The sequence below is a fragment of the Pseudomonas sp. BF-RE-25 genome (assembly GCF_019956105.1).
GTDB classification, from domain to species: domain Bacteria; phylum Pseudomonadota; class Gammaproteobacteria; order Pseudomonadales; family Pseudomonadaceae; genus Aquipseudomonas; species Aquipseudomonas migulae.
Genome location: NZ_JAHBDB010000021.1, coordinates 1 through 57,671 on the forward strand (window position 1 = coordinate 1; position 57,671 = coordinate 57,671).

At 59.6% G+C, this 57,671-nt stretch carries 55 protein-coding genes (1 of these 55 running past the window's edge); 14 read left to right on the forward strand and 41 right to left on the reverse strand.

Going from position 1 to position 57,671, the window contains the following annotated elements; translation table 11 throughout:
- Nucleotides 1–121: 121 nt before the first annotated feature.
- Nucleotides 122–1,438, forward strand: a complete 1,317-nt coding sequence (locus KGB24_RS11145; protein WP_223415432.1) for an MFS transporter — start codon at nt 122–124, stop codon at nt 1,436–1,438.
- A gap of 114 nt (nt 1,439–1,552) precedes the next feature.
- On the opposite strand, the gene purT is transcribed toward KGB24_RS11145, so the two are convergent.
- The 5 genes from purT to KGB24_RS11170 form a co-directional block, all read right to left on the reverse strand.
- Nucleotides 1,553–2,734, reverse strand: coding sequence for a formate-dependent phosphoribosylglycinamide formyltransferase (gene purT, locus KGB24_RS11150; RefSeq protein WP_223415433.1), 1,182 nt, complete (start codon nt 2,732–2,734; stop codon nt 1,553–1,555).
- Between the two features lie 100 nt (nt 2,735–2,834).
- A complete protein-coding gene (locus KGB24_RS11155) occupies nt 2,835–3,302 on the reverse strand; it encodes a VUT family protein (protein ID WP_223415434.1) in 468 nt (155 codons plus the stop codon).
- A gap of 126 nt (nt 3,303–3,428) precedes the next feature.
- Nucleotides 3,429–3,644, reverse strand: a complete 216-nt coding sequence (locus KGB24_RS11160) for a DUF1289 domain-containing protein (protein ID WP_223415435.1) — start codon at nt 3,642–3,644, stop codon at nt 3,429–3,431.
- Complete coding sequence (locus KGB24_RS11165) at nt 3,641–4,165, reverse strand: gamma carbonic anhydrase family protein (RefSeq protein ID WP_008025583.1); 525 nt, start codon at nt 4,163–4,165, stop codon at nt 3,641–3,643. Before KGB24_RS11165 ends, KGB24_RS11160 begins: the two co-directional genes overlap by 4 nt.
- A 54-nt stretch (nt 4,166–4,219) precedes the next feature.
- Nucleotides 4,220–4,819, reverse strand: a complete 600-nt coding sequence (locus tag KGB24_RS11170; RefSeq protein WP_008025581.1) for a CoA pyrophosphatase — start codon at nt 4,817–4,819, stop codon at nt 4,220–4,222.
- Between the two features lie 147 nt (nt 4,820–4,966).
- On the opposite strand from KGB24_RS11170, the gene KGB24_RS11175 reads away from it, so the two are divergent.
- From KGB24_RS11175 to cmoB, 7 genes are all read left to right on the forward strand, one after another.
- Entirely contained in the window at nt 4,967–5,518 is a 552-nt protein-coding gene (locus tag KGB24_RS11175) for an NUDIX hydrolase (RefSeq protein ID WP_008042386.1), read from the forward strand.
- 51 nt (nt 5,519–5,569) lie between these two features.
- On the forward strand, nt 5,570–6,073 hold the full coding sequence (locus KGB24_RS11180) for a murein L,D-transpeptidase family protein (protein WP_008025576.1): 504 nt from the start codon (nt 5,570–5,572) through the stop codon (nt 6,071–6,073).
- 246 nt (nt 6,074–6,319) lie between these two features.
- A complete protein-coding gene (lon, locus tag KGB24_RS11185; protein WP_223415436.1) occupies nt 6,320–8,737 on the forward strand; it encodes an endopeptidase La in 2,418 nt (805 codons plus the stop codon).
- A gap of 218 nt (nt 8,738–8,955) precedes the next feature.
- The gene (locus tag KGB24_RS11190) at nt 8,956–9,348 is read left to right on the forward strand and encodes a protease inhibitor I42 family protein (protein ID WP_223415437.1); all 393 of its coding nucleotides are present in this window, start codon (nt 8,956–8,958) and stop codon (nt 9,346–9,348) included.
- Between the two features lie 2 nt (nt 9,349–9,350).
- Complete coding sequence (locus KGB24_RS11195; protein WP_223415438.1) at nt 9,351–9,986, forward strand: lysoplasmalogenase; 636 nt, start codon at nt 9,351–9,353, stop codon at nt 9,984–9,986.
- A gap of 152 nt (nt 9,987–10,138) precedes the next feature.
- Nucleotides 10,139–10,918 carry a carboxy-S-adenosyl-L-methionine synthase CmoA gene (gene cmoA, locus KGB24_RS11200; protein WP_177318187.1) on the forward strand — a complete coding sequence of 260 codons (780 nt, stop codon included), beginning with the start codon at nt 10,139–10,141 and terminating at the stop codon, nt 10,916–10,918.
- Nucleotides 10,915–11,871: a tRNA 5-methoxyuridine(34)/uridine 5-oxyacetic acid(34) synthase CmoB gene (gene cmoB, locus KGB24_RS11205; RefSeq protein ID WP_223415439.1), complete on the forward strand. Its 957-nt coding sequence runs from the start codon at nt 10,915–10,917 to the stop codon at nt 11,869–11,871. The genes cmoA and cmoB overlap by 4 nt, the downstream gene beginning before the upstream one ends.
- A gap of 125 nt (nt 11,872–11,996) precedes the next feature.
- Here cmoB and tadA read toward each other — a convergent pair whose 3' ends face one another.
- The 7 genes from tadA to treP form a co-directional block, all read right to left on the reverse strand.
- Nucleotides 11,997–12,494 (reverse strand): tRNA adenosine(34) deaminase TadA, encoded by a 498-nt coding sequence (tadA, locus tag KGB24_RS11210; protein ID WP_008042399.1) that lies wholly within the window; start codon nt 12,492–12,494, stop codon nt 11,997–11,999.
- Nucleotides 12,494–13,870, reverse strand: a complete 1,377-nt coding sequence (locus KGB24_RS11215) for a multicopper oxidase family protein (RefSeq protein ID WP_192228449.1) — start codon at nt 13,868–13,870, stop codon at nt 12,494–12,496. The genes tadA and KGB24_RS11215 overlap by 1 nt, the downstream gene beginning before the upstream one ends.
- Before the next feature lie 125 nt (nt 13,871–13,995).
- Nucleotides 13,996–14,286, reverse strand: a complete 291-nt coding sequence (locus tag KGB24_RS11220; RefSeq protein ID WP_223415440.1) for a PTS transporter subunit EIIB — start codon at nt 14,284–14,286, stop codon at nt 13,996–13,998.
- 2 nt (nt 14,287–14,288) lie between these two features.
- The gene (ptsP, locus tag KGB24_RS11225) at nt 14,289–16,823 is read right to left on the reverse strand and encodes a phosphoenolpyruvate--protein phosphotransferase (protein WP_223415441.1); all 2,535 of its coding nucleotides are present in this window, start codon (nt 16,821–16,823) and stop codon (nt 14,289–14,291) included.
- Between the two features lie 62 nt (nt 16,824–16,885).
- Entirely contained in the window at nt 16,886–18,109 is a 1,224-nt protein-coding gene (locus KGB24_RS11230; protein WP_223415442.1) for a maltoporin, read from the reverse strand.
- Between the two features lie 104 nt (nt 18,110–18,213).
- On the reverse strand, nt 18,214–19,863 hold the full coding sequence (gene treC, locus KGB24_RS11235; RefSeq protein WP_223415443.1) for an alpha,alpha-phosphotrehalase: 1,650 nt from the start codon (nt 19,861–19,863) through the stop codon (nt 18,214–18,216).
- Between the two features lie 35 nt (nt 19,864–19,898).
- Nucleotides 19,899–21,341, reverse strand: a complete 1,443-nt coding sequence (gene treP, locus KGB24_RS11240) for a PTS system trehalose-specific EIIBC component (RefSeq protein ID WP_223415444.1) — start codon at nt 21,339–21,341, stop codon at nt 19,899–19,901.
- Nucleotides 21,342–21,579: 238 nt separating this feature from the next.
- Between treP and treR the strand changes: the two genes are divergently transcribed.
- Both treR and KGB24_RS11250 read left to right on the forward strand, forming a co-directional pair.
- Nucleotides 21,580–22,284: a trehalose operon repressor gene (gene treR / locus KGB24_RS11245; RefSeq protein WP_192420129.1), complete on the forward strand. Its 705-nt coding sequence runs from the start codon at nt 21,580–21,582 to the stop codon at nt 22,282–22,284.
- Between the two features lie 99 nt (nt 22,285–22,383).
- The gene (locus KGB24_RS11250) at nt 22,384–25,437 is read left to right on the forward strand and encodes a membrane-targeted effector domain-containing toxin (RefSeq protein WP_223415445.1); all 3,054 of its coding nucleotides are present in this window, start codon (nt 22,384–22,386) and stop codon (nt 25,435–25,437) included.
- Nucleotides 25,438–25,507: 70 nt separating this feature from the next.
- Here the strand turns inward: KGB24_RS11250 and guaA are convergent, their stop codons facing one another.
- The 4 genes from guaA to KGB24_RS11270 all read right to left on the reverse strand — a co-directional run bounded on the left by guaA (nt 25,508) and on the right by KGB24_RS11270 (nt 30,324).
- On the reverse strand, nt 25,508–27,085 hold the full coding sequence (gene guaA / locus KGB24_RS11255) for a glutamine-hydrolyzing GMP synthase (RefSeq protein WP_008025547.1): 1,578 nt from the start codon (nt 27,083–27,085) through the stop codon (nt 25,508–25,510).
- Between the two features lie 83 nt (nt 27,086–27,168).
- Nucleotides 27,169–28,638: an IMP dehydrogenase gene (gene guaB, locus KGB24_RS11260; RefSeq protein ID WP_008025544.1), complete on the reverse strand. Its 1,470-nt coding sequence runs from the start codon at nt 28,636–28,638 to the stop codon at nt 27,169–27,171.
- Between the two features lie 207 nt (nt 28,639–28,845).
- Nucleotides 28,846–29,394, reverse strand: coding sequence for a hypothetical protein (locus tag KGB24_RS11265; protein WP_008042413.1), 549 nt, complete (start codon nt 29,392–29,394; stop codon nt 28,846–28,848).
- Between the two features lie 162 nt (nt 29,395–29,556).
- A complete protein-coding gene (locus KGB24_RS11270; protein WP_223415446.1) occupies nt 29,557–30,324 on the reverse strand; it encodes a sulfite exporter TauE/SafE family protein in 768 nt (255 codons plus the stop codon).
- 165 nt (nt 30,325–30,489) lie between these two features.
- Here KGB24_RS11270 and xseA point away from each other — a divergent pair, with 165 nt between their 5' ends.
- A complete protein-coding gene (gene xseA / locus KGB24_RS11275) occupies nt 30,490–31,869 on the forward strand; it encodes an exodeoxyribonuclease VII large subunit (protein WP_223415452.1) in 1,380 nt (459 codons plus the stop codon).
- 3 nt (nt 31,870–31,872) lie between these two features.
- Complete coding sequence (locus KGB24_RS11280; protein ID WP_223415447.1) at nt 31,873–32,694, forward strand: M23 family metallopeptidase; 822 nt, start codon at nt 31,873–31,875, stop codon at nt 32,692–32,694.
- 116 nt (nt 32,695–32,810) lie between these two features.
- On the opposite strand, the gene KGB24_RS11285 is transcribed toward KGB24_RS11280, so the two are convergent.
- Nucleotides 32,811–33,167 carry a hypothetical protein gene (locus KGB24_RS11285; protein ID WP_008025532.1) on the reverse strand — a complete coding sequence of 119 codons (357 nt, stop codon included), beginning with the start codon at nt 33,165–33,167 and terminating at the stop codon, nt 32,811–32,813.
- 387 nt (nt 33,168–33,554) lie between these two features.
- Here KGB24_RS11285 and leuA point away from each other — a divergent pair, with 387 nt between their 5' ends.
- A complete protein-coding gene (gene leuA, locus KGB24_RS11290; protein WP_008025530.1) occupies nt 33,555–35,234 on the forward strand; it encodes a 2-isopropylmalate synthase in 1,680 nt (559 codons plus the stop codon).
- A 201-nt stretch (nt 35,235–35,435) separates the two neighbouring features.
- Here the strand turns inward: leuA and KGB24_RS11295 are convergent, their stop codons facing one another.
- The 22 genes from KGB24_RS11295 to trmJ all read right to left on the reverse strand — a co-directional run bounded on the left by KGB24_RS11295 (nt 35,436) and on the right by trmJ (nt 54,945).
- Nucleotides 35,436–35,828 (reverse strand): hypothetical protein, encoded by a 393-nt coding sequence (locus tag KGB24_RS11295; protein WP_008025528.1) that lies wholly within the window; start codon nt 35,826–35,828, stop codon nt 35,436–35,438.
- Nucleotides 35,829–35,907: 79 nt separating this feature from the next.
- Nucleotides 35,908–36,699 carry an amidohydrolase gene (locus KGB24_RS11300; protein WP_223415448.1) on the reverse strand — a complete coding sequence of 264 codons (792 nt, stop codon included), beginning with the start codon at nt 36,697–36,699 and terminating at the stop codon, nt 35,908–35,910.
- On the reverse strand, nt 36,687–37,835 hold the full coding sequence (locus tag KGB24_RS11305; RefSeq protein ID WP_223415449.1) for a pyridoxal phosphate-dependent aminotransferase: 1,149 nt from the start codon (nt 37,833–37,835) through the stop codon (nt 36,687–36,689). The genes KGB24_RS11300 and KGB24_RS11305 overlap by 13 nt, the downstream gene beginning before the upstream one ends.
- Nucleotides 37,836–38,060: 225 nt before the next feature.
- Nucleotides 38,061–39,530 (reverse strand): ribosome biogenesis GTPase Der, encoded by a 1,470-nt coding sequence (der, locus tag KGB24_RS11310; protein WP_008025521.1) that lies wholly within the window; start codon nt 39,528–39,530, stop codon nt 38,061–38,063.
- Nucleotides 39,531–39,775: 245 nt separating this feature from the next.
- Nucleotides 39,776–40,927 (reverse strand): outer membrane protein assembly factor BamB, encoded by a 1,152-nt coding sequence (gene bamB, locus KGB24_RS11315; protein ID WP_032828591.1) that lies wholly within the window; start codon nt 40,925–40,927, stop codon nt 39,776–39,778.
- Entirely contained in the window at nt 40,920–41,561 is a 642-nt protein-coding gene (locus KGB24_RS11320; protein ID WP_008025516.1) for a tetratricopeptide repeat protein, read from the reverse strand. The genes bamB and KGB24_RS11320 overlap by 8 nt, the downstream gene beginning before the upstream one ends.
- Before the next feature lie 42 nt (nt 41,562–41,603).
- On the reverse strand, nt 41,604–42,893 hold the full coding sequence (gene hisS / locus KGB24_RS11325; RefSeq protein ID WP_008042422.1) for a histidine--tRNA ligase: 1,290 nt from the start codon (nt 42,891–42,893) through the stop codon (nt 41,604–41,606).
- Nucleotides 42,894–42,916: 23 nt separating this feature from the next.
- Nucleotides 42,917–44,026, reverse strand: a complete 1,110-nt coding sequence (gene ispG, locus KGB24_RS11330; RefSeq protein WP_007903603.1) for a flavodoxin-dependent (E)-4-hydroxy-3-methylbut-2-enyl-diphosphate synthase — start codon at nt 44,024–44,026, stop codon at nt 42,917–42,919.
- Between the two features lie 3 nt (nt 44,027–44,029).
- Entirely contained in the window at nt 44,030–45,106 is a 1,077-nt protein-coding gene (locus tag KGB24_RS11335) for a helix-turn-helix domain-containing protein (RefSeq protein WP_223415450.1), read from the reverse strand.
- Entirely contained in the window at nt 45,106–45,864 is a 759-nt protein-coding gene (gene pilW, locus KGB24_RS11340) for a type IV pilus biogenesis/stability protein PilW (RefSeq protein ID WP_008025510.1), read from the reverse strand. The genes KGB24_RS11335 and pilW overlap by 1 nt, the downstream gene beginning before the upstream one ends.
- A 17-nt stretch (nt 45,865–45,881) precedes the next feature.
- Complete coding sequence (rlmN, locus tag KGB24_RS11345) at nt 45,882–47,024, reverse strand: 23S rRNA (adenine(2503)-C(2))-methyltransferase RlmN (RefSeq protein ID WP_008025507.1); 1,143 nt, start codon at nt 47,022–47,024, stop codon at nt 45,882–45,884.
- Nucleotides 47,025–47,052: 28 nt separating this feature from the next.
- A complete protein-coding gene (gene ndk, locus KGB24_RS11350; RefSeq protein ID WP_007916882.1) occupies nt 47,053–47,478 on the reverse strand; it encodes a nucleoside-diphosphate kinase in 426 nt (141 codons plus the stop codon).
- A gap of 88 nt (nt 47,479–47,566) precedes the next feature.
- On the reverse strand, nt 47,567–47,767 hold the full coding sequence (iscX, locus tag KGB24_RS11355; RefSeq protein WP_008025505.1) for a Fe-S cluster assembly protein IscX: 201 nt from the start codon (nt 47,765–47,767) through the stop codon (nt 47,567–47,569).
- A 14-nt stretch (nt 47,768–47,781) separates the two neighbouring features.
- Nucleotides 47,782–48,123, reverse strand: coding sequence for an ISC system 2Fe-2S type ferredoxin (gene fdx / locus KGB24_RS11360; RefSeq protein ID WP_008025503.1), 342 nt, complete (start codon nt 48,121–48,123; stop codon nt 47,782–47,784).
- On the reverse strand, nt 48,123–49,988 hold the full coding sequence (gene hscA, locus KGB24_RS11365) for a Fe-S protein assembly chaperone HscA (RefSeq protein WP_223415451.1): 1,866 nt from the start codon (nt 49,986–49,988) through the stop codon (nt 48,123–48,125). Before hscA ends, fdx begins: the two co-directional genes overlap by 1 nt.
- A 51-nt stretch (nt 49,989–50,039) precedes the next feature.
- Nucleotides 50,040–50,561, reverse strand: coding sequence for a co-chaperone HscB (hscB, locus tag KGB24_RS11370; protein ID WP_008025499.1), 522 nt, complete (start codon nt 50,559–50,561; stop codon nt 50,040–50,042).
- Nucleotides 50,562–50,569: 8 nt separating this feature from the next.
- A complete protein-coding gene (iscA, locus tag KGB24_RS11375) occupies nt 50,570–50,893 on the reverse strand; it encodes an iron-sulfur cluster assembly protein IscA (RefSeq protein WP_003227904.1) in 324 nt (107 codons plus the stop codon).
- A gap of 34 nt (nt 50,894–50,927) precedes the next feature.
- Nucleotides 50,928–51,314 (reverse strand): Fe-S cluster assembly scaffold IscU, encoded by a 387-nt coding sequence (iscU, locus tag KGB24_RS11380; RefSeq protein WP_003443374.1) that lies wholly within the window; start codon nt 51,312–51,314, stop codon nt 50,928–50,930.
- Between the two features lie 86 nt (nt 51,315–51,400).
- Nucleotides 51,401–52,615 (reverse strand): IscS subfamily cysteine desulfurase, encoded by a 1,215-nt coding sequence (locus KGB24_RS11385; protein ID WP_008025496.1) that lies wholly within the window; start codon nt 52,613–52,615, stop codon nt 51,401–51,403.
- Between the two features lie 50 nt (nt 52,616–52,665).
- Nucleotides 52,666–53,157: a Fe-S cluster assembly transcriptional regulator IscR gene (gene iscR / locus KGB24_RS11390; RefSeq protein WP_008042436.1), complete on the reverse strand. Its 492-nt coding sequence runs from the start codon at nt 53,155–53,157 to the stop codon at nt 52,666–52,668.
- Nucleotides 53,158–53,395: 238 nt separating this feature from the next.
- The gene (gene cysE / locus KGB24_RS11395) at nt 53,396–54,172 is read right to left on the reverse strand and encodes a serine O-acetyltransferase (RefSeq protein ID WP_008025494.1); all 777 of its coding nucleotides are present in this window, start codon (nt 54,170–54,172) and stop codon (nt 53,396–53,398) included.
- Between the two features lie 2 nt (nt 54,173–54,174).
- On the reverse strand, nt 54,175–54,945 hold the full coding sequence (gene trmJ / locus KGB24_RS11400) for a tRNA (cytosine(32)/uridine(32)-2'-O)-methyltransferase TrmJ (protein ID WP_008045111.1): 771 nt from the start codon (nt 54,943–54,945) through the stop codon (nt 54,175–54,177).
- Nucleotides 54,946–55,091: 146 nt separating this feature from the next.
- On the opposite strand from trmJ, the gene suhB reads away from it, so the two are divergent.
- Entirely contained in the window at nt 55,092–55,910 is an 819-nt protein-coding gene (suhB, locus tag KGB24_RS11405) for an inositol-phosphate phosphatase (protein WP_008014726.1), read from the forward strand.
- Between the two features lie 242 nt (nt 55,911–56,152).
- Here suhB and KGB24_RS11410 read toward each other — a convergent pair whose 3' ends face one another.
- On the reverse strand, nt 56,153–56,704 hold the full coding sequence (locus KGB24_RS11410; protein ID WP_008025488.1) for a glycine zipper 2TM domain-containing protein: 552 nt from the start codon (nt 56,702–56,704) through the stop codon (nt 56,153–56,155).
- Between the two features lie 132 nt (nt 56,705–56,836).
- Nucleotides 56,837–57,671: the 3' portion of a protein translocase subunit SecF gene (secF, locus tag KGB24_RS11415; RefSeq protein WP_008025485.1), read on the reverse strand. Its footprint extends 80 nt past the window's final position; the window shows 835 of its 915 coding nt (coding positions 81–915); its start codon lies off the right edge, out of view; it ends in the stop codon at nt 56,837–56,839.

Here is a 57,671-nt window from a genome sequence, read left to right on the forward strand (position 1 = left end):
CGCTTACCCAAGCCCCGCCCCACCCCCGTGCTACCCGCACCCCCGCATCAAACCCACATCCCTGGGTGTTCGACCATAATAATTCGCTCCACTGGGGCACATGACTGTCAGGGATTACCGCATGACTACCAGCACGACCTATTCAGAAACCACGCCTGCGCAACCGACGAACTCCGCCACCCGCGTGGCGACCGCGAGTTTCATCGGCACCGCCATCGAGTTCTACGACTTCTACGTGTACGCCACTGCCGCCGCGCTGGTGATCGGTCCGGTGTTTTTTCCGCAGACCTCCGGCACGGCCCAGATGCTCTCGGCGTTTCTCACGTTCGGCATCGCGTTCCTCGCCAGGCCACTGGGCTCGGCACTGTTCGGCCACTTCGGTGACCGCATCGGGCGCAAATCGACCCTGGTCGCCTCTTTGCTGCTGATGGGCGTGTGCACCACGCTGATCGGCGTGCTGCCGGGTTACGACAGCATCGGGGCCTGGGCGCCGATCCTGCTCTGCGTGCTGCGCTTCGGCCAGGGTTTGGGCCTGGGTGGCGAATGGGGCGGCGCGGCATTGCTGGCGACGGAAAACGCGCCCAAGGGCAAGCGCGCCTGGTTCGGCATGTTCCCGCAGCTTGGTCCGTCGATTGGCTTTCTCGCGGCCAACGGGCTGTTTTTGACGCTGGCAATGACGCTGGACGACGAACAGTTCCGTTCGTGGGGCTGGCGGATCCCGTTCCTGCTCAGCGCCGCGCTGGTGATGGTCGGCCTGTACGTGCGACTCAAGCTGCACGAAACCCCGGTGTTCGCCAATGCCATGGCCCGTCAGGAGCGAGTGAAGATCCCGCTGGTCGAGCTGTTCAGCCAGCATTGGGCGCCGATGCTGCTGGGCGCCGGTTCGATGGTGGTGTGCTACGCGCTGTTCTACATCTCGACGGTGTTTTCACTGAGTTATGGCGTGTCGACGCTGGGCTACACCCGCGAAACCTTCCTCGCACTGCTGTGTTTTGCGGTGCTGTTCATGGCCGCCGCGACGCCGTTATCGGCCTGGGCCAGTGACCGTTACGGGCGCAAACCGGTGCTGATCATCGGCGGCGTGCTGGCGATTCTGTCCGGGTTCTTGATGGAGCCGCTGCTGACCCAGGGTTCGACCTGGGGCGTGGCGCTGTTCCTGTGCATCGAGCTGTTTTTGATGGGCGTGACGTTTGCACCAATGGGTGCGCTGCTGCCGGAGCTGTTTCCGACACACGTGCGTTATACCGGCGCGTCAGCGGCCTACAACCTGGGCGGCATTGTCGGAGCCTCGGCGGCGCCGTTCTTTGCTCAGAAGCTGGTGGCGATGGGTGGTTTGAGTTATGTCGGCGGGTATGTGTCGGGGGCGGCGGTGCTGAGTTTGATTGCGGTGCTGTGCCTGAAAGAGACGCGTCACAACGACTTGAATCGGGTGGCCTGAACCAGAAGCATCGCCAGCAGGCTGGCTCCCACAGGGTTATTGGGTGTACACAAAATCTGTGACCGCCCAATAACCCTGTGGGAGCTAGCCTGCTAGCGATTGCCGCGCCTCGGTTTACAGCTCGACCACAACAGACTGAGAAGCGCGGGTCGCTTTAGCACGGGCAGCTTCGATCGACTCGTCCCGCGCCAGCGCCACACCCATCCGGCGCTGACCATTCACTTCAGGTTTGCCGAACAGACGCAACGCCGTGTCTGGCTCGCTCAATGCCGCGCCGAGATTGGCGAAAGCCGTCTGGGTCGACTGCCCTTCCACCAGAATTACCGCCGAAGCCGAAGGCGCGAACTGACGGATCAATGGAATCGGCAGCCCCAGAATGGCCCGTGCGTGCAATGCGAACTGCGACAGATCCTGAGAAATCAGGGTCACCAGGCCGGTGTCGTGCGGGCGTGGCGAGACTTCGCTGAACCACACCTGATCGCCTTTGATGAACAACTCGACGCCAAACAGACCACGACCGCCCAAGGCTTCGGTGACCGCCTTGGCCACACGCTCGGATTCCGCCAGGGCAACCGGGCTCATGGCTTGTGGCTGCCAGGATTCCTGATAGTCGCCCTTCTCCTGACGGTGACCGACCGGCGCGCAGAACGTGGTGCCGCCAACGTGGCGCACAGTCAGCAAGGTGATTTCGTAATCGAAGTCGATGAAGCCCTCGACGATCACCCGACCTTTACCGGCACGACCGCCTTCTTGCGCGTAATCCCACGCGGTTTTCACGTCATCGACGCTGCGCAACAGGCTCTGGCCCTTGCCCGACGAACTCATCACCGGCTTGACCACGCACGGGAAGCCCAGGTCCTGAACGGCTTTGCTGTAATCCTCGAAGGTGTCGGCAAAGTGGTACGGCGAGGTCGGCAGGTCCAGCTCTTCAGCGGCCAGGCGACGGATGCCTTCACGGTTCATGGTCAGTTGCGCGGCGCGTGCAGTCGGGATCACGGTGAAGCCTTCGGCTTCCAGTTCGACCAGGGTCGCGGTGGCGATGGCTTCGATTTCCGGCACGATGAAATGCGGCTTCTCGGCTTCGATCACGGCACGCAGGGCAGCGCCGTCGAGCATGTTGATCACGTGGCTGCGGTGAGCGACTTGCATGGCCGGCGCGTTGGCGTAACGGTCAACGGCAATCACTTCAACGCCCAGGCGTTGCAGCTCGATCACCACTTCCTTGCCCAACTCACCACAGCCACACATCAATACGCGGGTCGCGGTTGGCGACAATGGAGTTCCGATACGGGTCATCTCAGGTCCTCAAAGGAGCGGATCATCGAGGGTCGCTGTGCCTGGCACGCTTCCCATGGGGAGAAAGCGCGGCATTTTACATGAACCTGAGGGTTTGGCTTCAGCCGGCGATGGCCAGTTTGCGCAAGCGCCACGCCATGATCAGCCACACGGCGGTCACGCCGGCGAACTTAGAGCCCATGGCGGTGAGGATCACGGCCGGGGTGAAGGCGTCGATCATGCCGAAGAAGATGAAGGTATCGAGGGGAATGCTCAGGGCCGAACTTATCCACAGACGGTCGTGCAGCGGGCGTTTGGTGATGCTGAACACCAGCCAGTCGATGCATTCGGAGACCGCGAACGCGGTGGCGCTGGCAAGGGCGATGGACGGATCGGAGGTGACATAGGACAGCACCAGCGCTGCCAGCATTGCCGCGATTGCACCGTGGCCGAAACGGGTTTGCACCATGTCGCGCAGGACAAAGACCAAACCGCCCCAGGCGGACCAGATGACGTCCAGGTGCGGCGCGGTGGAAAAGGCGTAGTTGATCAGCACGACGCTGCTGATGTAGGCGATCAGGAAGAGCATGTGGCGTGGGGATTCCTGTAGGAGCGAGCTTGCTCGCGATGGTCGTTAACGATAACGCGAAAAACCGGATGTGCTGCGGTGCTCTCTGGTTCTTCGCGAGCAGGCTCGCTCCTACAGGGAACGCGATCAATTGTCGGACTTGTTACCAATCATCCAGATCAACCCGCTGGATTTCGCCCGTTCGTGACACAGTCCCAGGACCGTTCGGCGCTCGTCATTACTCATCCGGCTCCAGCCCGTGATTTCCGCCACGGTGCGCTGGCACCCGGTGCAGATGTCATCGTCGTCCAGCGCACAAATGTTCACGCAGGGCGATAGCACCGGGCGTTCGGGCGTGTTCATTCTTCCTGCTCTGCCAGATCGCGGGCATAACGCTGGGAGTTATGCACATAGTGCGCAGCGCTGGCCTCGAGCATTTTTTTCTGCGGCTCGGTCAGCTCGCGCACCACCTTGCCGGGTGAGCCCATGACCAGCGAACCGTCCGGAATCTCCTTGCCTTCGCCGATCAGCGAGTTGGCGCCGATGATGCAGTTCTTGCCGATTTTTGCGCCGTTGAGGATCACTGCATTAATACCGATCAGGCTGTAGTCACCGACGGTGCAGCCGTGGAGCATGGCGTTGTGGCCGATGGTCACGCCGGTGCCGATGGTCAGCGGGTAGCCCATGTCAGTGTGCATCACGGTGCCGTCCTGGACGTTGCTGTTCTTGCCGATCAGGATCAGTTCGTTGTCGCCACGCAACACGGCGTTGAACCAGACGTTGGCGCCCTCTTCCAGTTTGACCTTGCCCACCAGCACGGCGTTGGGGGCAACCCAGCTCTGCGGATGGGTGTCGACGCGGGCGTCGCCCAGGCGGTATTTCATCGTGTTGTCCTCAGGCTCAGGCAGCAGCGGTTTCACGCCATACGAGCGATGGCTTCAGGTGTTGATAAAACTCTTGGGCGGCTGGTGCAGGCTGATTTTGGCGTCATAGAGCAAGTTGATCAACTCGACGATCATGATCGCGGTCAGGCCCCAGATCTTGTATTCGCCATAACGATAACTCGGCACGTACCAGCTGCGGCCCTGGTAATCGATGCGATGGGTATGTTCACGCGGGTCTTTGCGGAAGAATTCCAGGGGAACGCTGAACACCGCAGCGATCTCGGCGTCGTTGGCCAGGTACTCGACAAAATCCGGGATCACGCCGACATAAGGCGTGACCTTGATGCCGTGCAGGGAAATCAGCGGGCTCAACGGCCCGATCACTTCGACCAGCCCCGGCGGCAGGCCGATTTCTTCTTCGGCCTCGCGTAGCGCGGTGAAAATCAGGTCCGGGTCTTCCGGGTCGCGGCGTCCGCCGGGGAAGGCCACTTCGCCGCCATGGGTCGAGAGCCCGCTGGCGCGCAGGGTCAGAACCAGTTCCGGTTCATCACTGCGAGTGATGGGCACCAGAACCGCGGCCTCCGGGAAACGCTTGTCGGTTTCCAGTGTGCGTGGGATGTGGTTGCTTACTCGATGCAGTAGCTCGTCCAGCATGAGTCTTCTCGATTTATTCGCTACTTCGCATCATGCACCAATCACACCGACCGCCCAAGCCCCCGAACTGCGGAGTGTCGCTAAACGACAACTTGCCGACAGACACCGCCGCACGCCAAGATAGGCGCAGCATTCAGGAACCCAAGCATGAAATTTTGCAGTCAGTGCGGCAACCCGGTCACCCAGCGCATTCCCGAAGGCGATTCGCGTCTGCGTTTTGTCTGTGACAGCTGTCAGGCGATTCACTACCAGAACCCCAATATCGTCGCCGGCTGCGTGGCGACCTGGGGCTCGAAAGTGTTGCTGTGCCGGCGCGCCATCGAGCCACGGCTCGGTTACTGGACCCTGCCCGCCGGTTTCATGGAGAACGGTGAAACCATCGAGCAGGCGGCCATTCGCGAAACGGCCGAAGAAGCCTGCGCGCGGGTGCGCAACTTGAGCATCTATACGTTGATCGATGTGCCGCACATCAGTCAGGTGCATGTGTTCTTTCGCGCAGAGCTGGTGGACCTGGATTTTTCCGCCGGCCCCGAGAGCCTGGAAGTGGCACTTTTCGACGAAGCCGACATCCCGTGGTCCGACCTGGCTTTCCGCACGGTGGGCCGTACCTTAGAATGCTTCTTCGCTGACCGGCGGACCGAGGTCTACCCCGTGAGATCCGAGTCGATCCCGCCGCTTGCTCAGCCTGCCATCACCTAAAAAACATCTATAAATAAAATAGCCGCGACACCTCTTAGGGATATCGTTTCAATGCGCTGGTTGCTTGCCCTGTTTTGCTTGTCGTTCGTCGCTATCTCCCAGGCTTCCGTTGCGGAAACGCTGGACGGCAAAGTCATCGACAAAGTCCTGGTTCTCAAGTCCGCCCACCAATTGCAATTGATCAACGACGGCAAGCCGTTGAAGACCTACCGCATCTCCCTGGGCAAACGCCCCAAGGGGCCGAAACTGATGGAAGGCGACAAACGCACGCCTGAAGGTTTCTATTGGCTGGACTGGCGCAAGGTCAGCGATAAATTCAACCTGGCGATGCACATCTCCTACCCGAACATCAGCGACTCTGCGCGCGCCCGGCGCGAAGGTGTCGAGCCCGGCGGCATGATCATGATCCACGGTACGCCGGACACCGAAGAAAACCCTGAAAACCTGTTCCACACCCTGGACTGGACCGACGGCTGCATCGCCATGCGCAACATGGACATGCGCGAGGTATGGGGCCTGGTGCCGGACGGCACGATGATCGAAATCCGCCCGTAATCCCACCGCGGGATTGTCGCCTCCTGACAGTCCGCTATCGCCGGCAAGTCGGGTCGCCGCATCGCAGCTCCTACAAAGTTACGCATACCCTGTAGGAGCTGGCTTGCCAGCGATGAGGCCCGGACAGACGCCAAAAATCTCCACCCCTGTCCAGAACCTGAACACACGTTACGAAAACCCTCCTGCCATTGAAACCACCCCCCACCTGCCCCATCTAAGACCCATACCCCATTGCGCAGGTGCCCCATGAGCGACCAGCAAGAATTCCCCGAAGACCCGAGCGACTACGCCGACCCCGAAAACGCCCCGCACCACTCCACCGGCAAAGGCCTCGCCCTGCCCGGCCAGAACCTGCCGGACAAGGTCTACATCATCCCGATCCACAATCGCCCGTTCTTCCCGGCCCAAGTGCTGCCGGTGATCGTCAATGAAGAACCGTGGGCTGAAACGCTGGATCTGGTGAGCAAATCCGATCATCACTCCCTGGCCCTGTTCTACATGGACACGCCCCAGGAAGACCCGCGCCATTTCGACACCTCGGCCCTGCCGCTCTACGGCACGCTGGTCAAGGTGCACCACGCCAGTCGTGAAAACGGCAAACTGCAATTCGTCGCCCAGGGCCTGACCCGCGTACGCCTCAAGACCTGGCTCAAGCACCATCGCCCGCCGTACCTGGTGGAAGTCGAGTACCCGCATCAGCCGACCGAGCCGACCGACGAGGTCAAGGCCTACGGCATGGCGCTGATCAACGCGATCAAGGAACTGCTGCCGCTCAACCCGCTGTACAGCGAAGAGCTGAAGAACTACCTCAACCGTTTCAGCCCCAACGATCCATCACCGCTGACCGACTTCGCCGCCGCCCTGACTTCGGCGACCGGCAGCGAGCTGCAAGAAGTGCTCGACTGCGTGCCGATGCTCAAGCGCATGGAAAAAGTCCTGCCGATGCTGCGCAAGGAAGTTGAAGTTGCGCGACTGCAAAAAGAAATTTCCGCCGAAGTTAACCGCAAGATCGGCGAGCATCAGCGCGAGTTCTTCCTCAAAGAACAGTTAAAAGTCATCCAGCAAGAGCTGGGTCTGACCAAGGATGACCGCAGCGCCGACATCGAGCAGTTCGAACAACGCCTGGTCGGCAAGGTGTTGTCGACGCAGGCGCAGAAACGCATCGAAGAGGAAATGAACAAGCTGTCGATCCTCGAGACCGGATCGCCGGAGTACGCGGTCACGCGCAACTACCTCGACTGGGCCACCTCGGTGCCGTGGGGTGTGTACGGCGAGGACAAACTCGACCTCAAGCACGCCCGCAAGGTGCTGGACAAGCACCATGCCGGCCTCGATGACATCAAGGACCGCATCCTCGAATTCCTCGCGGTCGGGGCCTATAAAGGCGAGATCAGCGGTTCCATCGTGCTGTTGGTCGGTCCGCCGGGCGTGGGTAAAACCAGCGTCGGCAAATCCATCGCCGAATCCTTGGGCCGGCCGTTCTACCGCTTCAGCCTCGGCGGCATGCGCGACGAAGCAGAGATCAAGGGCCACCGCCGCACCTACATTGGTGCGATGCCGGGCAAACTCGTGCAAGCGTTGAAAGACGTCGAAGTGATGAACCCGGTGATCATGCTCGACGAAATCGACAAGATGGGCCAGAGCTACCAGGGCGACCCGGCCTCGGCGCTGCTGGAAACCCTCGACCCGGAACAGAACGTCGAATTCCTCGATCACTACCTCGATCTGCGGATGGACCTGTCGAAAGTGCTGTTCGTCTGCACCGCCAACACCCTCGATTCAATCCCTGGCCCGTTGCTCGACCGGATGGAAGTGATTCGCCTGTCGGGTTACATCACCGAAGAAAAAATCGCCATCGCCAAGCGCCACCTGTGGCCCAAGCAACTTGAGAAGGCTGGCGTATCCAAAGGCAGTCTGAGCATCAGCGACAGTGCGTTGAAGGCGTTGATCGACGGTTACGCCCGTGAAGCCGGGGTGCGACAGTTGGAAAAACAACTGGGCAAACTGGTGCGCAAAGCCGTGGTGAAGCTGATCGACGAGCCGAAAGCGGTGATCAAAATTGCGCCGAAGGACCTCGAAGCATCGTTGGGCCATCCGGTGTTCCGCAACGAACAAGTGCTGTCCGGTACCGGCGTGATCACTGGCCTGGCCTGGACCAGCATGGGCGGCGCAACTTTGCCGATCGAAGCGACGCGGATTCACACGCTCAACCGTGGCTTCAAACTCACCGGGCAACTGGGCGACGTGATGAAAGAGTCGGCGGAAATTGCCTACAGTTACGTCAGTTCGAATCTGAAGTCGTTTGGCGGCGATCCGAAGTTCTTCGACGAAGCCTTTGTGCACCTGCACGTACCGGAAGGCGCCACCCCGAAAGACGGCCCGAGCGCCGGCGTGACCATGGCCAGTGCCCTGCTCTCGCTTGCACGAAACCAGCCGCCGAAAAAAGGCGTGGCCATGACCGGCGAACTGACGCTGACCGGGCATGTTTTGCCGATTGGCGGAGTGCGCGAGAAGGTGATTGCGGCGCGGCGGCAGAAGATCTTTGAATTGATTCTGCCGGAGCCGAATCGTGGGAGTTTTGATGAATTGCCGGATTACCTGAAGGAAGGGATTACCGTGCACTTTGCCAAGCGTTTTGCGGATGTGGCGAAGGTGTTGTTCTGATAGTCATGTTGTGGCTGCACCAACGCTATCGCCAGCAAGCCGGCTCCTACAAGGGTTTTGTGTCGTTCACATTTTTGTGACCGACACAGGTCCTCTGTAGGAGCCGGCTTGCTGGCGATGTCGTCGGCGCTACCGACATCACTTCCCGCCGCTGTCACACTTTGTCTCATCTTCAGTTATGCTCGCCGTTCGTCGTGAATGCCGGAGCCACTGACCTCATGTCCCCCACCCGCCTGTTTGTCCCCCTCGCCCTCGCCTTGCTGGCCGCGTGCGCCACGCAACCGAAACAGAACGTGACCGTGGAAAAACAAAGCGAATGCCCCGTGCAACTGCATAACGGGCAAAACCTGATCCTGACCCTGCCGAGCAACCCGACCACGGGCTATCGCTGGGCAATCCAGGATTCGGCCGGTGGCGTGTTGCGCGCGTTAGGGCCAGAGGTCTATCGAAATCCGGAAGATGCTGGCGTCGTCGGTGCTGCTGGTGTTTCTACCTGGCGTTTCCAGGCATTCGCACACGGTGACGGACGCTTGCGCCTGACTTCGCAACAACCCTGGGCGCCGGAAGTGCCGGCGGTGGAAACCTTCGACTGCGCGATCTCGGTTAACTGATCATGGGCTGGCTGATTCTGGCGCTGATGGGCGCGGTGACCTTTCTTTACGGCCTGAGCGTGCACGCCGCGCTGCTCTGCCTGCTGGTCAAACCGTTGCCCGTGCTGGCCTTGCTCGGCTGGCTGCACGATGCACCGCCCAGCGAGTATCGACGCTGGATCAGCCTGGGTTTGATCTTTTCCCTGCTGGGCGATGTGTTGCTCGCGTGGCCGGGGGATTTGTTTGTGTTCGGCCTCGGGGCGTTTTTGGTCGCGCACCTTGCCTATCTGAAAGCGTATTTGAGTGATTGCCGGCGGTTGGCGGTGTTGCCGTTGATCCTCGCGCTGAGTGTCGGCGCGATGCTGTTGGGGATTTTGATTGCCAATGGTCTGGGCCCATTGCTGATCCCGGTGATCGTCTACGGTCTGGCCATCAGCGCCATGCTTTGGCGGGCACTGGCTCGCCTGGGCACCGATGTACCGAAACGCTCTGCGCTGCTGGCGGCTGGCGGAGCGCTGGCGTTTGTGTTTTCAGATAGCGTGATTGGCATCAACCGGTTTGTTGCGCCATTCGATGCCGCGCCTTATGTGATCATCCTCAGCTATTGGTTGGGGCAGTGGGGCATCACCGCCTCGGCGTTCGGTCCGAAACCGCGCTGAATTCATCGCGAGCAGGCTCACTCCCACAGGTTCACCGCAATCCCTGTAGGAGCGAGCCTGCTCGCGAAGCAATGTCCCTGAACACGAATATCTAAAAGCCTGCCCACCGCTTTATCAGACAACCCGCGCATCCCCGCGCCAAGTTGGCTAAAATGCCGGCCTTTTCCACATACGCCGCTGGAACCGCCGTGAGCAAAGAACCCGATCGCCTTTTCGCCCAGCCTTTGGCCCAGGTGCCCGACTTCGCCTTTAACGAGGACGTGGTGCGGGTGTTCCCGGACATGATCAAGCGCTCGGTGCCAGGTTATCCGACCATTGTCGAAAACCTCGGCGTGCTCGCCGCGCAATTCGCCCAGCCCAACAGCGTGCTCTACGACCTCGGCTCGTCCCTCGGCGCCGTGACCCAGGCGTTGCGCCGTCACGTGCGCACCGACGGCTGCCGCGTCATCGCTGTGGATAACTCGGCGGCGATGGTCGAACGCTGCCGCGAATACCTCAACGGTCAGGATTCGATGTTTCAGGAGTTACTGCCGGTGGAAGTGATCGAAGGCGACATCCTCGCCCTCGACTTTCAGCCAGCCTCGGTGGTGGCGCTGAACTTCACGTTGCAATTCATCGCTCCCGAGCAGCGCACCGCGTTGCTGAGTCGCATCCGTCAATCGCTGCTGCCTGGCGGTGCGTTGATCCTCTCGGAAAAGCTGCGCTTCAACGACCCCGAAGAACACGCGCTGCTCACCGACCTGCACGTCGCGTTCAAGCGCGCCAACGGCTACAGCGAACTGGAAATCGCCCAGAAGCGCAGCGCCATCGAAAACGTCATGAAGCCCGACAGCCTCGAAGAACACCGTGAGCGCCTGCTGGCCGCCGGGTTCTCGAAAGTCGTGCCGTGGTTCCAGTGTCTTAACTTTGCCTCGTTGATTGCCTTGCCATGATTGATCTGTCCCCCCTCGCCCGCCGTCTGGCCGGTACACCGCTGGCCGAATGGGCCAACACCCTGCAAGCGCAACTCGACAAGAAAATGGAAAAGGGTCACGGCGACCTGGAGCGCTGGCAGAGTGCGCTGGACGCCTTGCCGAAGATCCAGCCGAGCGAAGTCGACCTGCTCAACGGCCTGACCCTGGACACCGATTGCGACGCTGAGACCCGCGCGCAAATGCGTACCGCATTGATGGGGTTGTCGCCGTGGCGCAAAGGCCCGTTCAATCTGTTTGGTGTGCACGTCGACACCGAATGGCGCTCGGACTGGAAATGGTCGCGCGTCGCGCCGCATCTGGACCTGAAGGGCAAACGCATCCTCGATGTTGGCTGCGGCAATGGTTACTACATGTGGCGCATGCTTGGTGCCGGCGCGGACAGCGTGATCGGCGTCGACCCGAACTGGCTGTTCTTCTGTCAGTTCCAGGCGGTTCAGCGCTATTTGTCCGAGCCGAATGCCTGGCACCTGCCGTTTCCTTTTGAAGACCTGCCACCGGAACTCGAAGGCTTCGACACAGTGTTTTCCATGGGCGTGTTCTACCACCGCCGCTCGCCGATCGAGCATCTGTTGGCGCTGAAGGATTGCCTGGTCAAGGGCGGCGAACTGGTGCTGGAGACGCTGGTGATCGAAGGTGATCAACAGCAGGTGCTGGTGCCGGAAGACCGTTATGCGCAGATGCGTAACGTGTGGTTCTTGCCATCGGTGCCAGCGCTGATGCTCTGGTTGCGGCGTGCCGGTTTCACGGACGTGAAGTGCGTGGATGTCAGCGTGACGACCGTCGAGGAACAGCGCGGCACGGAGTGGATGAAGTATCAGTCGTTGAGTGATTTCCTCGATCCCGAGGATCACAGCAAGACGATTGAAGGGCTGCCGGCGCCGATGCGTGCCGTCATCGTCGCCCGCAAATAAATTCCGCAAACACTGAATAAACCTGTGGGAGCGAGCCTGCTCGCGATAGCGGTCTGTCATTCAACATCATCGTTGACTGTCAGGCCCTCATCGCGAGCAGGCTCGCTCCCACAGTGGTTTGGTGTTCAGTCTGCGGGCTTGGCGCGCCGGGCCTTGAAGAATTCGCTCAAAACAGCCCCGCATTCCTCGGCCAACACCCCACCTTCATACAACACCCGGTGATTCAAAAAGCCCTGGGTAAAGAACTGCCCCTGACTCTGCACAATCCCCGCCTTGGGCTCCAGCGCGCCGTACACCACCCGCGCAATGCGCGAATGCACGATCAGCCCGGCGCACATGCTGCACGGCTCAAGCGTCACGTACAGCGTACTGCCCGGCAGGCGATAATTGCTGGCGGCCAATGCCGCCGCGCGGATCGCGACCATCTCGGCATGCGCGCTCGGGTCGTTGCCGCTGATCGGGCAATTGAAGCCACGGCCGATGATTTCACCGTCCTGCACCAACACCGCGCCCACCGGCACTTCACCCAGCGCAGCGCCTTGTGCGGCCAGCGCCAGCGCTTCGCGCATGAAGTCACGATCACGGCTGCGGTCGATGATTGCGGCGGGACGAATCTGACGCATCACGCCACCTCGATCGCGGCCATCAGGCCGGTTTCCATGTGGTCGATCACATGGCAATGGAACATCCACACCCCAGGGTTATCCGCCACCAGCGCCACTTGCGCGCGCTCGTTCTTGCCCAGCAAATAAGTGTCGGTGAAATACGGGATGACCTTGTGCCGGTTCGAGGCAATGACCTTGAAGCTCATGCCATGCAGGTGAATCGGGTGCTGGTACTGAGTCATGTTCTTCAATTCGAAAATGTAGCTCTTGCCCTTCTCAAGCTTGGCAATCGGGCGGTCGGCGCAGGTCTTGTCGGTGATGTCCCAGGCCTTGCCGTTGATCTGCCACAGGCTCGGCGGCCGGCCGTTGTCGACGTTCACCGAGACAGAACCCACCCATTCGAAATTGAAGTTGAGTTTCTCGGCATTGGCCAGGTCCGGCTCGGCCACCGGGTTGGCGGGCAGCGCGGGCGGCCACTCGGTTGGGGCATCGGTGTTCGCCACTGAGCGGAACGTGCCCAAACGTACCGGGCCGTTGCGCAGGGATAATTCTTCACCGGCCGCAGGTGCCTTGATTGCCAGGCAAATGCGCATGCCCGGCCCAAGCCAGTATTCCTTGCCCAACGGACGTGGCTCGACGGGATTGCCGTCCAACGCGTAGATCTGCGCCTCGACACCGGGAATGTTGAGGCGATAGGTCAAGGTGTTATCGAGATTGAGCAGGCGCACGCGAGTGATCTGCCCGGCCGGCAAATCGATGACCGCTTGCGGCACACCATTGATCGTCGCCAGACGCCCCGCCGTGCCGCCCCGGGCCGCTTCCCGGGGAATGCTGAACTCGACGAAATTGCCCACCTCGTCGACATGCCAGCTCTTGAGGCTCAAGGTTTTCTCGTACTTGAAACCGGTCGGCTCGCGCTCTTCGACAATCAGCGGCCCCACCAGGCCTCGGCCCAGTTCTTCGCTGCTGTTCACATGCGGGTGATACCAATAGCTGCCGGCATCGGGTACGCGGAATTTGTAGTCGAAGTATTCACCCGGCAGCACCGGCAACTGCGAGACGTAGGGCACGCCATCCATTTCCAGCGGCAGGCGGATGCCGTGCCAGTGAATGGTGGTCGCCACCGGCAAATGGTTGATGAACCGCACCCGCAGCCATTCGCCCTGACGCACGCGCAACTCGGTACCCGGCGCCGACGGGCCGAACGCCCAGGCTTGGGTCTTGTGCCCGGCCACCAGCTCGACGTCCAGCGGCGCCGCAATCAGCTCATAGTCGTGGCCCGCATCGGCATCGGCCATCTTGCCCAGCCAGTAACGCGACGCGCCCCCCGCACCGACGCCAACGACAACAAGACCGGCCAGGCCACCGAGGATTTGGCGACGGGTAAAGGACATGAACTCAACTACCTCACGTATCAGCGACAGGTCTGGAGACCTGGAAAAGGCGAATACGATACACCTGCGGTTGAGAAACGGTAAGGGCGACCGAGAGACGCACATCATCTGTGGCGAGGGATCGGTTATGGCTGAAGGCCAGTGATCAGGTGCACCACGCCGCCCTCCAGCATCATGACGCCTGGCACACCTGCCAGATTCAAAGCCTGTCGATTCATCCGCCCCACATCGCGCAATTCCACCCGAACCCGGGTCAGCGCCACAGGCTGCTGCGACTTGAGGTTATCCACACCACCCAACGCGGCCACCACATTCGCTGCCAGGCCAGGCCCCGATGGCGCAGCCACCTTCGGTTCATCCACGATCAGATCCGGCGTCAAGGCTTTCCAGAACGCTCGCTGCATTTTCTCGAACATGTTCAGTTCTCCATAACCAGTGAAGTTTCGACCGTCGCGTCGCGATACAGCCTCAAGACCTCGCGTACTTGCCCGGCACTTTCCAGACTAAGGATCTTTTGGGCGATGGCCTGGCAATCCACCAGGTCCACTGTGCGAACCGCCGCTTTGACCGCCGGAATCAACGGCACGCTCACCGACAACTCATCCACGCCCAGCCCCAGCAAAAGCGGCGTGGCCAGGGTTTCGGAGGCCAGGGCGCCGCACACGCCCACCCATTTGCCGTGGCTATGGGCGGCTTTCACGGTGCTGGCGATCAATCGCAGCACCGCAGGATGAAAACTGTCAGCCTGACTGGCCAGCCGCGGATGATCGCGGTCCATGGCCAAGGTGTATTGGGTCAGGTCATTGGTGCCGATGGAGAAAAAATCCACTTCGGGCGCAAACAGATCAGCCATCAGTGCCGCTGCTGGCACCTCGATCATGATCCCCAGCTTCGGCAGTTCCGTGAGGCCCAGGGCCAGCGCCTCCTCTTCGAGCAGTTGACGAGCCACGCGCAACTCCGACAGCTGCGTCACCATCGGCAGCATGATGTGCAAACGCGTCAGTCCCGCACAGCTCAGGATTGCCTTGAATTGATCGCGCAACAGCTGCGGACGCTCCAGGCACAGACGAATCCCGCGCACGCCCAGAAAGGGGTTGGTTTCACTGTCCATCGGGACATAGGCCAAAGGCTTGTCACCGCCAACATCCAGCGTGCGCACCACCAGATTACGCGCAGGCCCGAGAGCTCGGGCGATGGCGCTGTAGGTGGAGGCCTGCTCGTCCTGGCTAGGCGCATGATGGCGATCCAGATATAGAAACTCCGAACGCAGCAAACCAACACCCGCGCCTCCCAGCGCCATAGCCTGTTCGGCTTCAGCCAGCGAAGCGATGTTGGCTGTCACCTCGACATGATGTCCGTCGCGAGTACAGGCAGCCAGTGACGCCTGCGCCAACTCACGGTGCTGACGTTGCTGCGCAAGCGCGCGCCTGGCTTGAAGTTCTTCAATGGCGGCCAGATCCGGGTCGAGCTGCAACTCCCCCTTATCGGCATCGAGCAACACCTGGGTGCCGTTGACCAGCGCCAGCACTTGCACCGGTAACCCACAGATCGCCGGCAAACCGAACGCCCGCGCCAGGATCGCGACATGGCTGGTGGCGCCACCGCCGACCGTGGCAAACCCCAGCACCTTACGGGTATCGAGCCCGGCGGTCTGGGACGGTGTCAGTTGTTCAGCAATCAGAATGGCGCCTTCAGGCAACTCCAGCTCGCGGTCCCGAACGCCGAGTAGCAACTTGAGCACTCTCTGACTGACATCGGCCAGGTCTGCCGCTCGTTCGGCCAGCAGCGCATTGCCCAGGCTTTTGAATAAGGTTGCCGTCGACCCGGTGGCCGCACGCCAGGCGAATCCGGCGCTTTTGCCTTCGTCGATCAGCACATGAGCCACCTCCAACAAACCCGGGTCTTCGAGCAGTTCCTGATGCGCCCTGAAGATCTCTGCCTGAGCATCGCCCGTGGCGTTATCACGCATCTGCTGCAACGCTGAAATTGCCTCGGTCAACGCTGCGGACAGGTGATCGCGCTCAACCCGCGAACTCTCACCCCATTCGCTGACATCAAGGACCTGCTCGGCGATCTGTACCACTTGGCCAAATGCCGAACCCGCCGAAGCACATACCCCACGCAGCACCTTGGGCGATGATGCCTCCAAGGGCTGCGGGGCAACATCCGCCGTCACGGGCACGGTCTCGCCGCATCCGGCGGTCAGCAGCTCGGCCAGTGCCTTGATCGCCGCCTCAGCATCCGGGCCGACCGCACTGACTTGCACAACATCATCGTGAACGGTCTGCAATGCCATGATCGCCACCAGGGATTTCGCATTCGCACTCTCCTGCTGTTTATGCAGGTGAATGCTCGCCGAGAAACCTTTCGCCGCTTGGGCGAACACCGCCGCAGGACGGGCGTGCAAGCCGTTCGGGTTGGGCAACGTCACCGGTTTGGAGAACAGCGCCTCGCCCTCTTTAGCCACAGACTCATCCGTTGTCAGCTCGACAGAATTCAAACCCAGCAATGGCTGACCACTGTCTACCCACCCGGTTTCCGCCGTCAGCCAAGTGAACGGCTCACCGCTGACCACCAGCATCAAGGTCAGCAGGCTGCGTGCATTCAACGCAACAAAATCAGCATCGAACTCAATCAGCGACTGCCCGACGTCAACCTGCTGCCCCTCCTCCACCAACCGCGTGAACCCCTTTCCTGCAAGGTTCACCGTGTCGAGCCCAATGTGCATCAACACCTGCACGCCATTTTCATCGGTGATGCTGACCGCATGCCCACTGGCCTGCACATTGCTGACAACCCCCGCCAGCGGCGCGCACAACGTTGTTGACGTCGGATCGATGCATAGCCCATCGCCGATGATCCGGCTGGAAAAAACTCGATCGGGCACAAGGTCCAAGGGCATCAATACGCCGGACAGGGGTGCGTGAAGCTGCAATTGTTGGGGTGTGGCCATGACTTCACCTGCTGTTCTGTTCTTTGAAGTGCCGATGGAGCGCGACGCTCCGACAGCATCGCTTATTTCCACCAGTACTCGACCTGCAATCCGACGTTCGCACCGTGTCGCGCCGTGCCGAAGGCTCCGGTGTCGGACAACGCTGAACCCGCTGCCAGTTCATTGGCCGCACGCTTGGCCGCCTCGTTCCAGCTGGCATAGGTGTAATACAAGCGCACTTCGGGCCGCGCCCAGAATTCAGGGCCCTTGGGTGACCAGGTCGGGGCAAAGGTGAACTTGCTCAGCTTGCGCGTGCCACCTGTGGCTTCGACCTGATCGTGACCCAGCTCGGTCACCAGTTTGAACTGCTCGCTAATCGCGTAGGCCGGCCGAACGCCCAGGGAAATCCAGTTCTGGTCTGATCCGTCGGGGCGAATATCCTTCTGGTAAACCGCCTCGACCTGCCCGCCAAACCGGGGCGTCACCTGCCAGTCGAAGAACTCCACCACCCGGTAGCTTTTATTGCTGTCATCCAGCTTCACGTTACCGGTATAGCCCAACCCGGTGCCCGGCCCTTCACCGTACTGAAACGCGAGTTTGTTCTTGCCACCCAGAAATCCTTTTTGCACATGCTGGGTGGTAATCGCCCAGCCACGATGAGCGTCGCGGCTGTCGGGTTTGTCGATGTAGCTCAGGCCAAACTCCAGCTCACCGCCGGGGTTAGTGTTGAAACCGGCAACGTTGAAATCGTGACGATTGATGTAATCCTTCTGGTACAGGTTGTCCTTGCGCGAAAAGGCGTAGCTGTATTTCAGATCTCCGATCAGCACGTCCTCGATGCCGCCGCCGGTGGCGCTCTGGTTCCAGTAGTAAAAGTCGGAAATGTGGATGTCGTTCCGTTTGTAATAGCGGCGACCGGCCCACAGCGAACCGCCGTTGAGGCCAGGCATGTTCGACCATTGCGCGTACAGCTGCGGCAAGCGCACCGAGCCGTTGTCGCCATTGAACGTCAGGTCCTTGTCGTACTGGTTATACAGTGAGGCCATGCCATCGACACTTAGCACCGAACCGTCATCCAGCGTGTACAAGTCCTGACGAAGTTCCAGTTCCCCATATTGCTCGCACTCGTTACCGAGGCGGTATTTGGTCTGTGCTCCGGGCAGTTGGAAACACTGTTGTTTACCACTGTTGACCGACGTACCGACGCCGCTGCGCAGGTAACCGCCGAACTCCAGCGCATGGGCCGTCAGTGGCAACGCCAGGCAAATGCCAGCGGCTGCAAGGCCGCGATTTATTGTTGTTTTCAAGAAACACTCCATTATTTTTATTGTGTGCTGCAGCAAAATCGGCGCGCAAAACTCCCCCGCGCAGCGTTCTGCGTGTTTTTGAAACGGTGTTTTTTTGTGAGGGGTCAGTGGTCAGTCAAGTGCAAGACAAACGACTCATACGGTCGTAAAAACACCTGCCGATTTCGCGGCGGACAGTCCGCATAGTTGCTGATGACCAAGCGCTGAGTCATGAATTCAGCGATCACTGCATCCGGCAATTCAACTTCGCAAGGCGTCCCGTAAAAGTTGTTCAATACCAGCAACCGTTCGCCGCTTCCTTCCCGTACATAAGCCCAAACTTGCGCGTGCTCAGGCAACAGCTGACGGTAAACACCGTCGGATATCAGCACTTCGGTACGCCGCAAATTGATCAACTGGCGGTAGTGATGCAGCACTGAATCCGGGTCGTCGAGTTGAGTGGCGACGTTGATCTGCGCCGAATTGGCCGGCACGCCGATCCAGGGTTGCACAGAGCTGAAACCGGCGTTCGGTCCGGTATTCCAATGCATCGGCGTACGGCCGTTGTCACGGGACTTCTGCATGATCGCCGCCATGTTGTCGGCATCGCTCGCACCCGCCTCGCGCTTGAGCCGGAAGATGTTCAGGGTCTCGACGTCGCGGTATTGATCGATGTGATCGAAGCCCGGATTGGTCATACCCAGCTCTTCCCCCTGATACACAAATGGCGTGCCCTGGAGAAAATGCAGCGCGGTGCCGAGCATCTTCGCCGACACCACACGGTGCTCGCCGTCATGACCAAATCGCGAGACCACCCGAGGTTGGTCGTGATTACACCAGAACAGCGCATTCCAGCCGCCGCCGGCCTGCATGCCGGTTTGCCAGTCGGAGAGGATGCGCTTGAGCTCGAGGAAGTCGAAATCGGCGCGAATCCACTTTTGCAGGTTCGGGTAATCGACTTTCAGGTGATGGAAGTTGAAGGTCATCGACAGCTCTTTGGAGCCCGGCCGCGAATAGCGAATACAGTGTTCGAGACTGGTAGACGACATCTCGCCGACATTGATCAGGTCATGGCCTTCGAACACTTCGCGGTGCATTTGCTGCAAGTATTCGTGAACATTCGGCCCGTCGGTATAGAAGCGTCGGCCGTCGGTATTGTCCTCGGGAAAGTCCGCCGGTTTCGAGATCAGGTTGATCACATCCAGCCGGAACCCGCCCACACCTTTATCCCGCCAGAATCTCATCATCTTGAAAACTTCGGCGCGCACCTTCGGGTTGTCCCAGTTCAGGTCGGCCTGAGTGTGATCGAACAGGTGCAGGAAATACTGGCCGGTCTGCGCCTCGTACTCCCATGCCGAACCACCAAATTTGGACTCCCAGTTATTGGGCTGATCGCGCCAGATGTAGAAGTCGCGATACGGATTGTCGAGACTGCTGCGCGCCTGCTGGAACCAGGTGTGCTCGATCGAGGTGTGGTTGACCACGATATCGAGCATCAACTTGATCCCGCGCTTGCCGGCCTCGGCGATCAGCAATTCACAGTCGGCCATGGTGCCGTAGCTCGGATCGATGGCGTAGTAATCGCTGATATCGTAACCGTTGTCACGCTGGGGCGAACGCAGGAACGGCGTGATCCACAGGCAATCGACGCCCAGCCAGTGCAGGTAGTCGAGCTTGGCCACGACGCCGAGCAAATCACCCGTGGGATTGCCTGCGTGGCTGTAAAAACTCTTCGGGTAGATCTGGTAGATCACCGAACGTTGCCAGTCTTGCATGGCTGTATTCCTTCTTGAACTGCGATAGCGATCTATCAGGCGACCCGATACCCAGGCCGAACAATCTTCATGCTCAACCCACAGGTCAAAACAAACGGCACGACCATGGCGATGATCATCCCGATCACAAACATCGGGATGAACTGCGGAATGATCGAGATAAATCCGGGCAAACCGCCGACACCGATGGCCGAGGCCTGGACCTTGTTCATCGACAGGAAGATGCCCCCCAGCGCCGAGCCAATCAGTGCGGCGTAAAACGGAAATTTGTAGCGCAGGTTGACCCCGAACATCGCCGGTTCGGTGATGCCGAAATAGGCCGAAATCGCTGAGGTCGACGCCATGGACTTGTCCCGCGCATTACGGGTCATGTAGAACACCGCGAGCGCCGCGCTGCCTTGGGCGAGGTTGGACATGACGATCATCGGCCAGATGAAAGTACCGCCCTGGGTCGAGATCAGCTGCAAGTCGACCGCGAGAAACATGTGGTGCATGCCGGTGATCACCAAGGGGGCGTAAAGCAGGCCGAAGATCGCGCCGCCGACCATCGGCGCCAGATCAAACAGGGTGACCACGCCTTCGGTGATGAGAATCCCCAGATGCCGGGTCACCGGGCCAATGACCGCCAGCGCCAGCACGCCGGTGACCACGATGGTGGTGATCGGCACCACCAGCAATTGCACCGCATTAGGCACTCTCGCCCGCAGCCATTTTTCGATGACGCTCATCACGTATGCCGCCAGCAGGATGGGCAGGATCTGCCCCTGATAACCGACCTTTTCGATCTGGAACAGACCGAGGATGTCGAAATACGGCAGGCTCTGGCCGTCGAGACCTGCGACTGCCTTGCCATAGTTCCAGGCATTGAGCAGATCGGGATGAACCAGCATCAGACCGAGCACAATGCCGAGGATTTCGCTGCCGCCAAACCGCTTGGCTGCTGACCAGCCCACTAGCGCAGGCAGAAACACGAACGAAGTGTTGGCCATCAGGTTGATCAGGCTCCAGAGCCCGTCAAGCTTGGGGTAAGCGTCCAGCAGGGTCTGGTCCTCGATGAACATGCCCTTGGCGCCGATCAGGTTATTGATGCCCATCAGCAGGCCCGCAATGATCAACGCCGGCAGGATCGGCATGAACACATCGGAAAACACCCGCACCAGACGCTGCATGGCGTTTATCTTGTCGGCGCTTTTCTGTTTAACGTCGGCGATTGTTGACGCGGCAAGACCGGTTTGATGGCGCAGCTCTGCGTAAACCTTCTCCACCTCGCCAGGACCGATGACCACCTGGAACAGGCCGCCGGTAAAGAATGAGCCTTTGACCAGGTCAATCTGGTTCAGCGTGGCACTGTTGACCCGGCTCGGGTCCTTGAGGGCAAGGCGCAGGCGTGTGACGCAATGCGCGGCTTGCTCGAGGTTGTCGCTGCCACCGAGGCTTTGCAGCAGCTCGCTGACGATGTTCGGATAGTCGTGGCTCATGCTTGTTTTTCCGCTGTGGTTTTTTGTTATTGGCAGCACGCCGAAGCGAAAAGTACTCGTCTGTACGAGTTAAATCAACAACTCGTACAGACGAGTTTGAAATTGTTTACTTGTCACCCGACCGGCGGCGATTTTTCCCACCCTCTCAGACGATGAAAACCCAAACCCGCATGGACAAACCCCTACCCTGCCCTTAAGGTTCGAAACCTTGAGCACATTGCGGCACAGAGCCATCCCCATGAGTAAATACAACCAGATCTACAGCGATCTGCTTGCCAGCATCACGACCGAACGTCTGGAGCGCGGCGCCCGGTTGCCCTCCGAAACCGAACTGATGGACAGCTACCAGGCCAGTCGCGGCACCGTGCGCAAGGCCATCGAGCAATTACAGGAGCGCGGGTTCGCCCAGAAAGTCCACGGGAAAGGCACCTTTGTGTTGTCGACCGACCCGATCGAATTTCAGTTGGGCGGCATCGTCAGCTTTCAGGAAACCTATCCGCGACTGGGCAACAACGTCAGCACCGAAGTGGTCGAGTTCAGCCAGATCCCTCTCGAAGGTGCGCTGCTGGAACATATCAAGGCTGAAGAAGGCAGCCTGATCACGAGGATCAAACGCGTACGGCGGATCGATGGAAAACGAGTGATCCTCGACATCAACCATTTCGTCAGCGACGTGATCCCCGGACTATCGCGGGACATCGCCGAACACTCGATCTACGCCTTCATCGAACAGACCTTGCAACTGCAAATCGCCTACGCCCAGCGAACCATCGAAGCCGTGCCCCGCAGCAAGGACGACCAGCAACACCTCGACCTCGACGGCCAGAGCCATGTGATCGTGGTCAGCAACCATACGTTTCTGCAGGACGGCCGGCAGTTCGAGTACACGGAATCACGGCACACCCTCGACAAGTTCTACTTTTCGGATGTGGCACGGCGCTGACCCTACAGGTTCTTGAATCGCATTTGGGCATAACTATGTAGTGCACCTCCTGCATGGAAACGGGCAATCATCGCTGCCCATTTCTCAAGGAGCGAGAGCATGTCCACCGAACAAAACACCCCCGCATCAAGCAATGCCGCCGACCAGGAAACACTCAGACTCATCGCGCCGGTCGTGGTGACAGCCTGCCCCGGTTTGCAGGAAGAAGCCCATTCGGTCGCCAGTGAAATCCTGCAAAAACACGGCATCACCCACCTGGACCCGGATCAGGTCTGGTGGCATCGCTTCGACAATGTCTCGGCCAGCAGCACCAAGGCTTTTCTGGGTTGGGAGCACGCGCCCAAACCCAGTGAATCTTTAACCCTGACGCAACTGGTCATCCATCGGTACCGCGTGACCGACCAGGACGACGCCCTCGAACTGGACAGCAATGGCGGGTTTTACACGGCGGATGCAAACGCCAGTATTTACAACGAAACCAATGAAGTGCGGATGTACCCCAGGCAGGTGCTCGCGGACCTGTGGGAGAAGAACCTCAGTCAGCGATACCTGGACAAGCTGAATGCGTTCTGGGCCAGCCATTTTGATGACTACCGCACACTGGCCAAATGTAACTACCTCAGCAAAGCCGTGGAGGCGCGGCAAAGCGGGCAACTCGAAGAGGAGGATTTCCAGACCGTCATCAGGGCCGTCATCGGTGGCGCGTCCTGGCCGATCACCTTGGCGACCCTGAAAGCGCAAACCGCTACGCCTGCGGATCTTCGTGTCTGCGCGCTGGATGTCGCAGGGCATGTCGCCACCGATATTCTGCGCATCGTTGAGCCCAACGGTCGGCAAATCACCTACGTTCCCGGTGCCGCAGACCCCTTCCACGTGCACCCGACATTGACGGACATGCATTGGTGGATGCTGTTGCAAATGAACGAAGAAAAGCCCCGAACCGAATTCATGACCCATTTCCCGCTGTCGGTTCGCAAGGAGGTCCACGACAACATCACCCCGCTGATGAACCAACTGGTCGGCACCTGGGGCAAGTACGACCACCATTTGATCAATCAAAAAGACATCACCATCAGCGGTGACGTGTTCACCTGGCAGAGCCGGGCTGTCCAGAGCACGATGCTGGAAGAGGCTGACCTGACGCTGGTGAGTAATGGACAGATGCGTAAGCAGCTATGGCTGGGTTATCTCACCGCCGCACTGCACGCTTTCGGCCCGTTGGCGGTGCTTGGCTGGCCGATCGCATTGCCGGTGATCGGGGCCAGCATCGCGGCCATGGGTTTGAACATCGACAAAGCGGCGAATGGCAAAACAGCGGCAGAACGCAAGGCCGGCATCATCGGCGCGGTGCTCGATGGCATCAATGTGCTGTTCAATCTCCCGCTGCTCAAAGAGGTCAGTGTGTTGGACGAAGCCGGGGCTGCGGCTGAGGCGGCAGAAGCGGCCGAGATGTCGGACTTGAACAAGACGCTCGATCCCGAAGAAACCGCTGGCACGCAAGAAACGCAGGCACCCGACGAATCAGAGGAAGTCACCCTGCAACCTGGAGAGTTGTCAGGCCTGCCCGATGAAACCGCCCAAGCGTTTGAAGTACCAGAGCACTGGCAAAGTAATGAAATCCTCGAAAGCTACCCCATGGCCACCAGCGGAAAATTCCAGGGTGTCTACACACTCGATTCACAACCCTCCAATGCCATCTTGATAAACGAGCAGGCGTACTTCGTACGTTTCGAAGCAGACGCCAATGGTGGCGGAACATGGGCCATCATTGATCCGCAGAATCCGAATGCCTTTACGGGGTCGATTCCCGTGCGCCTGAATGCCGAAGGTGAATGGGAGCTGGCGCCGAAAAACGGGTTGAAGGGTGGCGGCAAAGGCCCCAGCAAACTTGTTCCCGGGCCCTCCCGGCCCGCGGCCCCATTGCCGCCCAAAGTAAATGATCACGCACACTTGACCCGATACGATGCCCCTAACGGTCGCTCGTTGAATTTCCTGGCGTTGGGAAAACAGGAAACCCATATAAAAGTCGTCAACATGCCTGGTGGGCGAATCAGAGGGGTCTCCCCCTACGAAGAGTATGTCGCCGGACGTCGCACGGCACTGGCCAGGGATGCAATCGCATTCCAAATGCCCAAGGACTTTTTCGCCTCGCTGCCTCCCCGACCGGTCCAGCCCGTGATCACTCCATCCACGACGGTCACCGAACTCATCGAGAAGGTATTCGATGCAGCACCGGGGCTGGTGGTCGGTGAAAGTCAGGATCGCATTGCCAGCATGCGCTTCCTGATCGAAAACATGCCGACGCTGGCCAGGAAAGGCGTCAAGACGATCTACATGCATCGTCTGCTCAACGACTTCAATCAAGTCGACCTGAACAACTTCGCCGAAACCGGAAACATGCATGGCATGCTGGAGATGTACCTGAAAAAGTTGCCAGGCGATCCTGCGGGACAGTTCACGCCGCTGGAGGTCGTCAAAACGGCTCAACAGAACGGCATTCGAATCCAGGCCACTGACTGCCTGGCGAGTTATCGTTATGAAGACTCGACCATGACCCTCAGAGCACAGCAATCCTTCAAGACCTACCTTACCCACACCATCATGCAGGCGACTCAAGCCCGCAACGGCGGCGGAAAATGGCTGGTACTCACCGACCAGGAGAGTACCAACACGTTCAGGGGAATGGCCGGCATCAGCGAAACGGAGGGTGGTATCGGTTTGCGCATAGAAGAAGTGCAACTCGATCAGAGTCTGCACCTGGACATCGACCATGGTATCGAAGTAGGCCATGAGAATGCCGGGGGAGCTGGCCCGATGCACGGTAGTACCGACACCCTGTATGCCGACATCAGCCTGCAGATGCCGACGCCGTTCATTCAACGAACGCCCGAGCAGATCAATCAGCTGCTGTTCCGCCAAGGCATGTTCACCATTGAAAGGTCGGAAGACACCTTCTCGCTGATTCATCGCAGCCGCACTGGCCAGATTGTGCGAACGACAATCGAGCGAACGATGGATAGCGGCTTTCGGATCAACCGTCCGGCCTGGGCGGGTGTGCATCAGATCACCTACGCGAATCTGATCAGCCTTGCCCACGCACTCAACCGCATGGGCCTGACGTTGCAAGGGCGCCTGCCGGCTGTAACTGCCTGATACGCAAAGGCCCCGTGAATTCACATTCACGGGGCCTTTGAGGTGTTACAGGCGATCAGTCAGACCGGGATCATTCCCACTCGATGGTCGCTGGCGGCTTGCTCGACACGTCGTAAGTGACGCGGGAGATGCCTTCGATTTCATTGATGATGCGGCCGCTGACGGTTTCCAGCAGTTCGTAAGGCAGGTGAGCCCAACGCGCAGTCATGAAGTCGATGGTTTCCACGGCACGCAGGGCCACGACCCAGGCGTAACGACGGCCATCGCCTACAACGCCAACCGATTTCACCGGCTGGAACACCACGAACGCCTGGCTGACTTTGTGGTACCAGTCGGCCTTGCGCAGTTCTTCGATGAAGATGTGGTCGGCGCGACGCAGCAGGTCGGCGTATTCCTTCTTCACTTCACCGAGGATCCGCACGCCCAGGCCCGGGCCCGGGAACGGGTGACGGTAGACCATGTCGTACGGCAGGCCGAGTTCCAGGCCCAGACGACGGACTTCGTCCTTGAACAGCTCACGCAGCGGTTCAACCAGCTTGAGGTTCATTTCTTCCGGCAGGCCGCCCACGTTGTGGTGCGACTTGATCACGTGCGCCTTGCCGCTTTTCGCGCCAGCCGACTCGATCACGTCCGGGTAGATGGTGCCTTGGGCGAGGTACTTGATGTTGTCCAGTTTGTTGGACTGGGCATCAAAGACGTCGATGAAGGTACGACCGATGATCTTGCGCTTCTTCTCTGGATCGCTTTCGCCAGCCAGGTTGTTCAGGAACTGGTCTTCAGCGTTGGCACGGATCACCTTGACGCCCATGTTCTCGGCGAACATGGCCATCACTTGCTCACCTTCGTGCAGACGCAGCAGGCCGTTGTCGACGAAGACGCAGGTCAGCTGGTCGCCGATGGCTTTGTGCAGCAGCGCGGCAACCACCGAGGAGTCAACGCCGCCGGACAGGCCGAGCAAGACGTTGTCGGTGCCAACCTGGGCGCGAACCTGGGCGATGGCGTCTTCAGCAATCTTCGACGGCGTCCACAGCGCTTCGCAGCCGCAGATCTCGAGGATGAAGCGCGACAGGATCCGGCCGCCCTGCTTGGTGTGGGTCACTTCCGGGTGGAACTGCACGCCGTAGTAGCGCAGGTCATCGTTGAACATGCCGGCAATCGGGCAGCTCGGGGTGCTGGCCAGGATGTGGAAGTCCTGCGGCATTTTGGTGACCTTGTCACCGTGGCTCATCCACACGTCGAGGCCGAACAGGCCGTCGGCGTCGATGTGGTCTTCGATGCCGTCCAGCAGCTGGCTCTTGCCGACCACGTCGACACGGGCATAACCGAATTCACGCAGTTCGGAACCTTCGACCTTGCCACCCAGCTGTTCGGCCATGGTCTGCATGCCGTAGCAGATGCCGAAGACCGGCACGCCCAGGTCAAACACCGCTTGCGGGCAGCGAGGGCTGTTGGCTTCGTGCACGGACTCGGGACCGCCGGCGAGAATGACGCCTTTTGGAGCGAATTCGCGAATCGCTTCGTCGTCCATGTCGAACGGATGCAGTTCGCAGTACACGCCGATTTCACGCACGCGGCGGGCGATCAGCTGGGTGTACTGGGAACCGAAGTCGAGGATCAGGATGCGGTGGGCGTGAATGTCGAGGGCCATGAAGTCAGTCTCGTCTATGTAATTCAGAAACAACTCGGGGCTGAATAAAACAGCCCCGGTTACTTAACTTTTTGCTTGAAGGCTCAACCTACGCGGTAGTTTGGCGCTTCTTTGGTGATCTGTACGTCATGAACGTGGGACTCGGCCATACCAGCGCCGGTGATCCGCACGAACTCAGGCTTGGTGCGCATTTCTTCGATGTTGGCACTGCCGGTGTAACCCATCGAGGAACGCAGGCCGCCCATCAGTTGATGGATGATCGCGCTCAGGGTGCCCTTGTACGGAACACGCCCTTCGATGCCTTCCGGAACCAGTTTCTCGGCGCCTGCCGAGGAGTCCTGGAAGTAACGGTCGGAGGAACCTTGAGCCTGGGACATGGCGCCCAGCGAACCCATGCCACGGTAAGCCTTGTACGAACGACCCTGGAACAGTTCGATCTCGCCTGGCGCTTCTTCAGTACCGGCGAACATCGAGCCCATCATCACGCAGGAAGCACCGGCTACGATGGCCTTGGACAGGTCACCGGAGAAACGGATGCCGCCGTCGGCGATCAACGGAACACCGGTGCCTTCAAGGGCAGCGGCGACGTTGGCGATGGCACTGATTTGCGGGACGCCGACACCGGCGACGATACGGGTGGTGCAGATCGAGCCAGGGCCGATACCGACCTTGACTGCATCAGCGCCAGCTTCGGCCAGGGCCTTGGCGGCAGCGCCGGTGGCGATGTTGCCGCCGATGACCTGCACTTCAGGGAAATTCTGTTTGACCCAGCGAACGCGGTCGATCACACCTTTGGAGTGACCGTGAGCGGTGTCGACCACCACCACGTCAACGCCGGCATTGACCAGCGCGGCAACGCGGTCACCGGTGTCTTTACCGGTGCCGACCGCAGCGCCTACGCGCAGACGACCTTGATCGTCCTTGCTGGCCAGCGGGTAAGCCTTGGCTTTTTCGATGTCTTTGACGGTCATCATGCCTTTGAGGGCAAACTTGTCGTCGACGATCAGGACTTTTTCCAGGCGGTGCTTGTGCAGCAACTCGCGGACTTCGTTCTTGTTGGCGCCTTCACGGACGGTGACCAGACGCTCTTTAGGCGTCATCACTTCACGTACGGTGGCTTCCAGACGGGTTTCGAAGCGCACGTCACGGGAAGTGACGATGCCGACCAGGTCGCCATCGTGCAGTACCGGAACGCCGGAGATATTGTGCATGCGGGTCAGTTCGAACAGATCACGGACCGTGGCGTCAGCCTCGATGGTGATCGGATCCTTGACGACGCCGGCTTCGAACTTCTTGACCTTGCGAACTTCGGCAGCTTGCTGCTCGATGGTCATGTTCTTGTGGATAATGCCGATGCCACCTTCCTGAGCCATGGCGATTGCCAGACGGGCTTCAGTAACGGTGTCCATGGCGGCAGAAACCAGAGGAATGTTCAGCTCGATGCCACGGGTAAGGCGGGTCTTGAGACTGACTTCGTTAGGAAGCACCTCGGAATAACCGGGCACTAGGAGAATGTCGTCGAATGTCAGAGCTTCTTGGCTGATACGCAGCATCGCGGGGGCTCCCGAGCGGGAAAATGGAAGCGCGCCATTATAGTCAGACACCCCCTCGGGTTCAATGTAAAACTCTGTCTATTATCGATGCGGTGATCGACGGGAGATTTACAGAGCATCGCCAGCAAGCCGGCTCCTACAAAAACACCGCCGATCTGTAGGAGCCGGCTTGCTGGCGATGAACGTTAACGCGGTCCATCAGGCGTGTCACAACTCGACCTTCACCCAACTAACCGGCTGATCCAGCCAATCGGCAAACTCATCGATAAAGCTCTGCTTGAACCCGGCCTCGGCCCAGTTGTTGAAAATGAACCCCAGGTTGGAAAACCCGCACTCCTGCAAAAACAGAAAGCCATTGATGTCATCTTCATGCCCGCATTCGGGACAGGTGAAGTTATCGGTACGCCCCGGCATCCAGTCTTCGAGGCTTTCGAACAGCGCTTCGCCGATTTCCTTGCGGCACTCGGCGCAACCCGCCTCACCCAGAAAACCTTTGGCCGGCGTATAAATGCAGCGTTTGGTAATGATCTCCAGGCCATTGACCGGCTCGCCGAACGGCAGCGCATCCGGGTGCAGCACCACGGCGCGAGCACCGTCGGCGATCGCGTGCCCCATGCGGTTGCCGGTGCGGCCGCAAGTGGTCAGCTCTTCCTTGATGATGTCCTTGCGCACCAGCCACCGCACGACCGCCCGGGCCCGGGGTTCGTGCACCGGCAGCGTGGAGATTTTCGGGACGATGATGCTTTGGGAGTTCATGGGTGCAAGCCTGCTGCGTCAAATGGAAGTTCTGCGGTGTGCCGTCCTACGCCTTCGCGGGCAAGCCTCGCTCCTACAGGTTCTGCGCCTGCCTTTGTAGGAGCGAGGCTTGCCCGCGAAGGCGTCCGAGCGGGCGGCAGCTTAATCCTTGACGAAATACGGTCAAGTACTCAAATACCGCCCGATCAACGCAATCCCGCTGGCCAGCACCAACCAGGTCACCAGCCGCACAAACGCCTCGCGGGACAATCGCATGGTCAACCGCCGGCCGACCCACAACCCCAGCGCCATGGCCGGCAACAAACACAGCGCCAGTAACAACAAGGGTAGCTCGGCATACACACCCGCGACAGCAAACAGGCTCAGGCGCACCACGGTGCTGCAACTGATCAGCGCACTCTGGGTCGCCCGCGCCGCGTCTTTCGGCAACCGACTGTTCAAATAGATCGCATATAAAAAGCCGCCACTGCCAAACAACGCCCCGAACATCCCGCCCACCGTGCCCATCGGCACGGCCCAGGCGGCAGACAACTGGGTCGGTCGGGTTTTGACCCACAGGCTGTAAACCGCATAGACGCTGATAAACAGCCCCATCAACAGCAACAACACGTCGGATTTCAGGTTCAGCAGAAAGATAACCCCCAGCGTGCAACCCACCGCCATGCACGGCAACAGCCGCAGCAACTCAGGCCTGGCCACATCCCGTCGCGAGGGCAGCAGATTGCCGAACGCCGCGACAAAATCCAGCAGCACCAGCAACGGCACGATCTTCGACAGCGGCATGAACAAAATCAGAATCGGCCCCGCCACCAGTGCAGTGCCAAACCCGGCGATGCCAAATACGATGTACGCCAGGGCGATGGCCGCCCCGATCACCAGCCAATCCACCCCGCCAAATGGCCATTGATTCATCAGTTCAAACACATTCATCCCCAGTCATCCATGAATCCCGAGGCAGACTCTACCCCTGTAGGAGCAAGCTTGCTCGCGATGGTGTGTCAGCCGACACCAATGTAGCTGACACAGCATCGCGAGCAGGCTCGCTCCTACAGGGGATCGTGCATTCGGCTGGAGAATGCCTTTATCATGCGCCCCATGATTAAAGATCCCTTTGCAAGACTCGGCCTGGACCGTGAAGTCCTGACTGTCAGCCAGCTCAACGGCCGCGCGCGGGTGTTGCTCGAAGACGTGTTCAGCAATATCTGGGTCGAAGGCGAAATCTCCAACCTCGCCCGCCCGGCGTCCGGCCACGTGTACTTCACCCTCAAGGACAGCGGTGCCCAAGTACGTTGCGCGCTGTTTCGGCAGAACGCGGCGCGGGTTCGTCAGGCGCTGAAGGATGGTCTGGCGGTCAAGGTTCGCGGCAAGGTTTCGCTGTTCGAAGGCCGTGGCGATTATCAGCTGATTCTCGACACCGTCGAGCCGGCCGGTGACGGTGCGCTGCGCCTCGCCTTCGATGCCTTGAAGGAAAAACTCAGCGCCGAAGGCCTGTTCAGCGCCGAGCGCAAAGTGCCGCTGCCGGCGCATCCGCAGCGCATCGGCATCATCAGTTCGCCGACCGGCGCGGTGATCCGCGACATCATCAGCGTGTTCCGCCGTCGCGCACCGCAGATCCAGCTGACGCTGATCCCCACCGCCGTGCAGGGCCGTGAAGCGACGGCGCAGATTGTCCACGCGTTGAAACTGGCGGACGCCCGTGGTTTCGATGCGTTGATCCTGGCCCGTGGCGGCGGCTCGCTGGAAGACCTCTGGTGTTTCAACGAAGAAGCCGTGGCCCGCGCCGTGGATGCTTGCGTGACGCCGATTGTCAGCGCCGTCGGCCATGAAACCGATGTATCGATCAGTGATTTCGTGGCCGACGTTCGCGCCCCGACGCCGTCCGCCGCCGCCGAACTGCTGGCGCCGGATTCCAGCGACCTGGTGCGTCGGGTCGAAAGCCTGCACCGCCGGCTGGTGATGCGCATGCGTGACCGTTTAATGCGTGATCGACTGCGCCTGGAAGGCATCTCTCGTCGCCTGCGCCATCCCGGTGAACGTCTGCGCCAACAGGCGCAACGTCTGGATGATCTGGACATGCGCATGCGCCGCGCCTTCGAGCGCAGCCTCAACACCCGTCGCGAACGGCTGATCCGCCTGGAAACCCGCCTCGCCGGGCAACATCCGGGGCGGCAACTGGCGATGTTGCGTCAGCGCCTCGACAGCCTCGCCGAACGCCTGCCTCGGGCCATGCGCGAAGGGCTCAAATCCCGTCGCCTGCAACTGCAAAGTCAGGTGCAGACTCTGCACGTGGTCAGCCCTTTGGCGACCCTCGGCCGTGGCTACAGCATTTTGCTGGACGAGCGCGGCAACGCGATCCGCAACGCCGCGCAAACCCACAACGGCCAACGCCTGAAAGCCAAACTGGGTGAAGGCGAACTGCAAGTGCGGGTCGAAGACAATCACCTGACGCCTGTCACCCTTTCTTTACTGGATTGATCCATGCCGCGTTTTTTTGCTTCGCTGCTGTTGCTGTGCCTGACCTTCAACGCCCACGCTGACAGCTACATCACCCGCCTGTTGAACAAACCAGTGCCGGGGGGCGTGGCGGTGGTGGATCTGGGCAGCTCTGCCCAAGCGCCGAAAGCCAGTTATCAGGGCAAACCGGTGCTGGTGGTCAAGGAACAGGACAATTGGCTGGCGATTGTCGGTGTGCCGTTGACCGTCAAACCGGGTGCCCAGTCCATCAGCAGCGGCGGCCGCACCCTGAGTTTCACCGTTGGCAACAAGAAGTATCCGGAACAGCGCATCACGTTGAAAAACACTCAACAGGTCAACCCGGACCCGGACAATCTCAAGCGCATCGAGCGCGAACTGGCCGAGCAGATCGCCGCCTACCGCACGTTCAGCCCAAATACGCCGAGTAACCTGCTGCTGGACAAACCGGTCAACGGCCCGCTGTCGAGCAAGTTCGGCGTGCGCCGTTTCTTCAATGGTGAAGAGCGCAATCCCCACTCAGGCCTGGATTTCGCCGTGGGCGCCGGCACGCCGATCAAGACCCCGGCGGCGGGCAAGGTGATTTTGATCGGTAACTACTTCTTTAACGGCAACACGGTGTTTGTCGACCATGGGCAGGGCTTTATCAGCATGTTCTGTCACATGTCGAAGATCGATGTGAAGGTGGGGCAGCAACTGGCGCGTGGCGGGGTGGTTGGCAAGGTCGGTTCGACCGGACGGGCGACCGGGCCGCATATGCACTGGAATGTAAGCCTGAATGATGCGCGGGTGGATCCGGCGATTTTCATTGGTGCGTTTCAGCCTTAGATTTTCGGTGAGGTTGATGGCCTCATCGCGAGCAGGCTCGCTCCCACATTTACCGTGTTCACACCGAACAAATGTGGGAGCGGGCTTGCCCGCGAAGGCGGCATCACTGACAACGATTATTCCGCGTCCAGGTCCTCTATCCCATGGACCTCTCGGTCCGCCAGGCAGTGTTTGACCCACTCCTGCGTCTCGACTGAAAACCAGCTCAACTCCTCTGCCGTGATCAATTCCCGCGCGCACAACCCAAGCAAATGCGATCGGGCTTCATGACGCGAAAACCTGAAAACACCAAACGCCCAATACAGCTCCTTTTGCCCGGCTTTCAGCAGCTCCTCGCTGGCATCTATTCGTTCGTAGGGCGCGTTGCTCTTATCCAGCAGCGTTTTTTCGACATCCGACAAAATCCGCTCGCACATCCGCTCATGTGCCACCGGCCGTAACACGCAATACTGCTTCCAGTCAGACTCGTTCATCGCCGACTCCTGAATGCCAGTCGAGGCTTTAAGAATAGCCCGACTGTCAGCACCCGGCGCTCAAACCATCAATTGCGCATCGCTTGAAGCTCGCGCAAAAAACCAAACAATCACGGGGACTCACAGCAATAAAATCTCGATAAATACGCGCTAGCGAGTATTCCTCTCAATTTTTTTCGACTGCTTGCCATCCTTCACCCTCGCGGTTAGGGTTGAAGACATGAAAACCTCTCACACCCTCATTCAGCTTCGCCAGCACCGCAGCCTGTGCCTCGTCAGCGCACGACTGCCAGGCTGAATCGCGACGCCTCGTTTACGCTTTTCCCCAAGAACTTTTGATCCACCGGCAGGCCGCCTTTTTTCGGCCCACACAATAAGGATTTCCCGATGAGCATGCTCAAAGACCCGTCTTCGAAATACCGCGCGTTCCCGACCATCGACATTCCGGACCGCACCTGGCCGTCGAAGACCATCACCGCCGCGCCGATCTGGTGCAGCTCCGACTTGCGCGACGGCAACCAGTCGCTGATCGAGCCGATGGACGCGGTCAAGAAGCTGCGTTTCTGGAAAACCCTCGTACAGGTTGGCGTGAAAGAAATCGAAGCGTCCTTCCCGGCTGCGTCGCAAACCGACTTCGACTTCGTGCGCACCCTGATCGAAGGCAACCACATCCCGGACGACACCACCATTCAGGTGCTGACCCAGGGCCGTGAAGACCTGATCGAGCGCACCTTCGAATCCCTGCGCGGCGCGAAGAAAGCCATTGTTCACCTGTACAACGCGACCTCCCCTTCCTTCCGCCGCATTGTCTTCAACCAGGACAAGGACGGGATCAAGGCCATCGCCGTGAACGCCGCCAAGCTGTTCGTCAAATACGCTGCCCAGCAGCCGGACACGCAGTGGACCTTCGAATACTCGCCGGAAACCTTCAGCGCCACCGAGCTGGAATTCGCCAAGGAAGTCTGCGACGCGGTCATCGAAGTCTGGAACCCGACGCCTGAGCACAAGGTGATCCTCAACCTGCCGGCCACCGTCGAATGCGCGACCCCGAACATCTATGCCGACCAGATCGAATGGTTCGGCCGCCACATCAACCGTCGTGACAGCGTGATCATCAGCCTGCACACCCACAACGACCGTGGCACCGGCGTGGCCGCCACCGAGCTGGGCCTGATGGCGGGTGCGGATCGTGTCGAAGGCTGCCTGTTCGGCAACGGCGAGCGTACCGGCAACGTCGACCTGGTCACCGTGGCACTGAACCTCTACACCCAGGGCATCCACCCTGAGCTCGATTTCTCGGACATCGACGGCGTGCGCAAAGTCGTCGAAGAATGCAACCAGATCCAGGTGCACCCGCGTCACCCGTACGTCGGCGACCTGGTTCACACCGCGTTCTCCGGCTCCCACCAGGATGCCATCCGCAAGGGCTTCGCCCAGCAGAAACCGGACGCCCTGTGGGAAGTGCCGTACTTGCCGATCGACCCGGCCGACATCGGCCGCAGCTACGAGGCGGTGATCCGCGTCAACAGCCAGTCGGGCAAGGGCGGTATCGCTTACCTGCTGGAACAGGAATACGGCATCAGCTTGCCGCGCCGCATGCAGATCGAGTTCAGCCAGGTCGTGCAGCGTGAAACCGATCGCCTGGGCCTCGAAATGACCGCCCAGCAGATCCACGCGTTGCTGCACAGCGAGTACTTGCAGGCCAACACCCCGTACGCGCTGGTCAGCCATCGCCTGCAGGAAGAAAACGGTCACAGCGCCGTGGAAGTGGAAGTTTCCGGCAAGGGCCAGGGCGAAACCAACCTGCACTGGCGCGGCAAAGGCAACGGCGCGCTGGAAGCGCTGGTGGCCGGTCTGCCGATTCCGGTGGAGATCATGGACTACAATGAGCACGCCATCGGCGCGGGCACCAACGCCAAGGCCGCGGCCTACATCGAACTGCGTGTGGAAGGCCAACGTGCGGTGCACGGCGTGGGCATCGATGAAAACATCACCACCGCCAGCTTCAAGGCCCTGTTCAGCGCGCTGAACCGCTCGCTGAGCCAGCCGGAAGCGAAAGCGGCGTAAGCCTTCGCTGCAATGCAAAAGGCCCCAAGGTGCGAACCTTGGGGCCTTTTTGTTTGCCTGCTGTTTTTGTACTGTCTGTTATGGCCCCTTCGCGGACAGGCCCGCTCCCACAGTGAACGATGTGAACACAAAATTTGTGTACATCCCGTCCGTGTGGGAGCGGGCTTGCCCGCGAAGGGGCCCTGTCAGGCGACAAAGATTTCAGGCATGGGTATCTACGCTGAACATCGCCTGCAACAAAGCGGCTTGCAGCACCTGCAAGTTGCTGCTGGTCACGGCGATCTGGCTCTGGATTTCCATCACCTGCGCCGCCTTCTGCTCGTTGTCCTGGCTCTTCTGCGCACTTGCCAGTTGAGCTTGCTGTTCGGCCAGCAATTTCTGGGCTTCTTCGATCTGCTTTTTCAACGCGGCAATCGGGTCACTGGCACCACCGACCGAGTCGATGTTGGCCCCGGCACTGTTGACGCGCAGCGTGCCATCCTTGTCAGTCGCATCATCAACCGGGACCAGTTTGCGTTCGTCAGCTTGACCGGTCGCGACATTCGGCGAGGACACGGCGTACGAGTTAATGGTGATGGTGCTGACATTGATCATGGGTCACTCCTCCTTGGCTGACCTTGCTATCGGCCCGCACAGAAAAATCTGTACCCATAGATCGTTCAACATTCACCGATCAGGTGAACTCAAACGTATCAGCATCCAGATTCGCCGGAAAACGTGTGCGATAAGCCTGAAGGTCGGCCGCATTCAAAACGACCTGAAACACCCCATCGGCTTCGCCGGCACTGAGCAAGGTCTCGCCCTGGAAATCCAGCACCTGGCTGTCGCCGGTATATGCAAAGCCTTTCCCGTCGGTCCCAATGCGGTTCACTGCCGCCACGTAGCACAGGTTTTCGATTGCCCGCGCCGGCAGCAAACGGTTCCAGTGCTGGCGCCGCGCGCCCGGCCAGTTGGCGGTGTACAGCAACAGGTCTGTGTCCTGGGCATCGCGGCTCCACACCGGGAAACGCAAGTCGTAGCAAATCAACGGGCGCACGCGCCAGCCTTTGAGCTCGAACTGCACCTGACGCTCACCCGGTGTGAAGTGATTGTGCTCACCGGCCATACGGAACAAGTGGCGCTTGTCGTAATGCCAGACTTCGCCATCCGGCCGCGCCCACAACAGGCGATTGCGATGGCTGCCGTCAGCGGCCTGAACGATGATGCTGCCGGTGATCACCGCATCGAGTTTTGCCGCCTGGGCACGCAGCCATTTGCTGGTGGGACCGTTTTCCGCCTCGGCAAGCGTCTCGGACTCCATGGAAAAACCGGTGGTGAACATCTCCGGCAGGATGATCAAGTCCGCGCCACGAGCCTGCTCCAGCAGTTGCTCGAAATGCTCCAGATTGGCCTGGCGGTCGTGCCAGGCCAGTGTTGTCTGGATCAGCGCGATGGTCAGATTCGGCAATGCACTCAGATCACGCATAGTTTTGCCGCTGCGTCACGCAGGGTCTCCTCACGTTTGGCGAAGCACAGGCGCACCAGGCGCTGGCCTTCGGGTGGCGTCTGGTAGAACACCGAGATCGGGATGCTCGCCACGCCGTGTTCGCGGGTCATCCACAGCGCCATCTCGACGTCGTTGAGGTCGGGACGGATCTGCGAGTAATCGACCAACTGGAAATAGGTGCCGGTGACGCGAGTGAAACTGAAACGCGATGGTGTCAGCAAGTCGCAGAACAGATCGCGCTTGGCCTGGTAGAAGCCCGGCAGTTCTTCAATGTGCTCCGGGTGTTCGGCCATGAAGTCGGCCAAGGCGTATTGCAACGGCGTCACACCACAGAAACTGACGTACTGGTGCACCTTGCGCAGCTCCGCCGTGAGGGCCGGCGGTGCGACCACGTAGCCGGTTTTCCAGCCGGTAACGTGATAGGTCTTGCCGAACGAGCTGACCACGAAGGCGCGCTGATACAGCTCTTCGTGATTCAGCACGCTGACGTGAGGCACACCGTCAAATACCAGATGTTCGTAGACTTCGTCGCTGACGAGGTAGATGTCGCGATCACGGATCAGATCCGCCAACTGATCGAGCTCGGCACGGCTGATCAACGCGCCGCTTGGGTTGTGCGGGCTGTTCAGCACAATCATCCGCGTACGCGGGGTAATGGCCTCAGCCAGTTTCTGGAAATCGATGGAGAAATCATTCAGCCCGAGTTGCACATGCACGCAACGACCACCGGCCAACTCCACCGACGGCTCGTAACTGTCGTAGCACGGATCGAACACGATCACTTCGTCGCCGCTGTGGATAACCGCCTGAATGGCACAGAAGATCGCCTGGGTGGCACCGGGCGTGATGGTCACTTCGTTGTCGGCATCGACATTGACGCCGTAACTGCGAGCGATCTTCGCTGCCACTTGCTGACGCAGGGCCGGCAGGCCGGTCATTGGCGAATACTGGTTGTGGCCATTGGCAATGTGCCGCCCCACCGCATCGCACAAGGCTTGCGGGGCATCGAAATCGGGAAAACCCTGTGACAGGTTGATCGCCCCGGTTTGCGCCGCGAGCTGAGACATCTGCGTGAAGATAGTGATGCCGACATTCGGCAGCTTACTGGTGATCATCGGTGATTCCCTGCTCTACACCCGGCTCTAACGGCGGCGCGGGAGAGCCCGAGGATAGCCAAACGGCGCCCATAAAAAAAGGGCGCCAGTGGCGCCCTCCTTCTCGAACCCGATCCCGTAGGAGCGAGGCTTGCCCGCGAACGCAACACCGCGGTGTATCAGATACACCGCGTTATCGTTCTTCGCGGGCAAGCCTCGCTCCTACAGAGGCGAGCCAGCCTTGAATCAACGCTTGTCGCGGCGCTTTTTGTCGGCTTTCTTGTGGTGCGACATCAAGCGACGCTTCTTGTTGACCTGACGATCAGTAAGCGAGTTCTTGTTGCCTTCGTACGGGTTCTCGCCGCCCTTGAACTCGATGCGGATCGGCGTACCGACCAGCTTCAAGACACGACGGTAAGTGTTTTCCAGGTAACGCACGTAAGACTTCGGCACCTTCTCGATCTGGTTACCGTGAATCACGATGATCGGCGGGTTGGCACCACCCAAGTGCGCATAACGCAGCTTGATCCGGCGGTTGTTGACCATCGGTGGCGCGTGCTCGCCAACCGCATCTTCCAGAATCTGGGTCAGGCGGTTGGTCGGCCAGCGGGTGACCGCGGACTTGAACGAGTTCTGTACGGAGGCGTAGAGGTTGCCCACGCCCGTGCCGTGCAGTGCCGAGATGAAGTGGATGTCGGCGTAGTCAACGAAGAACAGTCGACGTTGCAGCTCGACCTTCACGAAGTCACGCTCGCTCGGCGTCATGCCGTCCCACTTGTTGATCGCGATGACCAGCGCACGACCGGACTCAATGGCGAAGCCCAGCAGGTTGAGGTCGTGGTCCACCACGCCTTCGCGGGCGTCCATCACGAAGATCACCACGTTGGCGTCTTTGATCGCTTGCAGGGTTTTGACCACGGAGAATTTTTCGACTTCTTCGTGGATCTTGCCGCGCTTGCGCACACCGGCGGTGTCGATCAGCGTGTACTTCTCGTCGTTACGCTCGAACGGGATGTAGATACTGTCGCGGGTAGTGCCGGGCTGGTCGTACACGATGACCCGGTCTTCACCGAGCATACGGTTGACCAGGGTCGACTTGCCGACGTTCGGGCGGCCGATGATGGCGATCTTGATCCCGTCTTTTTCGCTTGGGCCAGGAATGCGCTTGGCTTCCTCGCCTTCGGCAACGTCCTCTTCCTCGCCTTCTTCCAGCTCTTCTTCGTCTTTCGGGAAGTCGCTCAAGGCGATTTCCAGCATCTGGGTGATGCCACGACCATGAGCACCGGCGATCGGGATCGCGTGGCCCATGCCCAACGGGGCGAATTCGGCGCGGGCCATTTCAGGGTCGATGTTGTCGACCTTGTTGGCAACCACGTACGAACGCTTGTTACGTTTGCGCAAATGCTCGGCGATCATCTGGTCGGCGGCGGTGAAACCGGCCTTGGCATCTACCAGGAACAGAACGACATCGGCTTCTTCAATGGCCAGCAGCGACTGCTCGGCCATTTTTTCGTCCATACCGTGCTCGTCACCGGAGATACCGCCGGTGTCGACCAGAATGTAGGAACGCCCTTGCCACTTGGCCTCACCGTATTGGCGATCACGGGTCAGACCGGACAAGTCGCCGACGATGGCGTCGCGAGTCCTGGTCAGGCGGTTGAACAAGGTGGACTTGCCGACGTTCGGTCGGCCCACCAGGGCGATTACGGGAACCATGCGGCTCTCCACTTCGTTATTTCAGAAAATACAAAAGCCGCTGCGAGGCAGCGGCTGGTGCTCGGGGCAATCACCTTGAGTTCTGTAGGAGCGAGCTTGCTCCGGGCGGCGCTCCGACGAAAAACGCCAAGGCACCGCGTTTATTCAGGCCGCCAACGTCATCGTTGACGACCATCGCGAGCAAGCTCGCTCCTACATTCCTACACAGGTGAAGCCGCTTGGGGGTTAAACCCCAAGCATAGTCGTTACTTGATGGTCAGGGCTTCCAGTTTGCCGCTGTTGCCATACAGATAAATCGTGTCACCCACCACCAGCGGACGGGCACGCAGGCCGTCGCTGTCGATGCGTTCGCGGCCGACAAAACGACCGTCCACCTGGCTCAGCAGGTGCACATAGCCTTCCATGTCACCGACTGCAACATAGCTGGAGAACACTTCCGGAGCCGACAGTTGACGGCGAGCCAGCGAGTCGTTGCTCCACAAGGCTGTGGTGGAACGCTCGTCAACGCCTTCAACGGTGCCCGAAGCCAGGCTCACGTACACAGTGCCGAAGCCCTGCGCAACGCCGGCATAGCTGGAAGCATCACGCTGCCAGAGCTGACGACCGCTTTCCAGGTCCAGTGCCGCAACGCGACCCTGATAGCTGGCGACGTACAAGGTACCGCCGGACAGCAGCAGACCACCGTCGATATCGACAACGCGCTCCAGCTCCGAACGACCTTGTGGGATTGCAACCCGCTGTTCCCACACCGGCACGCCGTTGGAGATATCGAGCGCAACCACTTTACCGGTCGACAGGCCAGCCACCGCGAGGCGGTTGGTCACGATCGGCGCACTGGTGCCACGCAGGGTCAGGACCGCAGGCGTGCTGTCATACAACCAGCGCTGGTTGCCGGTGGAGGCATCCAGACCGATCAGACGGTCATCCTGAGTCTGAACGACCACAACGTCACCGTTGTTGGCCGGCGGCGCGAGAACTTCGCTGGACACGCGAGCGCGCCATTTCTCTTCACCGTTGGTGGCGTCCATCGCAACGATTTCGCCCTTGGTCGTACCGATCACGAGCAGGCCATAACCTACGCCAACGGCGCCGGAAACTGGCAGTTCGAGGTCTTTCTTCCATTTGACGTCGCCATTGCTGCGATCCATCGCCATCACCACGCCAGTGACGTCGGCGGCATAGATGGTATCGCCATCGATCGCCGGAACCAGCATGTTGTAGGTTTCGCCCTGACCGTCACCGATCGAACGACTCCACTGCTTTTGCAGGACCACTTCTTCTTTGAAGTCGACCAGCTCGGCAGGCGGCAATTCTTTTTTGCTGTTGCTGCTGCAACCCGCGGCCAAAACGGCCAGAGCCAGCAATGCTGCATGTTTCCAACGGATCACGTCACGCATCCCCTTTCGCCAGATCGTCCAACTTGATTTGTAGGCCACCGACTGCCGCTTCATCCGACAGTGCCGCCTTGGCTTTTTGATACGCAGCGTGCGCTTCGTCAGTACGACCCAACTGCACCAGCAGGTCGCCCTTGAGTTCTTCGCGGGTGGCGAGGAATGCTTTATCGGCATCGCCTTCGAGCAGTTTCAGCGCTTCATCGACCTTGTTCTGCGCGGCCAGTACCTGCGCCAGGCGCTGACGGGCGATTTCGCCCAGTGCCGGGTTGGCCGGTTTGGCAACGATGGCTTTCAGCTCGGTGGCAGCGTCGTCCAGCTTGCCGCTGTCGACCGCGACTTTCGCCACGAACAGGCTGCCGTACTGCGCGTAGGCGCTGCCGCCAAATTCGCTGTTGAGCTTGCCGGCCAGGTCCGAAACACGGGCGGCATCAGGCTTGCCGCTGGGCGTCAGCGTGGTTTCGAGCAATTGCTGATAGAGCATCGAGGCGCCTTGCGACTGATTGCTCTGATACTTTTGAAAGGCCTGCCAGCCGAACACGATGACCAGCGCCAACAGGCCGCCAGTGACCAGGGGCTTGCCGTTGCGTGTCCACCAGTCCTTCAAATCCGCCAGCTGTTCGTCTTCGGTACTCGACACCCCAATACTCCTTAATCGCTAAATCGGCTGTTTATGACAGCTTCAACCCTGCACGACGCAGGTGGCCAGGTGTGCAGCAAGCGCATCCCAGGCAATGCTTTGTTGTTCGCCCTGGCCACGCAGGGGTTTGAAACCTACCACTTGCTGGGCCATTTCGTCGTCACCGAGGATCAGCGCGTACAGCGCACCGCTCTTGTCGGCCTTCTTGAATTGACTTTTGAAGCTGCCGGCGCCGGCATTGATCTGCAGACGCAGGTTAGGCAACTGATCGCGCACCTTCTCGCTCAACGTCAGGGCCGCCAGTTCGGCAGCCTCGCCGAATGCGCAGAGATAGACGTCGACCTGACGGGAGATCTCTTCCGGGATCTGCTCCAGGGTTTCAAGCAGCAGCACCAGGCGCTCGATGCCCATGGCGAAACCAACGCCCGGGGTCGGCTTGCCGCCCATCTGCTCCACCAGACCGTCGTAGCGGCCGCCGGCACACACGGTGCCTTGAGCGCCCAACTTGTCGGTGACCCACTCGAAAACCGTCTTGCTGTAGTAATCCAGCCCGCGTACCAGCTTCGGGTTGATCACGTAAGGAATACCGGCGGCGTCCAGGCGAGCCTTGAGGCCCTCGAAGTGCACGCGGGATTCGTCGTCGAGGTAGTCGGCCATTTTCGGCGCGTCGACCAGGATCGCTTGAGTGTCGGCGTTCTTGGTGTCCAGAACGCGCAACGGGTTGGTCTTCAGACGACGCTGGCTGTCTTCGTCGAGCTTGTCCAGGTGAGCGGACAGGAACTCGACCAGCGCTTCGCGATAACGACCACGGGATTCGCTGGTGCCCAGGCTGTTGAGCTCGAGCTTGACCGCATCACGGATGCCCAGCTCGCCCCACAGGCGCCAGGTCAGCACGATCAGCTCGGCGTCGATGTCCGGACCGTCGAGGTTGAACACTTCGACACCGATCTGGTGGAACTGGCGATAACGGCCTTTCTGCGGACGTTCGTGGCGGAACATCGGGCCGATGTACCAGAGTTTCTGCACCTGGCCGCCGCCAGTGATGCCGTGCTCGAGCACCGCACGCACGCAGGCCGCCGTGCCTTCAGGGCGCAGGGTCAGCGAATCACCGTTACGGTCTTCGAAGGTGTACATCTCTTTTTCGACGATGTCGGTCACTTCACCGATCGAGCGCTTGAACAGCTCGGTGAACTCGACAATCGGCATGCGGATCTGCTTGTAACCGTAGTTATCCAGCAGACGCGAAACGGTGCCCTCGAAATGACGCCACAGGGGAGTCTGTTCGGGCAGGATGTCGTTCATGCCACGAATGGCTTGCAGAGACTTGCTCACTTTAAATCCTTAAATTCGTTCGATCAGCCGCGAGCGATTACAGCTGCGTCAGCTTCGACCTTCTCGGCCGCTTTCTGGCGGATCAAGCGTTCAAGCTCATCCACCAGATTGTCATTCGTCAGTTTCTGCGACGGCTTGCCGTCGATGTAAATCAGGTTTGGCGTGCCGCCGGTCAAGCCGATATGGGCTTCCTTGGCTTCGCCCGGCCCGTTGACCACGCAACCGATGACCGCGACATCCAGCGGCACCAGCAGATCTTCGAGGCGCCCTTCCAGTTCGTTCATGGTCTTGACCACATCGAAGTTCTGCCGCGAGCAGCTCGGGCAGGCGATGAAGTTGATGCCACGAGAACGCAGGTGCAGGGATTTGAGAATGTCGTAGCCGACTTTCACTTCCTCGACCGGGTCGGCCGCCAACGAGATGCGGATAGTATCGCCAATCCCTTCGGCGAGCAGCATACCGAGGCCCACGGCGGATTTCACTGTGCCTGAACGCAAACCACCGGCTTCGGTGATGCCCAAGTGCAGCGGCTGGACGATTTCCTTGGCCAGCAAGCGATAAGCAGCGACGGCCATGAACACGTCGGAGGCTTTCACGCTGACCTTGAAGTCCTGGAAGTTCAGGCGCTCAAGGTGCTCGACGTGACGCAGGGCAGATTCGACCAGCGCAGCCGGGGTCGGCTCGCCGTATTTCTTTTGCAGGTCTTTTTCCAGGGAACCGGCGTTGACGCCGATGCGGATCGGAATCCCGCGATCACGGGCGGCATCGACCACCGCACGCACGCGGTCTTCACGACCGATGTTGCCCGGGTTGATCCGCAGGCAATCAACGCCCAGTTCGGCTACGCGCAAAGCGATCTTGTAGTCGAAGTGGATGTCGGCCACCAACGGCACTTTGACCAGTTGCTTGATCTTGCCGAAGGCTTCGGCGGCGTCCATGTCCGGTACGGAAACCCGCACGATATCGACGCCAGCGGCTTCCAGACGATTGATCTGGGCAACGGTGGCGGCGACGTCATTGGTGTCGCTGTTGGTCATGCTCTGCACAGCGATGGGCGCATCGCCGCCAACAGGCACGTTACCGACCCAGATTTTCCGGGATTCGCGACGCTTGATTGGAGATTCGCCGTGCATGACTTATTGACCCAACTTCAGGCGAGCAGTCTCGCCACTGGTGAATGGAGCGACATCAACCACCTGACCGTTGTAGCTGACCTGCGCGCCACGGGCGAAGCCCAGACGCACGGCAAACGGCGGCTTACCACTGAGGGAAACGGTTTCGCCTTTGCGCTTGAGACCACTCAGCAGCACTTTGCCAGTGCCGTCGGTGACTTGTGTCCAGCAATCAGCGGTGAATTGCAGTTGAACCTGGCCTTGGCCGGCAACCGGAGCAGCCGGAGCAGCCGCTGCCGGAGCAGGAATGGTCGGCGTCACCGAGGCGGTTGCAGGCGGGGTCGACACAACCGGAGCCGTCGGGGCCGCAGGCGCGACAACTGGCGCGGTGCTGTGCGCCGGGGCGACGGGTGCCGGAGCAACCGGCGCGGCCGGTGCGGTGTTATGTGTCGGTGCAACTGGCGCCGGGGCAGCCGGTGCGACCACAGGCACAGCGGGTTCAGCTTCAGCCGGCGCTTCAGTCGAAGTCTCGGCTTGCGGCAATACGAGCGCGGTCGAACTTTCAGCCTGACCTTCCGCGACAGCCTGGTCTTCCGGCTCGTCCAGCGGATGGATCTGGGTGGTGCCGTCGGCGCCTTCGACTTCAACGTGCTCCGGGCTCAGGCTGATCAGGTCCTTGGTGCGCAGTGAGGTTTGATCCTGCCACCAGATGAAACCGCCGCCGATCACCGCGATCAGCAGCAGCAGGCTGACGATTCGCAAAATAGTGTGGGAAACCCGAACCGGCTCTTCGATGCGACCCAGGCTGTGGACGTTGGCGCCCTGGGAGTCGGTACCGGTGGACTGGTCGAATTGCTGAACCAGAACGGCCTGGTCCATGCCGAGCAATTTGGCGTAGGCGCGAATATAACCGCGGGCAAAGGTATGCCCCGGGAGCTTGTCGAATGCGCCGGCTTCCAGATTACTCAGGGAATTAACGGTGAGGTTGAGCTTGAGGGCCACTTCGGCCAGCGACCAGCCATTGCTTTCGCGGGCCTGGCGCAAAGTTTCACCGGGGTTAACGCGATTCGCTGCTACAACTTCGGGATGCGCCGCTTTCATCATTGCTCCGACAGGTATTGCTGATATTCCGGCGTACCGGGATAGAGTCGTTTTAGTTGCAGGCCATAACTGGCTGCCTTGTCGCGATCTTCGAACACTTTTGCCAGCCGAACGCCGAGCAATAGACTACGTGCATTTTGCTCGGTGAGCAGGCTAAAACGGTCGTAATAGTCACGCGCGGGCACATAATGCCTGTCTTCGTAAGACAACTCAGCCATTTCCAGCAATGCACGGGGTTGCTGACGGTTCAAACGCAAAGCTTTTTCCAACTGCTGCTGGGCCAGATCACGCTGGCCAAGCCTGGAAGCGGTCATGCCCAGGTTCTCGAACACTCGCGAACGCTCAGGATACAGGGTATCGGCAGCGGCTTGCTCGAAGCGCTCGTAAGCCTCTTTGTAACGTTTCTGTTCGAAAAGAAAACTGCCGTAATTATTCAGGATACGGGCATCGTTCGGGCGGGAAGAAAGCGCCTTGCGAAAGTGCTCATCCGCCAGCTCCGGCTCCATCTCGGCCTGAAACACCAGACCCAATGCTGCATTGGCGTCAGGATCCGAACCGTCCAGCTCCAAGGCCTTTTTCAGCGGGACCTTGGCGCGTTCGGTCATGCCCTGCTGCAAATAGCCCAAGCCCAGTTGCACGTATGCAACTCGCGCTTCATCGCGGCCCTTGCTGGTCTTCATCGGATTGAAATCGCCCGACAGGACGCAGCCAGTACAAAGACTGGCCAACAGCAAAAGCAGCGCAAAGCGCAGGGACATAGAGATCCTCTCTTGAATTATTTCGCAGCGTTCGAAGCCATATCGTTGTCGGCGCTCAACTCGCGCACGGCGATATAACGTTCACTGCGACGGGTGCGATCCAGCACCTGCCCTACCAATTGGCCACACGCGGCATCGATGTCTTCACCGCGAGTGGTGCGCACGGTGACATTGAAACCTGCATGGTGAAGCTGATCCTGGAAACGACGAATCGCATTGTTGCTCGGACGCTCGTAACCGGAATGCGGGAACGGGTTGAACGGAATCAGGTTGATCTTGCACGGGATGTTCTTGAGCAGCTCGATCATCTCAACGGCATGTTCAACCTTGTCGTTGATGTCCTTGAGCAAGGTGTACTCGATGGTCAGCACGCGTTTTTCGCCCAGGGACGACATGTAGCGCTGGCACGACTCGAGCAGCATCTTAAGCGGATATTTCTTGTTGATCGGCACCAATTGGTTACGCAATGCGTCATTCGGTGCGTGCAGGGACAACGCCAGGGAGACGTCGATGTGCTTGGACAGCTCATCGATCATCGGCACCACGCCGGAGGTCGACAGGGTCACACGGCGCTTGGAAATGCCGTAACCCAGGTCGTCCATCATCAGATGCATGGCCGCAACGACGTTGTCGAAGTTCAGCAGCGGCTCGCCCATGCCCATCATCACCACGTTGGTGATGGCACGGTCGGCGGTCGCCGGGATGCTGCCGAACGATTTATTGGCAATCCACACCTGGCCGATGACTTCGGCGGCGGTGAGGTTGCTGTTGAAACCTTGCTTGCCGGTGGAGCAGAAACTGCAATCCAGGGCACAGCCTGCCTGGGACGAAACGCACAGAGTGCCGCGTTTGCCCTGGGGAATGTAAACGGTCTCGACGCAGCTGCCGGACGCCACGCGCACCACCCATTTACGGGTGCCGTCGGTGGAAATGTCCTCGCTGACGACTTCAGGACCGCGAACTTCGGCAATGGCCTTGAGCTTGTCGCGCAGGGCCTTGCTGACGTTCGTCATGGCGTCGAAATCATCGACGCCAAGGTGGTGAATCCATTTCATTACCTGACCGGCACGGAAACGCTTCTCCCCGATTGAGTCGAAGAATTTTTCCATTTCCTGTTGAGTCAGACCCAGCAGGTTGGTTTTTACAGTCGATGTAGTCATGGATTCACCTTCACTCTTAAGCCAATGCTTAGCGAGTGGTTACTTCAGTAGCTGCGAAGAAGTACGAGATTTCGCGAGCAGCAGCGGCTTCGGAGTCCGAACCGTGTACAGCGTTGGCGTCGATGGAATCAGCGAAGTCAGCACGGATGGTGCCGGCAGCAGCTTCTTTAGGGTTGGTAGCGCCCATCAGCTCACGGTTCAGAGCGATAGCGTTTTCGCCTTCCAGAACCTGAACAACAACAGGACCGGAGATCATGAAAGCAACCAGGTCGCCGAAGAAACCACGAGCGCTGTGCTCAGCGTAGAAGCCTTCAGCTTCGGCTTTGGACAGTTGCTTCAGTTTCGAAGCTACAACGCGCAGGCCAGCTTTTTCGAAACGAGTGGTGATCTCGCCGATAACGTTTTTTGCAACAGCGTCAGGCTTGATGATGGAGAAAGTACGTTGAACAGCCATGGTGTAACTCCAGAAACGGTAATTTGTGAAAAATTAAACCCGCGAATTATACGCGGGTTCTTGGGTATTGCCTAACCTGCAGCGTGGCTCAGTCGCGTTCTTCGATCCAGTGGGCCTGAATGGCCTCGAGGATCTTTTCGCCACAATGCTCAGGCAGGTCGTCGAACTCGGGCAATTCCATCACCCACTTGCGCAGATCGACGAAGTTGACCGACAAAGGGTCAACATCGGGCTTGCTTTCAGCCAGCTGGATTGCGATTTCCAGCACATCAGTCCACTTGAGACTCATGACAGTTCCTTGAATCAGTGCGGCGCTTCGGCGGCGTGGTTGAGCGAATACTTCGGAATCTCGATGGTCAGGTCTTCAGTCCCGACGATCGCCTGGCAGGCCAGACGCGATTGAGCTTCCAGACCCCAGGCACGATCGAGGAAATCTTCTTCCAGTTCGTCCGCCTCTTCCAGCGAATCAAACCCTTCTCGAACGATGCAGTGACAAGTGGTACAGGCGCAAACGCCGCCACAGGCACTTTCCATCTCGATGTGGTGCTCATGGGCCAGTTCGAGAATCGATGTACCGGGCTCAGCCTCGACCACCATGCCTTCCGGGCAAAACTTCTCGTGTGGCAGAAAAATGACCTGCGGCATCAGTTATCCTCGATTTCATTCAGATTGCGCCCCGCCAGCGCGGCTTTCACCGTCGAGTCCAGGCGGCGGGCAGCAAAGGCGTCGGTAACTTGCGACAGACGCTTGGTCTGCTGCTCGATGGCGTAACCATCTGTACCTTTCATCAGTTCGGTCAGTTCCTGCATCTGCAATTCGATGACCATGCGCTCCTCGGCGTCGAGCAAACGCTCGCCGTCGGCTTCGAGAGCGGCTTGCACCGCTTCGATCAGACGCTGGGCATCGACCTGCTGCTCACGCAGCACACGGGCGACCTTGTCGTCGTTGGCGTGCTGGAACGAATCCTTGAGCATCTTGGCGATTTCGCCGTCGGTCAGGCCGTAGGACGGCTTGACCTGAATGCTTGCTTCAACTCCCGAACCCAACTCACGAGCCGAGACGCTGAGCAGACCGTCGGCGTCGACCTGGAAGGTCACGCGGATCTTCGCTGCACCCGCAACCATCGCCGGAATGCCGCGCAACTCGAAGCGTGCCAGGGAGCGGCAGTCACTGATCAGCTCGCGCTCACCCTGCAACACGTGGATCGCCATGGCCGACTGGCCATCTTTGTACGTGGTGAAATCCTGGGCACGAGCGACGGGAATGGTGGTGTTGCGCGGAATCACCTTCTCCATCAAGCCGCCCATGGTTTCCAGCCCCAGGGACAACGGAATCACGTCGAGCAACAGCAGTTCGCCGCCATCGCGCTTGTTGCCGGCCAGCGTATCGGCCTGGATCGCGGCACCGATGGCCACCACTTGATCCGGGTCGATTTCAGTCAGCGGCTGGCGACCGAAGGCTTCGGCGACGGCTTCGCGAACGCGAGGCACACGCGTCGAACCGCCAACCATGACCACCGCGTGCACGTCTTCCAGCTCGACGCCGGAATCACGCACCGCGCGACGGCAGGCTTTCAGGCTGCGAGCAACCATCGGCTCGATCAGCGCATTGAAAGCTTCGCGAGTCAGCTCGGCTTTCCAGTCGCCATAAGCGACTTCAACGGCCGCAACATTGGTCAGCGTTTCCTTGGCCGCGCAGGCAGTTTGCAGCAGGTTACGTTGCGCACCCGGATCGAGATCAGCGGACAAACCGGCGCTCTCGATGATCCAGCCGGCAATCGCATGGTCGAAGTCATCGCCACCCAGGGCGCTGTCGCCGCCGGTGGCCAGCACTTCGAACACACCGCCGGTCAGGCGCAGAATCGAAATATCGAAGGTGCCGCCGCCCAGGTCATAAATCGCGACCAGGCCTTCAGCATGTTGATCCAGACCGTAAGCCACGGCAGCGGCGGTCGGCTCATTGAGCAAACGCAGCACGTTCAGGCCGGCCAGTTTGGCCGCGTCCTTGGTGGCTTGACGCTGAGCATCGTCGAAATAGGCCGGAACGGTGATCACCGCACCCACCAGTTCACCACCCAATGTCGCTTCAGCGCGCTGACGCAATACCTTGAGGATATCGGCAGAGACTTCGACCGGGCTTTTCGGCCCCTGAATGGTTTCGATGAACGGCATGTGCGACTCGCCGCCGACAAAGCGGTACGGCAGTTGCTCGCCCAATTGCTTGACGTCGGACAGACCACGACCCATCAAGCGCTTGACCGACAGCACGGTGTTCAACGGATCGGTAGCGGCAGCCAGCTTGGCCGACTCGCCCACTTCGACGCGATCGGCGTGGTAACGCACGGCGGACGGCAGGATGACCTGCCCGTCAGCGTCGGCCAGAGGCTCGGAAAGACCACTGCGCAATGCAGCGACCAGCGAATTGGTAGTGCCCAAGTCGATCCCCACAGCCAGACGACGCTGGTGCGGTTGAGGACTTTGGCCGGGTTCGGCGATCTGCAGTAGGGCCATCGTGATCAGGACTTATCTGTATATCAGGCGTGCGACCGGAGCGGCACTGGGTTAATCGTCGAGGCGCTCTTCTAACTGGCGCACTTCGTAGGTGAGCTTGTCGAGGAACTGCATGCGCCGCATCAGGCGTTCGGCCTGTTCACGTTGCGCTGCATCATTCCAACAGGCTGCGAAACTGTCGTTCAGTTTTTCCTGAGCAACTTTCAAACGACGCTTGAAGACGGCAACGCCATTCAGGTCGGCGCTGTCCTGCAGGTCTTCGAGCTCTTCGCGCAACTCCATCTGTTGCAGAAGAAACTCCGGATCATGCACCGTGACCTCCAGCGGCAGCTCGCCACCATTCAGAGCGAGCAGGTATCGCGCGCGCTTCGGGGGACTTTTGAGCGTCTGGTAGGCCTCGTTGAGGCTCGCGGATTGCTCTAGCGCCAGCCGTTGCTCGCGCTCGGAAGCGTCCGCAAAACGGTCTGGATGAACACTGCGCGCCAACTCACGGTAGCGCGTAGCCAGCTGGTCGAGGTCCAGATTGAAACTCGGTTGCAGCTCAAATAAAGCGAAATGACAAGGAGTACCCACAAGAAGCCTCAGATGTTGAAGCTTTCGCCGCAGCCACATTCACCGCGTACGTTGGGGTTGTTGAACTTGAAGCCTTCGTTCAACCCTTCCTTGACGAAATCGAGCTCGGTGCCGTCCAGGTAGGCCAGGCTTTTCGGGTCGATGATCACTTTCTCGCCGTGACTTTCGAACACCTGATCCTCGGCAACCACCTCGTCGACAAACTCCAGCACGTAGGCAAGGCCGGAACAGCCCGTGGTGCGAACACCCAGACGAATCCCTTCACCTTTGCCGCGCCCGTCGAGGGAGCGTCGCACGTGTCGAGCAGCCGCTTCTGTCATGCTGATAGCCATCGGTGACTCCTTACTCGTCGCAAAATCTTGAAAATCAGATCAAGCCTTTCTTCTGCTTGTAGTCGCGAACGGCCGCTTTGATAGCGTCTTCAGCGAGTACGGAGCAGTGAATTTTCACCGGCGGCAGAGCCAGTTCTTCGGCCAGTTGAGTGTTTTTGATGGTCTCTGCTTCATCCAGAGTCTTGCCTTTCATCCACTCGGTCGCCAGGGAGCTGGAGGCGATAGCCGAACCGCAACCGTAGGTCTTGAACTTGGCGTCTTCGATGATGCCTTGCTCGTTGACCTTGATTTGCAGGCGCATCACGTCGCCGCACGCCGGAGCGCCGACCATGCCGGTGCCGACATCCGGGTCTTCCGCGTCCATCTTGCCGACGTTACGCGGGTTTTCGTAGTGGTCGATGACCTTTTCGCTGTAAGCCATGATTCTTAATCCTCACTCATCAGAGAGTCGCTCTTGAAGCCCTGCCTACTTTAAGTTTACAGGGCCTGGTTTGCGGCGACTTGAAATCAGTGTGCCGCCCACTCGATTTTCGAAATGTCGACACCGTCTTTGTACATGTCCCACAGCGGCGACAAAGCGCGCAGCTTGGTAACGGCCTCGCAGACTTTCTGCGCGGCGTAGTCGATTTCTTCTTCGGTGGTGAAACGACCGAAGGTGAAACGGATCGAGCTGTGTGCCAGTTCGTCGTTGCGGCCCAGGGCGCGCAGTACGTACGAAGGCTCCAGCGAAGCCGAGGTGCAAGCCGAACCGGACGAAACCGCCAGATCCTTGAGCGCCATGATCAGCGACTCGCCTTCAACATAGTTGAAGCTCAGGTTCAGGTTGTGCGGAACGCGGGCGGTCATGCTGCCGTTGACGTACAGCTCTTCCAGGTCTTCGACCTGCTTGAAGAAACGGTCGCTCAAGGCTTTGATGCGCACGTTCTCGGCAGCCATGTCTTCCTTGGCTACGCGGAACGCTTCACCCATGCCGACGATCTGGTGGGTCGCCAGGGTGCCGGAACGCATGCCGCGCTCGTGACCGCCGCCGTGCATGGTCGCTTCGATGCGCACACGCGGCTTGCGGCTGACGTACAGCGCGCCAATGCCTTTAGGGCCGTAGGTTTTGTGGGCGGAGAACGACATCATGTCAACTTTCAGCTTCTGCAGGTCGATCTCGACCTTGCCGGTGGACTGAGCGGCGTCGACGTGGAACAGGATCCCTTTGGAGCGGGTCAGTTCGCCGATGGCCGCGATGTCGTTGATGGTGCCGATTTCGTTGTTCACGTGCATGACCGAAACCAGGATGGTGTCGTCACGCAGTTCAGCTTCGATCATTTCTGGTGTAACCAGACCGTCAGTGCGAGGCTCGATGTAGGTCACTTCGAAGCCTTCACGCTCCAGTTGGCGCATGGTGTCGAGGACAGCCTTGTGCTCAATCTTGGTGGTGATCAGGTGTTTGCCCTTGGTCGCATAGAAATGCGCCGCACCCTTGATTGCCAGGTTGTCGGACTCGGTGGCACCGGAGGTCCAGACGATTTCACGCGGGTCGGCGTTGACCAGGTCTGCGACCTGACGACGGGCGTTTTCGACGGACTCTTCAGCTTTCCAGCCGAACACGTGGGAACGGGACGCCGGGTTACCGAAGTTTCCGTCGACCAGCAGGCATTCACTCATCTTTTGCGCAACACGCGGATCAACCGGGGTGGTCGCAGAGTAATCAAGGTAAATCGGCAATTTCATGGACTATCTCCTAAATCAGGCTGGCTGGCGTGCCGCTAGCTCTTTGGCTGTCATTCGACGGCGGACGCTTCAATCTTGTCCAGGCGTGGCGTCTTGCTGTTGCAACGACGCTGGTCCTGACGCTGGGCTACTTCTTGTACCTCACGGCGAGTAACAAGATCAGCCAAGCTGATACCGCTCAGAAATTCGTGGATCTGCAGGCTCAGGTCACACCACAGGTGGTGGGTCAGACAGGTGTCGCCTTGATGGCAATCGCCCTGCCCCTGGCACTTGGTGGCATCGACCGATTCGTTTACCGCATCGATCACCTGGGCGACCTGGATGCCCTGCATGTCGCGGGACAGCTGGTAACCGCCGCCCGGACCACGGACGCTGGACACCAGATTGCTGCGGCGCAATTTGGCGAAAAGCTGTTCGAGGTAGGACAGGGAGATGCCTTGGCGCTCGGAGATATCGGCCAGGGACACGGGCCCGTGCTGCGCATGCAACGCCAGATCAAGCATGGCGGTCACGGCGTATCGGCCTTTTGTAGTCAGTCGCATGGACAATTACCACGGAGTTCGGAATGGGGCGAGTATGCAATTCCCGAGTATTTAAGTCAACTATAAGACCTAGTACTTTAGTCAGGTTTACCCGCAAAAGAGCGGCCGCATCATAACAAAGGCTGGGCGGTTACAGCCAGTAATACCGAGTCATCGTTCATCGCGAGCAGGCTCACTCCTACAGGGAAACGCATTTCAAATGTAGGAGTGAGCCTGCTCGCGATGCTATCGACTCGGTCTAGCTGGCCTGGCTCTGATCCTTGTCCTTCACACACGCAAAGTCTTCTTCGCGCAGCTCAGGCAGATCTTTCGCACAGTAATTACTGCCCAGATCCTTCAACGCCCCGCACATCCCCTCCAGACGACCATCAACAGCCTGCAGGTGATCAAGCAATTGGTTAATGGCGCGCGCCACCGGGTCCGGCATGTCTTCGCCAACACCGTAGGCATCGAAACCGATCTTCTCGGCCATGGCCTTGCGCTTGGCGTCCTGCTCTTCATCGGATTTGACGATGATCCGCCCTGGAATGCCGACCACTGTCGCACCGGGCGGCACAGCCTTGGTCACCACGGCATTGGAACCGACCTTGGCCCCCGCACCTACGGTGAACGGGCCGAGCACCTTGGCACCAGCCCCCACCACCACACCGTCTTCCAGTGTCGGGTGACGCTTGCCTTTATTCCAGCTGGTGCCGCCCAGCGTCACACCCTGATAAAGGGTGACGTCGTTGCCGATCTCGGCGGTTTCACCGATGACAATGCCCATGCCATGGTCAATGAAGAACCGACGACCGACCTTGGCACCCGGATGGATCTCGATCCCGGTCAACCAGCGACCGAAGTTCGACACCAGCCGCGCCAGCCATTTCAGCTCGGCGCGCCACAAGGCTGCCGACAACCGATGGATCCAGATGGCGTGCATGCCCGGGTAGCAAGTCAGGACTTCAAAAGCGTTACGCGCCGCCGGGTCACGATGGAAAACACTCTGGATATCTTCACGCAAACGCTCGAACATCATTAATCCTTCCGCTTTAGAAGCTCACCACGGGCCGCTTTCTGGGTTTCCGTGAGGATGCCACGCAATATATTCATTTCCGCCCGGCTGACCGAGCTCCGTCCGTACAACCGACGCAGGCGCGCCATCAAGTGCCGTGGCTTTTCAGGATCGAGGAATTCGATGGCCACCAGGGTTTGCTCCAGGTGTTCATAGAATCGCTCCAGCTCATCCATGGTCGCCAGCTCAGCGCTTTTGACCGAGGCCACTTCTTCCTTCTCGACCTTGCTCGGCTGGCCTTGGGCCGCGAGCCAGGACATGCGCACTTCATAGCTCAACACCTGCACCGCCGCCCCAAGGTTCAGCGAACTGAACTCAGGGTCTGATGGGATGTGCACGTGATAATGACATCGCTGCAGCTCTTCATTGGTCAGGCCGGAATCTTCACGACCAAATACCAAGGCGATTTCAGCGCCCTGCCCGGCTTCCTCGACCACTTTCGTCCCGCATTCGCGGGGATCGAGCAGCGGCCAGGGAATGCGCCGGTCACGGGCGCTGGTGCCAAGCACCAGATTGCAGCCGACCAAGGCATCTTCCAAAGTGGCGACGACTTGCGCGTTTTCAAGGATGTCCCCGGCGCCAGATGCACGGGCATCAGCCTCGTGGTGCGGGAACAACCGTGGTTCGACCAGCACCAGCCGCGACAGGCCCATGTTCTTCATGGCACGCGCAGCCCCGCCGATATTGCCGGGGTGGCTGGTATTGACCAGGACGACACGAATGTTATGCAGCAAGGGAGGCGCTCTCGAACACTTTAATGGGGAGCAGAATCTTACAGCTCAACCTACCGTTAAGCTATGAAAGCGAACACTGACCTTCACCTGTAGAAAAGTTCTGATAGAATGCCCGGCTTTCTTTAACAACCTTAGGTGACACATCCATGCAGCCCATGCTGAATATCGCGCTGCGCGCCGCCCGCAGCGCCAGTGAATTGATCTTCCGCTCCATCGAGCGCCTGGATACCATCAAGGTCGACGAAAAAGACGCCAAGGATTACGTATCCGAGGTGGATCGCGCCGCTGAACAGAAAATCATCGACGCGCTGCGCAAGGCTTACCCGAACCACTCGATCATGGGTGAAGAAACCGGCATGCACGCCGGCACCGGGATCGAAGGCGAAGAATACCTGTGGATCATCGATCCGCTGGACGGCACCACCAACTTCCTGCGCGGCATTCCTCACTTCGCTGTCAGCATCGCCTGCAAATACCGCGGCCGCCTGGAACACGCTGTTGTTCTGGACCCGGTTCGCCAGGAAGAATTCACCGCCAGCCGTGGTCGCGGCGCTCAACTGAACGGTCGTCGCCTGCGCGTCAGCGGCCGCACCAGCCTGGACGGCGCCCTGCTGGGTACCGGCTTCCCGTTCCGTGACGACCAGATGGACAACCTCGACAACTACCTGGGCATGTTCCGCGCCCTGGTTGGCCAGACCGCCGGCATCCGCCGCGCTGGCTCGGCGAGCCTGGACCTGGCCTACGTGGCTGCCGGCCGTTTCGACGCATTCTGGGAGTCGGGCCTGTCCGAGTGGGACATGGCTGCAGGCGCCCTGCTGATCCAGGAAGCTGGCGGTTTGGTGAGCGACTTCACCGGCGGTCACGATTTCCTTGAGAAAGGCCACATCGTTGCCGGTAACACCAAGTGCTTCAAGGCAGTACTGACGGCGATCCAGCCGCACCTGCCGGCCTCGCTGAAGCGCTAAGCTTCCAGCGACAGAAAAAAGCACCCTGCGGGGTGCTTTTTTATGCCTGGAATTTGTCCCTGACAACACCACCCCCTGTAGGAGCCGGCTTGCTGGCGATTGCGGTGCAACAGTCGACATCAATGTTGAATGACCGACCGCAATCGCCAGCAAGCCGGCTCCTACAGGGGGTTGCGTGAATTTTGGGTACAAAAAAAGCACCCCGAAGGGTGCTTCTTTTTCAGCGGCTGACAATCAGCTCATCAATGCGCCTGTTCATTCTGCGTCAGGATCAACTTACCTTCCTTATCCACCGGAATCTGGTTGCCCGGATCACGATCCATCCGCACCTTGCCTTCCTTGCCGTCCAGCGAATAACGAACGTCGTAACCCACAACCTTGTCGCTGATGTCATTCACCGTGTTACAGCGAGTTTGCGTCGTGGTGTAGGTGTCACGCTCCTGCATGCCCTCCTGAACCTTGTTACCGGCGTAACCACCACCGACCGCGCCTGCAACCGTGGCAATTTTCTTGCCGGTGCCGCCGCCGATCTGGTTACCCAGCAGACCACCTGCCAGCGCACCCACCACCGTACCGGCAATCTGGTGTTGATCTTTCACCGGCGCTTGCCGGGTGACCGCTACATCCTTGCATACTTCACGTGGAGTCTTGATTTGCGTCTTGACCGGCTCAACGGCGAGTACTTGCGCATACTCGGGGCCGTTATTTTTTACCAGGCTGTAGGTGGCCACAGCACCCCCGGCAGTCACACCGACAGCACCCAGTACAGCACCAACCAGCATCGACTTGTTCACATGAACCTCCTGACCATCACATGCGGGATAAACCCGTGCTTCTCCCAGCCTTGGAGCATAAAAAAAGGCGCGAGTTCAACTCGCGCCTTTTTGGACTACATCCCTGGGGAACTGCTCTGGACTAGAGAGTCCTCAAGGACGGTCGTCGACTTCCTTCTCGGTATTCACCGTCGGGATCAGGTCTTCGGAACTCAGATTCAGCCAGATCAACACCACGTTGGCGATGTAAATCGACGAATAAGTACCGGCCAGAACACCCACCAGCAGCGCCAGGGAGAAGCCGTAGAGGTTGTCACCACCGAAGAACAGCAGTGCCGCAATCGCCAACAAGGTGGAAACCGACGTCGCGATAGTCCGCAGCAGGGTTTGCGTGGTCGAGATGTTGATGTTCTCGATCAGGCTGGCCTTGCGCAGTACACGGAAGTTCTCACGAACCCGGTCGAATACCACGATGGTGTCGTTGAGCGAGTAACCGATGATCGCCAGTACCGCCGCCAGCACCGTCAGGTCGAAGGTGATCTGGAAGAACGACAGGATACCGATGGTCACGATCACGTCGTGAATCAAGGAAACGATCGCACCGACGGCGAATTTCCACTGAAAGCGGAACGCCAGGTAGATCAGGATGCCGCCCAGCGCCATCAGCATGCCGAGGCCGCCCTGGTCGCGCAGCTCTTCACCCACCTGCGGGCCGACGAACTCGACGCGCTTGACCGTCGCCGGGTTATCGCCGCCGACCTTCTGCAACGCCGCTGCCACCTGGTGACCCAACTGCGGGTCTTCGCCAGGCATGCGCACCAGCAGATCGGTAGTCGCGCCGAAGTTCTGCACGATGGCTTCGTGATAACCGGACGAAACCAGCTGCTCACGCACCTTGGTGACGTCGGCCGGACGCTCGTAGGTCAGCTCGATGAGCGTACCGCCGGTGAAGTCCAGCCCCCAGTTCATGCCCTTGTGGAAGACACTG

Bases quoted from the DNA above. Each gene is read 5' to 3' on its own strand.
- lon (WP_223415436.1), top strand. From the start codon at position 6,320: ATGAGCGACCAGCAAGAATTCCCCGAAGACCCGAGCGACTACGCCGAC.
- guaB (WP_008025544.1), bottom strand. From the start codon at position 28,638: ATGCTGCGTATCAGCCAAGAAGCTCTGACATTCGACGACATTCTCCTA.
- xseA (WP_223415452.1), top strand. From the start codon at position 30,490: ATGATTAAAGATCCCTTTGCAAGACTCGGCCTGGACCGTGAAGTCCTG.
- KGB24_RS11270 (WP_223415446.1), bottom strand. From the start codon at position 30,324: ATGAATGTGTTTGAACTGATGAATCAATGGCCATTTGGCGGGGTGGAT.
- iscR (WP_008042436.1), bottom strand. From the start codon at position 53,157: ATGCGACTGACTACAAAAGGCCGATACGCCGTGACCGCCATGCTTGAT.
- ispG (WP_007903603.1), bottom strand. From the start codon at position 44,026: ATGCACGGCGAATCTCCAATCAAGCGTCGCGAATCCCGGAAAATCTGG.
- KGB24_RS11285 (WP_008025532.1), bottom strand. From the start codon at position 33,167: ATGAACGAGTCTGACTGGAAGCAGTATTGCGTGTTACGGCCGGTGGCA.
- treR (WP_192420129.1), top strand. From the start codon at position 21,580: ATGAGTAAATACAACCAGATCTACAGCGATCTGCTTGCCAGCATCACG.
- KGB24_RS11195 (WP_223415438.1), top strand. From the start codon at position 9,351: ATGGGCTGGCTGATTCTGGCGCTGATGGGCGCGGTGACCTTTCTTTAC.
- KGB24_RS11145 (WP_223415432.1), top strand. From the start codon at position 122: ATGACTACCAGCACGACCTATTCAGAAACCACGCCTGCGCAACCGACG.
- cysE (WP_008025494.1), bottom strand. From the start codon at position 54,172: ATGTTCGAGCGTTTGCGTGAAGATATCCAGAGTGTTTTCCATCGTGAC.
- suhB (WP_008014726.1), top strand. From the start codon at position 55,092: ATGCAGCCCATGCTGAATATCGCGCTGCGCGCCGCCCGCAGCGCCAGT.
- iscX (WP_008025505.1), bottom strand. From the start codon at position 47,767: ATGAGTCTCAAGTGGACTGATGTGCTGGAAATCGCAATCCAGCTGGCT.
- bamB (WP_032828591.1), bottom strand. From the start codon at position 40,927: ATGCGTGACGTGATCCGTTGGAAACATGCAGCATTGCTGGCTCTGGCC.
- KGB24_RS11170 (WP_008025581.1), bottom strand. From the start codon at position 4,819: ATGCTGGACGAGCTACTGCATCGAGTAAGCAACCACATCCCACGCACA.
- KGB24_RS11250 (WP_223415445.1), top strand. From the start codon at position 22,384: ATGTCCACCGAACAAAACACCCCCGCATCAAGCAATGCCGCCGACCAG.
- KGB24_RS11385 (WP_008025496.1), bottom strand. From the start codon at position 52,615: ATGAAATTGCCGATTTACCTTGATTACTCTGCGACCACCCCGGTTGAT.
- purT (WP_223415433.1), bottom strand. From the start codon at position 2,734: ATGACCCGTATCGGAACTCCATTGTCGCCAACCGCGACCCGCGTATTG.
- KGB24_RS11175 (WP_008042386.1), top strand. From the start codon at position 4,967: ATGAAATTTTGCAGTCAGTGCGGCAACCCGGTCACCCAGCGCATTCCC.
- KGB24_RS11160 (WP_223415435.1), bottom strand. From the start codon at position 3,644: ATGAACACGCCCGAACGCCCGGTGCTATCGCCCTGCGTGAACATTTGT.
- iscU (WP_003443374.1), bottom strand. From the start codon at position 51,314: ATGGCTTACAGCGAAAAGGTCATCGACCACTACGAAAACCCGCGTAAC.
- KGB24_RS11165 (WP_008025583.1), bottom strand. From the start codon at position 4,165: ATGAAATACCGCCTGGGCGACGCCCGCGTCGACACCCATCCGCAGAGC.
- KGB24_RS11280 (WP_223415447.1), top strand. From the start codon at position 31,873: ATGCCGCGTTTTTTTGCTTCGCTGCTGTTGCTGTGCCTGACCTTCAAC.
- KGB24_RS11215 (WP_192228449.1), bottom strand. From the start codon at position 13,870: ATGTCCTTTACCCGTCGCCAAATCCTCGGTGGCCTGGCCGGTCTTGTT.
- tadA (WP_008042399.1), bottom strand. From the start codon at position 12,494: ATGCGTCAGATTCGTCCCGCCGCAATCATCGACCGCAGCCGTGATCGT.
- leuA (WP_008025530.1), top strand. From the start codon at position 33,555: ATGAGCATGCTCAAAGACCCGTCTTCGAAATACCGCGCGTTCCCGACC.
- KGB24_RS11265 (WP_008042413.1), bottom strand. From the start codon at position 29,394: ATGAACTCCCAAAGCATCATCGTCCCGAAAATCTCCACGCTGCCGGTG.
- hscA (WP_223415451.1), bottom strand. From the start codon at position 49,988: ATGGCCCTACTGCAGATCGCCGAACCCGGCCAAAGTCCTCAACCGCAC.
- KGB24_RS11295 (WP_008025528.1), bottom strand. From the start codon at position 35,828: ATGATCAATGTCAGCACCATCACCATTAACTCGTACGCCGTGTCCTCG.
- rlmN (WP_008025507.1), bottom strand. From the start codon at position 47,024: ATGACTACATCGACTGTAAAAACCAACCTGCTGGGTCTGACTCAACAG.
- treP (WP_223415444.1), bottom strand. From the start codon at position 21,341: ATGAGCCACGACTATCCGAACATCGTCAGCGAGCTGCTGCAAAGCCTC.
- treC (WP_223415443.1), bottom strand. From the start codon at position 19,863: ATGCAAGACTGGCAACGTTCGGTGATCTACCAGATCTACCCGAAGAGT.
- KGB24_RS11300 (WP_223415448.1), bottom strand. From the start codon at position 36,699: ATGCGTGATCTGAGTGCATTGCCGAATCTGACCATCGCGCTGATCCAG.
- KGB24_RS11220 (WP_223415440.1), bottom strand. From the start codon at position 14,286: ATGTTCGAGAAAATGCAGCGAGCGTTCTGGAAAGCCTTGACGCCGGAT.
- ndk (WP_007916882.1), bottom strand. From the start codon at position 47,478: ATGGCTGTTCAACGTACTTTCTCCATCATCAAGCCTGACGCTGTTGCA.
- iscA (WP_003227904.1), bottom strand. From the start codon at position 50,893: ATGGCTATCAGCATGACAGAAGCGGCTGCTCGACACGTGCGACGCTCC.
- pilW (WP_008025510.1), bottom strand. From the start codon at position 45,864: ATGTCCCTGCGCTTTGCGCTGCTTTTGCTGTTGGCCAGTCTTTGTACT.
- KGB24_RS11305 (WP_223415449.1), bottom strand. From the start codon at position 37,835: ATGATCACCAGTAAGCTGCCGAATGTCGGCATCACTATCTTCACGCAG.
- fdx (WP_008025503.1), bottom strand. From the start codon at position 48,123: ATGCCGCAGGTCATTTTTCTGCCACACGAGAAGTTTTGCCCGGAAGGC.
- cmoB (WP_223415439.1), top strand. From the start codon at position 10,915: ATGATTGATCTGTCCCCCCTCGCCCGCCGTCTGGCCGGTACACCGCTG.
- KGB24_RS11335 (WP_223415450.1), bottom strand. From the start codon at position 45,106: ATGAAAGCGGCGCATCCCGAAGTTGTAGCAGCGAATCGCGTTAACCCC.
- ptsP (WP_223415441.1), bottom strand. From the start codon at position 16,823: ATGGCCACACCCCAACAATTGCAGCTTCACGCACCCCTGTCCGGCGTA.
- cmoA (WP_177318187.1), top strand. From the start codon at position 10,139: ATGCCGGCCTTTTCCACATACGCCGCTGGAACCGCCGTGAGCAAAGAA.
- guaA (WP_008025547.1), bottom strand. From the start codon at position 27,085: ATGGCCCTCGACATTCACGCCCACCGCATCCTGATCCTCGACTTCGGT.
- der (WP_008025521.1), bottom strand. From the start codon at position 39,530: ATGGTTCCCGTAATCGCCCTGGTGGGCCGACCGAACGTCGGCAAGTCC.
- KGB24_RS11180 (WP_008025576.1), top strand. From the start codon at position 5,570: ATGCGCTGGTTGCTTGCCCTGTTTTGCTTGTCGTTCGTCGCTATCTCC.
- KGB24_RS11190 (WP_223415437.1), top strand. From the start codon at position 8,956: ATGTCCCCCACCCGCCTGTTTGTCCCCCTCGCCCTCGCCTTGCTGGCC.
- KGB24_RS11155 (WP_223415434.1), bottom strand. From the start codon at position 3,302: ATGCTCTTCCTGATCGCCTACATCAGCAGCGTCGTGCTGATCAACTAC.